This window comes from Bacillus sp. FSL M8-0256 (genome assembly GCF_038005765.1).
GTDB classification, from domain to species: domain Bacteria; phylum Bacillota; class Bacilli; order Bacillales; family Bacillaceae; genus Bacillus; species Bacillus safensis.
Window position 1 is genome coordinate 1,438,032 of sequence record NZ_JBBOTU010000001.1, and the last position, 57,671, is coordinate 1,495,702.

A 57,671-nucleotide genomic window follows, 5' to 3' on the forward strand; every position below is an offset into this window, starting at 1 on the left:
AATGCGAAGTCAACGCTTGTCATTGGTGTGAGGAAGACATTAAAGTTTGACTCGTCTAAACCATCTGCAGAGTATGCGATCCCATTTGCAACAGGGTGTATGGGACATTGTCATTATTGCTATTTGCAAACAACAATGGGAAGTAAGCCGTACATTCGAACGTACGTCAATGTAGAAGAAATATTAGATCAGGCAGAGCAATACATGAACGAGCGGGCGCCGGATATCACGAGATTTGAAGCATCATGTACTTCAGACATCGTAGGAATTGACCATTTGACACATACACTCAAACGAGCGATTGAATACTTTGGGCAGACCGACTTAGGAAAGCTTCGCTTTGTCACGAAGTTCCATCATGTTGATCATCTGTTAGACGCAAAGCATAATGGCCGGACAAGATTCCGTTTTAGTATCAATGCCGATTATGTCATTAAATATTTTGAGCCCGGAACATCACCGCTAGATCAGCGGATTGAAGCGGCTGTTAAGGTCGCAAAGGCAGGCTATCCTCTAGGCTTTATTGTTGCTCCAATCTATATCCATGAAGGCTGGCAGGAAGGATATAAAGTTCTTTTTGAAAAGCTTGATGCAGCTCTTCCTGAAGATGTGAGAGACGATATCACCTTTGAGATGATTCAGCATCGCTTTACAAAACCAGCAAAGCGTGTGATTCAAAAAAACTACCCAAAATCAAAATTAGAGTTGGACGAAGAAAAAAGAAGATACAAGTGGGGAAGATACGGAATAGGAAAATATATCTATCAAAAAGATGAGGAACAAGAACTAAGAAAGACTTTAGAGTCATATATAGATCAGTACTTTCCTTCTGCAAAAATTGAATATTTTACTTAAAACAAGCCTATACGGCTTGTTTTTTCTATTTAAATTTTCTTACAACTATTGAATGCGGTATCATTTTGCCGATATATAAATTAAGGTGTGAAAGTAGATGTAGGGGTGATGAGATGTTTAAGAAACTTCAAGTGAGAATAGCTGTTTTCATCTCAGTTATTTTAATTTTAACCGTCGTGGCCGTTCAAGTGGGTTCTAACATAGTATTAACACCACTTATTGAACGAGATGCAAAAACCACCACAGCAGCAACGGCAGAGAGCATGAGAGACATCATTGCACAAAAGCTTGATAATTACAGTGATACAATTAATAAACTGGCAACTAGTACACTTACTGAAGATTTTGCGCAAAAACAAACAAAACAAACATTAGTCTTCGAAAACGATGAACTAAAAGGCTTGCAGGAGCAGGATGAACTTATTTCACTTGCCTATATTGGAACAAGTGACGGCAAAATGTTCGCCTTCCCAGAGTCCGATTTTGGTGAAGGGTATGACCCATCTAAACGAGATTGGTTTATCCAATCAGCTGAAAAGCCTGACGAAGTCATTTGGACTGATCCATATATCGATAAAGCAACAAATGAAATGGTCGTCTCAGCCACAAAGGCGATTGTCAGAAACGGAAAGGTCGTTGGGGTCGCTGGACTTGATTTGAAATTATCCTCCATTCAATCTTATATAAAGGAACAAAAGATTCCTTATATGGGTACCGCTTTCTTAGTTGACGGCAAAGGAACCATTTTAGCACATCCAACAGAGCAAGGAAAAAACATATCAAAAGTAGCTTCTGTGAAAAAAGCGATCGACAATTCAGGTATTGATGACAGAAAAGAACTGACGGTCATATCTAAAATCAAAGAAGCTGATTGGACGATTGGTGTCAGCTTTGAGAAAAAGAAACTGCTTTGGATCACAGAACAAATGAATCAGACAAGCATCATTATTTCCGTCATTGCCATTATTCTTGCGATGATCCTCAGCTTCTTATTGGCAAGAAGCATTACAACGCCAATCAAGCGTCTAATAGAGCATGTGCGTAAGGTGTCAGAAGGCGATTTAACAAGTACGCTTGCAGTGAAATCCCAAGATGAAATTGGTTCCCTCACGAAAAGCATTAATCAAATGACCGAGGATATCAGGGAGTTAATTGAAAAAGTGAAAGGGGCTTCAGATCAAGTTGTGAAATCAGCGGATGAAGTGACCCACATTTCAAATGAGACTTTGCTGTCTAGCGAACAGATTGCAACGGCCATTCAAGAGGTGGCAACAGGAGCGACTAAGCAGGCATCAGATGCAGAAACGATTAATGAAAAATCAGAGTATTTGTATGAGAAAGTGCGCCATATGGGTGAGCTCGCTTCACAAATGCAAACCAACTCAAAATCATCTGAAGATGCAAGCTATAAAGGGCTTGACGCACTTGGTTTGCTTGTCCAAAAATCAACACAAGCGAGTGAAGAATCGAAAAAGGTTGAGCAAATGCTGCTAGACCTTGAGCATAAAACGAAAAATATTGAAAATGTCGTGACCGCCATCTCTGAAATCTCGGATCAAACGAATTTACTTGCACTGAATGCAAGCATTGAAGCAGCGAGAGCAGGAGAAAGTGGACGAGGATTTGCTGTAGTTGCAGAAGAAGTGAGAAAGCTTGCTGAACAATCTGCGCAGTCAACAAAACACATTAGTGAAACCGTCAAACTCATTCAAGATGAATCGAAGAAGGCGGCTGAAGCGATGACAACAGCAAGTAAAATGAATGAGGAACAAGGTGCCGCCATCAATGCAACCGGTGAGGCACTTAGCAGTATCACAATGGAAATGCAGGCACTTGTCGGTTCAATCGACAGCATTCATACACAGATTAATGAAATGACAGAAGAGCAGCAGAAGATGAGTGACTCCATTCAAAGTATTGCTGCCATTTCAGAAGAATCTGCTGCCTCAGCTGAGGAAGTGCATGCGTCTACAGATGAACAAGTTCAAGTGTTAGAAAGAACGAAAACCTCAACTGAAATGCTGAACGAATCAAGCCAGGCACTGCGTCAGGCGGTTGACCGATTTAAGGTGTAATGAGCGGAAAGGAACCTTGTGATGTGAGCAAGGTTCTTTTTGTATGATAAAATAAACTAGAGGAGGTGTTGACATGGATGTCAATCTAACTGGAAAAAAAGCATTGGTAGCTGCAAGCAGTCAAGGTATCGGAAAATCGATTGCCTTTGCTCTAGCAAAAGAGGGAGCAGATGTGATGCTCTCGGGAAGACATGAACAGAAGCTGAAAGAAACAGTCAAGGAGCTGTCTCCGCTTGTCAAAGGACAGCTGACTTATCAAGTATGTGATGTATCTGACGCCGGGCAAATCAAGGCGCTTGTTCAAGCGGCGGCTGGTGATGAGAAGTGTCTAGACATTCTTGTGAACAATACAGGCGGGCCTAAAACAGGAACGCTCGACACCTTAACAGATGAAGATTGGATCGAATCATTTCAGCTTCATTTACTCAGCTATATTCGATTATTAAAAGAGGCATTGCCTTATTTGAAAAAACGCGGCGCACGTGTGTTAAATATTGCGTCAATGTCAGTGAAAGAACCGATCCCGGGTTTGATGCTGTCGAATACATTTAGACCGGCCATAGCCGGCTGGACAAAAACAGCCGCTTTGGAGTTTGCAAAGGATGGTATTTTGATTAATACGTTAGCACCGGGAAAAATTGAAACAGACCGTGTGAAACAGCTGGAGAAGCACCGCGCACAAAGAGAGAATCGAACGGTTGAAGAAATCAAAGCACAGGCTGAACAAGCGATCCCGCTTGGCCGTTACGGCCAGCCAGAGGAATTTGCAGCATATGCAGTGTTTCTTTTATCAGAAGCCAATACATATATGACAGGTCAAACACTGATCATTGATGGTGGATTGACAAAGTCTCTTTAAGGAGGAACAAGTGATGGCACAAATCAAAACAGTTGGTTTTATAGGAATCGGTGTAATGGGTCGCAGTATGGCAGGACATTTAATGGATGCAGGCTATGAAGTTATCGTTTATACAAGAACGAAAGCAAAAGCAGACGCATTGATTCAAAAAGGCGCATCATGGAAGCCGGCAGTAAAGGAGATTGCAGAAAGTGCAGATGCCGTCATTACAATGGTGGGATATCCATCTGATGTAGAAGAGATCTATTTAGGAGAAGATGGGCTTGTGGCACATGCCGCGCCAGGTACATATCTCATTGATATGACAACATCGAAGCCTCAGCTTGCAAAAGAAATTGAGTTGAAAGCGAAGGAAAGAGGTATATATACATTAGATGCACCTGTATCAGGCGGAGACATAGGAGCCCAAAATGGCACGCTGGCCATTATGATCGGCGGAGAAAGGTCAGCCTATGAAGCCTGTCTGCCGCTATTTGAGCAAATGGGTGAAAACATTCAATATCAAGGACCGGCAGGAAGCGGTCAGCATACAAAAATGTGTAACCAAATTGCCATTGCAGCGGGAATGGTCGGTGTCGCAGAGGCAATGGCTTATGCCGAAAAATCAGGGCTTGATCCAGAGCAGGTGCTCAAAAGCATCACAACAGGTGCAGCCGGCAGCTGGTCTTTGTCAAACCTTGCACCAAGAATGCTGAAAGGCGATTTCGAGCCAGGGTTTTATGTGAAGCATTTTATCAAAGATATGGGCATTGCACTTGAAGAAGCAGAGCTGATGGGGGAAGAAATGCCAGGGCTCTCACTTGCGAAGTCCCTTTATGAAAAGCTGAGCGAACAGGGCGAAGAAAACAGCGGGACCCAGAGCATCTATAAATTATGGGTCAAATAGTTTGCAGCACCTTCAAAACAAACTAAAAACCTGTCCCAAATAGGGACAGGTTTTCTTGATATTATTTTCCGATGAATTGCTGCGTCCAGTAGTTGCCAGATTTCACATAACCAACACCGATATGTGTATAGCTTTTGTTTAAAATGTTCGCTCTGTGGCCTTCACTGTTCATCCATGCTGTCACAACTTCTTGAGGAGATTTTTGACCTTGGGCAATGTTTTCACCTGCTGATTTGTAAGTGATACCGAATTGCTTCATTTGATCAAATGGAGATCCATAAGTTGGGCTTGTATGAGAGAAATAGTTTTTATCTTTCATATCTTGAGATTTTGCGCGAGCAGATTTGCTTAATTTAGAATCAACAGAAAGGGCCTTTAAGCCTTGTTTTGCACGCTCTTTATTTGTAAGCTCAACCACTTCTTTTTCAAATGCATTTAAGCTGCTGTCTGCTTTTGATGCGGTTGTGTCTTTTTGGTCAGCTTTTGTGTTGCTGCTTGTGTTTTCTTTTGCTGGAGTGCTTGGTTTAGAAGCAGTTGGTTTTTTCACTGATTCTTGTTTTTGTTCTTGTTTTGCTTTGTTTACTTCTTTTACTACTTTTGTTCCTGTAACAGGTTGACCGCTTTTGATCAGTTTGTTTAATAGAGCTTCGATCTCTTTTTGATTCGACTTGCTTAGCTTGTTTACATCTGAAGAGATATGTAATTTTGCTGCTAGTGTATGAAGATCAATAGCTTGATGCTGTACATTTATTACTTGTTTCAGGTTAAGCTCCTTCGCATCAGCTGAATGTCCTCCAGTGAATGTGATGAGTGCAGCAGCTGTCAGCGCTGAAAAAAAGAATGATTTCTTCTTCATATTGTAACTCCTCCTAAAATCTTTGTTTTGTTTTCTCACAAAAAATCATACCATGGACTTTTTGTTATAAACGTACCAGCATCCTCCATTGACAATGCCAGTTTGTCATTTTTGTTAAAGTCATCGTAAGAGCCGCTTCATATCAAAGGATAGGGAATTCTTCCATTTAAAGAAAACGACATAAACATACCAATATTTTAAAGTGTTAGTATATTTTTTTGCAGATTAGGGATTGACAGCTTTTTTTCGCTCGTTTCGCTGTAACAACTATTACAAAAGTGTTACAATAATGAGTGGTAATTGTAAAAGATTGAAAAGGATGAGAGGAGCTACATAAGTGGGAGAGAAACAGCATCAAGGTGCTGCCGAGCAAAAAAAAATCAAGCGCCGGAACGCCTGGAGAATTAATCTCTTTTTCTTCGCTGTATTTAGTTTATTTGCTGGACTTGTGATCAAGCTTGGTGTGCTGCAAATCGTCAATGGTGAAGATTATAAAAAGCAAGCCAACCGAACAGAGGTCAAAACAGCATCATACCCGTCTCCAAGAGGAAAAATGTATGACGCGAGAGGAAGAGTCGTCGTTGATAACGAAAGTGTACCTGCCATCGTTTATACATCAGAAAGCGGTGTGAAAGCGAAGGATAAGATTAAGGTAGCAAGAAAACTTGCGACTTATATAAAAATGGATACTGATTTTTTGAGAGAGCGTGACATTCGAGATTTTTGGCTGGCGAGCCATCCGAAAGAAGCGGATAAACTCATTTCAAAAGCGGAGAAAAAAGATATCGATGCAAAGGATGTCTATCCGCTTCAAGTAGAGCGTGTCCCAAAGAAAGAAGTCAAAGCGATCGAAAAGGATGCAGAGGAAAAAGCTGTTGCAGCGATCTACCGTAGATTTACAGGCGGATATGCCTTTGAGCCCCAAATCGTGAAGGCAATGAACCCAAACGAAGAGAAAAAAGGGGACGAAAAAGTGGCTTTACTCGATGAAACGAAAGAATCAAAACAAACTTCATCCGTAAGCCTGACATATGAAGAAATTTCACTTGTCTCAGAGCATCTTGATGAACTGCCTGGTGTGAACGTCATCAACGACTGGACAAGAAAATATCCGTATGAAAAGACCCTTTATAATGTACTTGGCGGTGTGACTACACCAGAGCAAGGAATCATTAAAGAGCGTGAAGATTACTATATGGCAAGAGGCTACTCGCGAAATGACCGGGTAGGGAAGAGCTATTTAGAATATCAATACGAGGATTTTCTAAACCCAGAGAAAGCGACCGTTCAATATACACAGGTTGGCGGGAAGCTGCTCGATGAAATCAAGCGGACAGAAGGACGAAGAGGACTTGATCTTGCGCTGACATTTGATATGGAGCTGCAAAAGGAAGTCGACAAAATCGTTGAATCAGAGCTTAGATCCGCCAGCGCGAGAAACTATATGATGGATCGTGCCTTTGTCGTCATGATGGACCCTCACACAGGGGATGTTCTCGCCATGTCAGGCAAGAAAATGGACGGCAGAGACGTCACAGATTATGCGATCGGAACATTTACGACCCAGTACGAAATGGGCTCTGTTGTCAAAGGAGCCACAGTACTTGGCGGTTATCAGGACGGGATGTCACACAACCAAGCCTATATGGATACACCGCTCTATTTTGCAGGGAGTAATGGAAAGCCGAAACAGTCTTACAAAGTTCTTGGATGGGTTAACGACATTCAAGCACTCCAAAAAAGTTCCAACGTCTACATGTTCCAAGTAGCGATGAGAATGGCGGGCATCACCTATCAAAAGGATGGTCCGTTACCTGCAAGGCCTGAGCACTTACAAAAAATGAGAAACTACTATGCGCAATTCGGTCTTGGCGTGAAAACGGGGATCGATCTGCCGCAGGAATCAAGCGGGATGCAGACGCATCCTAAGACGGTCGGCGGACTCTTGCTTGATGAAGCAATTGGTCAGTATGACACGTATACACCGCTTCAAGTGGCGCAATACATGTCAACGATCGCCAATGGAGGCAGCCGTATTCAGCCAAGAGTGGTGAAAAGTGTTCATCTTCCAACGAAGAAGGATGAAGTAGGCCCAGTCGTAAAAAAATATGAGCCGAAAGTGCTGAATACGATTAACAACTCGAAAGCAGATATTGACCGCGTAAAAACGGGACTGAAAATGGTCACATCAACAGGCGGAACTGCCGCTGGCCGGTTTGGTCAGCATGATGTCGCAGGAAAAACAGGTACAGCGCAAACGTTCTACTATGGTGCCAACCGCAGCTGGTGGGGAAATTCAACGTACAACTTAACCTTTGGAGGATATTATCCTTCTTCTAATCCAAAGGTGGCGTTTAGTGTCGTGACACCTTATGTCTCAGATAAGGATCCTGTTATTAAAAACATCCCGAGTAAAATTGTGGATAAGTACGTTGAATTACAAAAGAAATATGAAAAACAATAAACCGCAGGGAGCACAGCAGCAGAAAGTGCTCCCTTTTTGCTGAAAATATGGACGTTTCCCTCGATGACAGAAGGAAAATACGGGTTTTCTAGCGAATCTTTTTTATACATCAATCTAAGGACAACCCTAAAAAATGAAAAGGAGGGTCGGACGACGATGGAACAACAAATGAAAGATTCGAATCAATTGTATTCGAACATCGATTTACATGCCGTTCTTTCTTCTAATGGCCGCTTTCTCTACATTTCTTCCAACTGTAAGCAGCTTTTGCTCTATGAACAAAAGGATTTACTAGGGTGTTTTTTGAAAGACTTTGTTCATACCGAAGATCAATTTCTCGTCGAAAGTTATTTTTACAATCAGCACATGCTAGAGGTTTGCCACTTTAGACTGCTAAGAAGTGATCTGACAGCTGTATGGATCGAAGCAAGCATTGATTTTGTTGCTTGTGATGGGTTAGACAACGAAGTAAGTAGAGAAATGATCCTGAAAATGAGGGTGCTGGATACTGAGCCCCAAAAAGCAGCATTTCAAACAACATCAAACGTAGCAGAACAGTCGTTAGGCAGTCTGCCGGCTTTCCAAAATGTCGGTGAAGCTGAACAATTGATTGCCATGCTGCCAAATCCGTTATGTATTACGACTTTAGGGAAAATTGTGTATGCGAATGATGCAATGCTGCAATTAATGGGGGTAAGTGCAAGAGATGACATGATCGGCAAGTCCGCGTTTGATTTTATTGCTGAGGAGTACCATGACATTGTCAGAAGCCGAATAACAAGGCTGCAGCAAGGACTTCCAGTCGGAATGATTGAACAGATATGGAAGCGTCAAGATGGAAGTAGTATTCATATTGAGGTAAAGTCATCACCGACGATTTATCAAAATCAGCGGGCAGAGCTTTTACTGCTCGTGGACATCTCATCCCGTAAAAAATTTCAAACCGTTCTTCAAAAAAGCCGGGAGAGGTATCAGCTGCTCATTCAAAATTCCATTGATACGATTGCGGTCATCCATGATCACAAATGGGTGTTTATGAATGAATCTGGCATTAAATTATTTGAAGCCGAGCATTACGATAAATTAATAGGAAAGGATATCTTTCATCAAATTCATTCCTGTGATCAGCAAAAGGTCAAAAAGAGTTTATCACGTATTATTGAAAGAGCATCAGATTCTGAGATTGTCACAATGAGCTGTCATACGTTTAAACATAAGCTGATTTATACAGAAATGGTCTGTATCCCAACTACATTTTTTGGAGAAACAGCGGTTCAAATTATTTTAAGAGATATCTCCGAACGTAAGCAGACAGAAGAGCTCATGCTCCGCTCTGAAAAATTATCGATTGCAGGCCAATTGGCGGCTGGCATTGCACATGAAATCAGAAACCCATTGACCGCCATCAAAGGCTTTTTACAGCTTATTAAACCGAAAACAAAAGATCGCGATCAATACTTCGAGATTGTTTTCTCTGAGCTGAGCCGAATAGAAATTATCTTGAGTGAGCTGCTAATGCTGGCGAAACCGCAGCAAACGTCCTCAATGCAGACGCTGGATTTGAAAAAAATCATCAGCGAAGTCACAGCCTTGTTAGAAACACAAGCGAACTTAAATGGCATTTTAATGAACACAAGTGAGATAGAGGAGGGTCTCCTGATGAACGGAGATCAAAATCAGCTCAAGCAAGTGTTTATCAATTTAATCAAAAATGCCGTAGAATCCATGCCGGACGGAGGAAAGGTAGACATCACAGCCAAAGCAGAAGGTGATGGAATACTTGTCACGATTCGTGATGAAGGGATCGGCATTCCTGAATCGGTGATGAAGCGGATTGGAGAGCCCTTTTTAACCACAAAGGAAAAAGGAACAGGACTTGGCCTCATGGTCACATTTAATATTTTAGAAAATCATAACGGGACGATCCGTGTGGATAGTCAGCCTGAAAAGGGCACTGTATTTCACATCATGTTTCCTGCAAAATAAAAACAACGGCAAGAGAGCCGTTGTTTCAATCTAGCGAATGAATGGAACGTTTTTCGAGTACAAATTGTTCTAGCCGGTCAAGTCCTTCTTTCAGCGTTTCAAGTGAATAAGCGTAAGACAGGCGCACATACCCTTCGCCAAGTGGAGAGAAAGCAGAGCCTGGTACGACCGCAAGTCTTGTACTTTCTAACAGCTCCATGCAAAAATCAAAGGAACTCATCCCAAACGATTCAATGGATGGAAAAATATAAAAAGCGCCAGAAGGTTTAATCACCGGAAGCCCCATAGAAATGAGCCGATCATATACATAATCGAGTCTTTTCTTATATTGCTCTCTCATGATCAGTGCATCATCCACACCATTTGTCACAGCTTCAAGTGCCGCCTTTTGTGAGACAGCCGAGGCACAAGACACGTTATATTGATGTACTTTTAATACATGTTTAGCAATTGGAGCTGAAGCAAATAAAAATCCAATTCTCCATCCAGTCATGCTATGAGATTTAGACAGTCCATTGATGACAATGGTCTGTTCTTTTAAGAAAGAGGCAATTGAATGATGCGGCCGGTCAAATGTCAGCTCGCTGTAGATTTCATCGGATAAAATAAAGATGTCTTTTCCTTCAAGGAGCTGGGCAATTTCTTTCAATTCTTCTTCTGAAAGCGTGACACCAGTCGGGTTTGAAGGGTAAGGAAGAACCACACACTTTGTCTTTTCCGTTAGCGCATCCTCAATCAGCTTGGCATTCAATTTAAAGCCGGCATTCGTTGTGTCAATATGTACGGGCATGGCACCGCATATTCGAATGATCGGTTCATATCCGGGGTATACAGGTCCAGGTAAAATGACCTCATCGCCTTCTGTTAAAATGGTTCGAAACGCAGCATCGATTGCTTGACTTGCACCTGTCGTCACAATGATTTCTGACTCTGCATCATAATCAAGATTCACTTTCTTCTTGATATAATGCTGGATCGCTTGTCTTAGCTCTAGGAAACCAGCATTGTGAGTGTATGAGGTGTAATTCTCGTCAATGGCTGCTTTGGCAGCTGTTTTGACATGATGCGGCGTATAAAAATCGGGCTGGCCTATCGTCAATGAAACGACATCTTCATATGACGATACGAGATTTGAAAATGTTCGAATGCCTGAAATTTCAATATCCTTTACTCTTGGATTCAGCAAATGCTCCATTTCTCATCACCTTAAAAATTTATGTTTTTATCCTATTTTACCATTCACTGCATAAATGTCACCTGCGAAAGGCACTGGATATCGTTATATGTAGTCTATTCTCCTATCCATCACCGCATGAGTGATATATTAAAGAAAGAGCAACATTTATTATAGCGTAACCTCAAGAGAAAATACAGGCTGTGATGAAGATGATTAGAAAACGGCAAAACTGCGTAAACTGAAAGAACGTGAGAATCAGGGTCATGGGAATTGCTTTCATAGACATACGATCTCCTAAAGGAGGACGATAGATGGAACAATCAGCGAAGACATCGAAAATCGCGTTTCTATCCGTGCTGAGCAACACATTTGTTGTCATCTTAAAAATCATTGTGGGTCTATTAACCGGATCTGTCGCGGTTTTATCAGAAGCCATTCATTCGTTTCTCGATTTAATGGCATCGTTTATTGCATTTATTTCTGTTCGTATTTCAAGAAAGCCAGCAGATTCTAAACATCCTTATGGACATGGAAAAGTCGAAAATATTTCTGGAACGATTGAGACACTGCTGATTTTCGTTGCTGGCATTTGGATTATATACGAATGTGTTCACAAATTAATGCATCCAGAGCCAGTCAAGCTGCCTGTGCTTGGCATTGTGGTCATGCTGCTAGGCGCGCTCATCAATTTTGTTGTATCGAGGATTGTGAACAAAGAGGCTGAGCGAGTACATTCAGTTGCCATGAAATCAAATGCACTGCATCTTTTAACGGATGTGTTTACGTCATTAGGGGTGGCATTTAGTTTATTGCTTGTGGCATTAACCGACTGGTATTTCCTAGATCCGATCATTGGAATGGTTCTGGCCCTCTTTATTATGCGTGAAGCGTTTAAACTCATGAAGGAAGCCTTCCCGCCGCTTGTTGATGCTCGGTTAACACCAGAGGAAGAACAATCAATCGAAGCGATCATTCAAGGATTTAGTCAAGAATTTATTGAATATCATGACTTTCGAACAAGGCGGTCTGGTGCCGAGGAATATATTGATTTTCATTTGATTGTAGATGGAAAGACAACGATTGAAGATGTGCACCAATTATGTGATCGAATTGAAGAGAAGATTCAGCTGGAATTTCCGCATGCACAAATCTTTATTCATGTGGAACCTGAAAGTGAAAGAAGCGCACAAACGTAAAAAAGGCGATCAACCTATTCTCAGGTTGTATCGCCTTTTTTTACGCTTCATCTATGAAATGAAATCAATATCCATAAGCAGTATCGTAGTCTTCATACCAAGAGATATAAGCTGTGTCATCATTTGACAAACCATGCTTCATATCTAAAAAATCAGCCTCACAAATATCTTCAATTACAGTCATTTCGTTGTTCTTTAATAATACGACAGTTCCCATCATGAACACCTTTCTTTAAAAAATCCTTGACTATTGTACCATTTGAAGAATCATTGTCAACAGAAGAATGGAAACAAGACGAAAATATCACAAAATGTTAAAAAATCAGGAGGTAAAAGAACTAGAAGTGCCATGTTTTTCACAAATTTTCAGTATTTATTCACATAAATCGCTTAGATCAAACTGATCTAAAATGTATGTAAAAGTGTAAAGCTCCATTGATCTTGCTATATTCATAGGATATAATAACGAATGATTATAAGAAATTTATAGAAAACATACATAATAAAGGAGAAATAGGATGGAAACCAACATAACAGAACCACACATTCAAGAAAAGAAGCATCCTGAGCTAGCAGGTGTAGGCTATCGTTTTCTTGCACACCTTTTGGACGGTATCATTATCGGTGTACCAATTGCATTTATCATGTTTATTTTGGCGTCAGTCTTTTTTATCTCAAGCCCAGAGGCAGCAATGATGATGGATGACGACAGTTATTACTATTCTTCAACCGTCATTACGGATGAGGAGTGGGAAGCTATTATGGGACTGATCTTTTTCTATATAGGGGCAATCTTGATGGGTACCGTGGTGACATGGCTTTATTACGCCATCATGGAATCATCAAAATTGCAAGGAACACTTGGAAAAATGGCTCTCGGCATCAAAGTAACAAAAGTCACAGGCGAAAAGGTCACATTTGGCCGTGCAACTGGCCGCTTCTTTGCAAAAGGCTTTTTGTCTCCGATCTTATATATTGGCTATATCATTGCTTTCTTCACAGAAAAAAAACAAGCACTTCACGATTTGATTGCAAGTACCATTGTTGTGAAGAAATAATGAAAAAGCACCTCTGCTATATGGTAAGAGGTGCTTTTTTTTCATAGATCGCTCGTATGGAAGAGGGAAACAGCACATAAAATAGAATGATAGTGAAAAATGAGGCAGGGAAGGGAGACAATCGATTGAGAACAGGAAAAAAGACCGCACAGAAAAAAGGGGCAGGCTTTGGGCTGTTTTTGACAGCACCTGTGCTGGCCTGGGCGTTGTATGATTTTGCTAATACGATCTTTTCATCAAATATGATCACCATTTTCTTCCCATTTTACTTGCAGGAAACGATCGGGGACAGTGCGAGAATGGACCAGATCGCCAGCACCTTTATTTCTTATGCAAACGCACTAGCCAGCTTTTTTCTCGTCATTTTTACACCTTTATACGGAGTGCTGATTGATCGTACAGGGAAAAAGAAACGCTACATTACGGTGTTTACGTTCATATGTATTGCTTGTACGTTGATGATGGGGATTTTTGCTGGGATTGATTTCTCAAGTGAATGGTTTGGGCTGCCTGTTTCTTTATTAGTCGTGGTCACCTTGTTTGTGATCGCAAAGTTTTTTTATCATTCTAGTCTTGTTTTCTATGACACCATTTTGCCCGATCTTGGGACAAAGGAAGAAATCCCGCTTATTTCAGGATTTGGTATCGCCGTTGGCTATTTAGGAACACTTGTCGGTCTCTCTGTTTATTTACTTGTCGGCAATGACCAGTTTCATGAAGCATTTATTCCGACAGCTCTTTTATTCCTTCTCTTTTTTCTACCCTTTCTCTTTTTTGTAAAAGATCCTCATCCGCTGCCTCAGCGAGAGAAAAAGGCGTCTTTTTTCAGCGGGTATAAAGAGATTATTCACACGTTTAAAGAGATGAAAAAGTACAAGCCAGCTTTTATCTTTATGATTGCTTTCTTTTTTATGAATGATGCTTTACAAACAGCGATTGCGATGATGGCTGTTTATGCCAAAATCATCATTGGCTTTACCGCTGGGCAATTTATTTTGCTCTATCTTGTGTCGACCATTTCAAGTATCATTGGCTCCTTTCTGTTTGGATATATCACAAAAGCTATAGGGGCAAAGCGATCGATTACAGTCGTGTATGTCATTTTAATTGTGGCGCTCATTCTGGCTGTGACAGCGGCAACCGAATGGGTCTTCTGGATAGCGGGCAGTTTATTCGGGATTTCACTTGGCGCAAGCTGGGGGGCATCACGAATCTTGATTATTGAACTGACACCGAAGGAAAAGCGAGGACAGTTTTTTGGCCTCTTTGCATTCTCAGGGAAGGTATCTTCCATTATCGGGCCGATCATTTATGGCTCAGTTACCCTGCTGTTTGCAGAGCACGGAAATCTCGCAAGCCGCCTTGCACTAGGGTCTTTGCTCATCCTTGCAGCGATAGGACTTGTGATTCATCAATTCGTTCGAGAGAAAGCGTAAAGAAACGTCAACTTTTTACCTATGCTGCCGATATAAAAAGTACAATCTTATATTGAAGAATAGAGGGATTTCCGTGGCTTTAAACAAACAAGAAATTTTACTTGACTCTGGTACCAATGAATTGGAAATTGTGAAGTTTGAAATTGGTGCAAATCAATTCGGCATTAACGTCATGAAAGTAAGAGAAATCATTCAGCCGGTTGAGGTGACGGTTGTACCGCACTCTCACCAAGATGTAGAAGGGATGATTAGTTTACGAGGCGAGATTTTACCAGTCATCAATCTATTTTCCTTTTTTAATGTCGAGTCAGATCAGTCAGAACAAGAGAAATATATTGTGACTGAATTCAACCAACGGAAATTTGTGTTCCATACAGGAACGGTATCACAAATTCACCGCGTCAGCTGGGAAGAGATTGAGAAGCCGACTGCACTCAATCAAGGGATGGACCGTCATTTAACGGGCATCATTAAGCTTGATGAAAAAATGATTTTCCTTCCAGATTACGAAAAAATCATTTATGATATTGAATCCGCTTCTGGTGTTGATACGTATCATATGTTTGACGGTGAGAAAGACGAGAGAAGAACAGGGAAGAAACTGTATGTCGTTGAAGATTCTCCGCTTCTCATGCGTTTATTAACAAATGAATTAACCGAAGCAGGCTATAAAAACATTGTGACCTTTGAAGATGGCAAACAAGCATATGATCATGTCATGGACCTTGTCAGCAAAGGAATCAGTGTCACAGAAGAAATTGATATGATTATTACGGATATTGAAATGCCTAAAATGGATGGCCACCGGCTAACAAAACTGCTGAAGGACAATCCTTTAACAAATTCCATTCCGATTCTTATTTTCTCTTCGTTAATCACTGAAGATTTGCGTCATAAAGGGGAAACGATCGGGGCAGATGATCAAATCAGTAAACCAGAAATTCATCAGCTGATTGAAAAAGTCGATCATTTTATTATCTAAACGAAAAAACCACTCGGTATGAGTGGTTTTTTCTGTTTAAAAATAACTTTCCCCGAGACGTTTGAAGACGGGCTTTGTGTAATGTGATTTTTGTTTTGTGGCGGCAGGTTTTTCTTTTAAACCGACATACGTTTGAAGTATTTGCTTTGCTCGGTTTAATGACATATTCGCTTTCGGATTGCGATATGATTGATTTAAATTTCCTAAGTGTGGCAAAAATTCGAAGTCTTCTTTCGTTGGTGGCAGGTGAAAATAATAATCTCCAATTTCAATCAGCACGTCGGACTGTTGTTGACTATACTTGGGATTGTTAGAGAAATGTAGGCCCACTTTTCTTCCTTTACCTTCTTGCAATAGTTTTTGCAGCGCGCGTTTTTTCAAAAGATAAAGAAACTTGGGGTTTGGTGCGGTTTTAGCATGGCGGTTAACAGTATAAATGGCTTTTGCGATGTTTTCTGCTGTAGGTTCTATGTCTTTAGTATGAGCATAATCGTCCATTTTTTCTCTCCTTTGTCTTTCGTCTTCCTGTGCTTAGTATAAATTATACGTTTTTATTAGTAAATTGCAAATAGAGTTATTGTAAAAAGCGATGGGATTCTCATCGCTTGTATTTACAATTGCCATTCATGATAGGTCTAAAACACCTTCTGCTTTTTAGTAAACAAGCTATCTGCCATCAGTTTTCCTCTACCTGTTTTATCTGGAAAAGATCCAGCTGTTTTAATTTTTTATATGCTAAAGGTGTCGTATTTTTTATTCTTTTAAACAAATTGATAAAATAGCTTGTGCTGTTGAAGCCTACTTGGTAAGCGATTTCTGTGATAGTGAGATCCGTTTCTTGAAGCAGGATGAGGCTTTGCTGAATTCTATATTCATTTACATAATGCATAGGTGATTTCTTTAAAATGTCTTTGAAGGATCTGCAGCATTCTGAGCGGCTAAGCTGTCCTGCACGAGCAATATCTTGGAGAAGGATCTTTTCATGATAATGCTGATGAATCCAATTCAGCATGTGTTTCATCCGTTCATTTTTATCGTGTTTACGCGCATCATGTTTCATTTGGAAGCCATTTTGTAATAAGCTTTTCCAAATGGTGATGAGCTGAATATTGAGTTCAAGTTCATAATAGACTGGAGTTTCATCAATTAATTGTTGAATGGTTTGAATACATTGATAAATATGTTTAGGCCAGTGATCTTTTCGGTTGAGTAAAATATAAGGTGTCTGGCTCGCATGCATATAAGGATGGACAAAAGTGGTGAATAATTCATTCGCTGTGATGAAGTAGGGAGAGACATTTAAACAAACATAAGTACATGCCGTCCCATTCGCATCTTTTGCCATGTGCAGGCAGCCACTATTGATGAAAATGCCATCTCCTTGCTTTACATATAATGTCTCTTCATTGATATGAAATTCAGCCTCACCCTCTAAAGTAAAGACAAATTGAAACTCGTCATGCCAGTGAAGAGGAATATAGCCGCTTCTATGATGACGAATTTTCGTATGATAAAGAGCAATAGGCCATGTTGTCGTGGAATGCTCCGTTAATTCTTTCAGGTTGTAGTCAATCAGAAAATGATGGTTGTGCATAATTCTCCTCAATATTCTTTTATTTTTATGTTCAATTAATATATCAATATGTAACAAAGTGAACTACTATCAACTATATTATCATGATTTGTTAAGAATTGAGGAGAATGAAAATGAATAGGAGAAAGGGCATTTTACTTGTACTCATAGGCGCCATCTGCTGGGGTGTAGGAGGAACGATTTCACAAAAATTGTTTCAGCAATATGGGATTGATGTCAATTGGCTTGTGACGGTCCGGCTGCTCATCTCAGGGGGATTGCTTTTATTTGTTCATGTGATGACAAAAGAAAAAACACATCTGATGGGTGTGTGGCAAAAGAAGAGGACAGCGATGCAAATCCTTCTATTTGGACTCATGGGGATGCTGGCTGTTCAATATACTTATATGGCATCCATTCAACATGGAAATGCTGCTGTGGCAACGCTGCTTCAGTATACAGCCCCTGTTATGATTATCGTGTATTTGGTCATTCGCAGGCAATCAACCTTCACTAGAAGAGATCTAGTCACAGTGGTATTGGCTTTAGCAGGCATGTTTTTCTTATTGACGAATGGTTCTATTTCAACATTAACCGTTCCATTTGCGGCAGTGATTTGGGGAATATTATCGGCTGTGGCGCTCTCGTTTTATACGTTATATCCAATCAGCCTGTTAAAACAATTCGATTCTCTAGTGGTTGTCGGCTGGGCGATGCTGATAGGAGGAGGCGTCCTTAGCTTGATCCATCCTCCTTGGAAGGTTAATCTCACTCATTTACCTTTTGAAGCGTATGTCTATTTATTATTTGTGGTCATATTTGGAACGATGATCGCTTTTTGGTTTTACATAGAAAGTTTGCAATACTTATCACCAAAAGAGTCGAGCTTAATTGGAAGTGTTGAGCCCCTTGCAGCAGTCGTTACGACTGTTTTCTGGTTAAAAGAGCCATTCGGACTTTTCCAATGGATAGGGACAGCTTGTATTGTCTATATGATTTTATTCTTGGCATTGTATCAGCCGAAAAAATGAGAGGGATGGGTGTTGAACAATAGAAGGAATGATAAGAAGAATTGACTGAATGAAATATAAATAAAGTGAACTATTAGTTCATGATAACTACCTATTTATTAAAATGGGTAGTTTCTCAAATGATATTTTTTTATATGATGTAAGCAGATGAATTATTTTGTATGAATAGAATAAGCGCAATAAAAACAACCATTAAAGTCCGTTTCATTCGTCATTTGTTTGGCTTCGCCCATGGCGCTTTCCCCATTCATATGCATGCCAATCAATGTACGGCTTGCAGCATCACCTAAAAATGCACAATCTTCTGTATGTACAACAAACTGTCCTTGTTCATTCTTTGTATGAATAAAATAGTAACTTTTTAGCATTTCTTTCACCTCCAACCTGACTATCCTACTATAAAACGTTTAATGATGTAAAGGAATTTTATTGTGAAAAACAAGAAAAAATGGATCAACAAAACAAAACGAGAAGTGCTAATTGGATGGAGGGGGGTAGTAAAGCGAGGTATATGTGATTTATTTATGCATGCTCCAAACAGATTCTATGGGCAGAGGAAATGACATGAAGGATGTTTCAGCCATGCAAAAAGGACTTTCCCGAAAAGAAAGTCCTTTTTACTATTTACTTATTGAACTCCCTGACCCTTTAGTTCACGCTGCACGTCTAAGTCGGCAGCTTCTCTGCTGAACTTTGGCAGTGTAATGAAGTAAAAAAGGAAAACGAGTAAAATAATAAAGCCCATTCCGTAATAAATATAAGAAACATTTGTGATGAGTTTTGGAAATAATACAGCAATCAGACCTAATGTCATCGATTGAGCAAACATAGTAAGCGGATCAACCCATCCTGACACACGGCCCATCAGGCGAGGGTGGACGATTCTAGGCAGCCAGCCGCCAATGACAATGTTGACTGGGCCAATGCATGTACCAATGACAAATGATGTGACATAAAACAACCATAATGTATGGGTAGAACCAAGGACAAAAATCAAAATACCTGCGACCAGAATTGGAATCGACATGAGATATTGCATCTTTACCTTCTTAGCGAGGACAGAGCCCATTAAGCTTCCAACGAGCAATCCTGCACCGATCGCAATTGTAAAGAAGGATGTATGCAGCTCAAAATGGTCTGGTGAAAGTCCATATTTCATTGTAAACATCGGAAGAACGGCAAATGCGCCATTGACTAGACCGAAAACAAAAAAGCCAAAAATTAAAGAAGCCAATAATTTATTTTTTAAAATATACAGTATGCCTTCTTTAAAATCTTTCAGAGACGTTTTAATGGTCATGCCTCTCCAGCCAGCTTGTCCATTTGGCTGACGCGCTTCAATTGGAATGTTACATGAACGAATCAGGATGCCTGAAATAATAAAGCTGACTAAATCAATTGTAATGGCACCGTGAAGACCAATCGTTTTATACATAATGGCACCGAGTCCAACGCCAAATACCATAAATAAACTAAACAGCATTTGATTTAAGCCAGCGGCTTTTGCATATTGATCTTTATTTAAAATGGCCTGAACGAGAGAAGCTTCAGCTGGATAGAAGAATTTCGTAATGGCACTTCGAATAAACAAGATCAAGAAAATAAGTGGCAGTGAATTAAAATAAATAACGATGAATAATACAATCGTCAGCCCAGCTCGTATCCAATCACAATTCTCTGCGACTTTTTTACGATCAAACCGGTCTGCGACCACACCGACCATAAAAAAGACAAAGACAGTAGGAAGAGAATACATAAGCTCAGCCAATGTGGCGTATGCGGGCTGATGACTAAAATGGTCGAGCAAATAAAAGGCAAACGCCATATTGCCTACTGTTGTCCCCATTTGCGAAGCAAGTGCCGCAAAAAAGAGACGAACAAAATTTCTGTTTTTAAAAATATCCATAAATACGCTCCTTAACCTGAAGATCCCACTTTATATCATATAAAATTTTAACCATTCGTACAATTGATTTCATCTACTGGCTAATGGTCACAGGTGTTCCGTTTGGAACGAGTGAAGCAAGCTCGATGACATTCTGATTATACATGCGAATGCATCCTCTAGAAACAGCTTTACCAATTGAAGACGGGTTATTCGTACCGTGAATGCCGTAATGAATTTTTGAGAGGCTCAGCCAATAAGCGCCAAAGGGACCTCCTGGGTTTGGCTGTCTGTTGACAATATAATAAGAACCTGTCGGTGTCATATTTAAAATTTTCCCTGTTGCAATCGGATACGAACGAATAAGCTGTGATCCAGAAAACAAAACAAGACGTTTCGTTGAAATCGAAACAAAGATGCGGTAAGGGATCGTATTAGGATCCGGCAAACCAGGAATAATGATGACCTCATTTTGTTCGGGCTCGCGAGCTTGAAGTGACGGATTTGCAGCCTTTAAGGCATCTGTTGTTGTTCGAAAATCAAGTGCTATAGAAGCAAGGGTTTCCCCGCTTTTCACCGTGTATCGAAGCACCAAAGCACACTCCTTTTACTCAAATAAAAGAAGCCGTGATGCCGTCGCTTGACATACTATATGGACGGAATCAGGCCCCGTAAGGTTTCTCCTAACATTTGTCATGAGAAAGATCTTTGATTATACATATGCAGGAGAGGGCGGTTTGGCTTCTATTTATACGCGAGATGTCAAGGTAAAAAAGGTTAACTCGGGTTTGGCTAAAAACCGAAGCGGCAGCCGCGTTGTTCCAAGTCCACGGTTGACATAGATGCGGTGCTGATCACTGCCGTATAAACCTTCTACATATGTACGGCCGTAAGGTGCTGTGAGAATCGGTCCATAGAAAGGCAGCTGCACTTGACCGCCATGCGTATGCCCGGAAAGCTGCAAGTTAATAGGTGTGGTTTTCAGCTCTAATGCGGCATCAGGCTCATGGACGAGCAGTAATGTAAATAAATCAGTTGATACTTCCCGTTTGATCAAATCGTAATCAGGCACGCTCATCATGAGATCATCCAGTGAAGCAATCTGAATATGCGCATGATCTTTTTCTAATAGAAACACATCATTTTTACATAAAGTAAATCCACAAGCCTCCATTGTTTTCTCATAAAGCTCCACGCCAAATGGTCCGTAGTCATGATTTCCGTAGATGGCAAGCTTACCGAACGGAGCATGAAGCTTATTCAAATAAGCCTTCGCTTTTTCATGCTCTTCAGAGGATGCTTGAAAATCAACGAGATCACCTGTGAACACAATGAGATCTGGAGATGCAGCATTGATTTTCTGGACGATGGCTTTTAGATTCTTCGCAGCGAATGTATCACTCAAATGAACGTCACTAAATTGGGCTATTTTAAACTGGTCAAATGAAGCTGGAAGCTGAGCATCTTGAATGGTCAGTGACACGGTATCGATCATGCGCGGCTCAATGTACCTGGCATATCCATATCCACAACTTGTAGCCAAAAAACCGAGAATACTCGCACCAGCTGCTCCTTTTAAAAATTGTCTGCGGGAAAGCTGCTTCATATAAGACTCCTTTATAAATAAAATTAAGTATAGCATCATATTTGGATAATCTCCCATATGGTGCACCGAGGGTCAATCATGATATGATAGACAATAATGAATGAATAGTCATTCAAATGACACAGAGGGGGAGAACAAATGACGAAACAAACAGTGATTGTCACAGGGGGATCAAGCGGTATGGGGAAGGCGATGGCTGCTCATTTGGCAGCTGAAGGCTGGAATGTCGTGATTACTGGTAGAACGGAAGAGACGCTGGAAAAAACGGCAAAAGAAATGAAGCAGAAGGGCGGATCGGTCGCTTATTTCCAAATGGATGTACGAAACCCAGAGGATGCTGACCAAATGGTCAAGTTTGCAGTGGATACATTTGGTGATGTCGATGCCCTCATTAACAACGCAGCAGGAAACTTTTTAGTGCCAGCAGAAAAACTGTCTCCTAACGGCTGGAAGGCTGTCATTGATATTGTGTTAAATGGTACATTTTTTTGCAGCCATGCAGTGGGGAATTACTGGATTCGTCAAAAGAAAAGAGGAAGTATGATTAACATGGTGGCCACCTATGCATGGGGTGCTGGTGTAGGCGTGGCGCATTCGGCGGCAGCAAAGGCCGGTGTGTTGTCTCTCACTCGAACGCTGGCTGTGGAATGGGGGAAGCAATATCGAATTCGCGTCAATGCGATCGCACCAGGTCCAATTGAGAGAACAGGCGGTGCAGATAAACTATGGGAATCTGAAGAGGCAGCGCAAAGAACATTAGATAGTGTTCCTCTTGGCAGACTGGGCACACCTGAGGAAATTGCAGCGCTTGCGAGCTTTTTATTGTCTGAGCATGCGTCTTATATAAATGGAGATTGTATCACGATGGATGGGGGACAATGGCTCAACCAATCACCATTTTGATTGACGATGTAAGACCTGCTTTTGATGTGGTATAATCACACAAAGAGAGAAGCAGGTGATGAAAATGGTCGATCCATTGGATATTTTAACGAATATTGAAGATGTTTTCCCGCACTATCAAGCAATATTCAGTGCGGAAGAGCAAAAAGTGATAGGCTATGAGATTCTAGGAAGAATGAAGCTTGAGTCAGAAACGGTCAGCCTAGGCTCCTTCTTTACGGATTCATCTATTCCTGACGAATATAAATTGGAAGTAGATCACAAAGTATTGACTCAAGCACTTGATCTCTTCACAACTGCAGATGACGATTTGCTCATTTTTATTAATCATGATGCCAATATCCTCATGCTGGATCATGGAGAAAGCTTTTTAGAACTTTTAAAGGAATATGAAGCACGGGGCATTCAGCTTAACCGGTTTGTTATTGAGTTTGCAGAGCATACGTTTAGCGGCGACATTGAACAGCTATACCATACGTTAACGTATTATCGTACATATGGGATTAAAATCGCCGTCTCAAATATAGAAAAAGAAAGCAGTAATCTGGACCGGATTGCCTTGCTTTCACCCGATTTATTAAAAATAGATTTACAGGCATTAAAGGCATCGGCTCCATCTCCTTCCTATGAATATGTCTTGTACAGCATTTCATTGCTTGCAAGAAAAATAGGAGCAGCCTTAATTTATGAGGATATTGAAGCAAATTTCCAGCTGCAGTATGCTTGGAGAAATGGCGGGAGATATTTTCAAGGGTTCTATCTTCATGAGCCTGCAGGAGAATTAATCGACCGAAGCCACCGAAAAGATCAGCTTAGAGAAGAATTCCAGCAATTTATTGCCCATGAGAAAAAGAAGCTGCAAGCGGTCTACGAACATTCTGAAACATTCTATAAACGAATTCATCAAGCTGTTACGACTTTAAAGAAATCGTGCAGCACAAATGATGAGCTCATTCAAAAGCTGGCACTCGAACTAACAGATTGCAGCTTCCGAATTTATATGTGTAATGAAGAAGGCTTTCAAATCACTGGAAATGTGTTCAAAAAAGAAGAAGAATGGCTGTTTCAGCCGGAGTATATCGAAAAAAACTGGAGCTGGCGTCCTTATTTCCTAGCAAATATTCTTCAAATGAGAATTAGCGGAAAAGGATTTTTCAGCGATATTTACAGTGATTTAGAAACCGGTGAGAGGATACGTACGTTTTCTTATCCTTTAGAGGGAGATATGTATTTGTTTATAGACCTTCCGTATGCTTATTTATATGAGCAAGATGGATTAATTTGAAGACGCGGCGTGAAGACAAACCCTCGTATTCATTGTCAGTCCTATGTGCCAGTGCTCATGAATGTATAATTCGCTCCGCTCCTCCGGTACTCGACCTTCCTAGACTTCAAAAGTTTTCTATCAAAAAAAGGCAGCCTTGAAGGCTGCTTTTTTTGATAGAAAAAAGAAATAAAAAATGGTTGACAATGAAACTGATAATCATTATCATTTAGTTATAGAGAGAAGCTACTCTCTGTTCCCCAACCCCTCTATCAGATCAAGATCCAAAAAACTTGGCGCTACCCCCGCCAAGTTTTTTTTGTGCTTCAATCTTTCCCTTCATGCATAGGACAGCCCAAACCTTCCATACATCTTAAGTGATGATAGTTAGACGGTAGGAGGGAAACATCATGATCAAACGTGACACGCGGCTGCTCATTGATTTGCCAAGGCCAGATCACCCAGATGCAAATGGTGCCGCTGCTGTGCAAGAATTACTCGGCGGAAAATTCGGTGAAATGTCCACATTAAATAATTACATGTTTCAATCCTTTAACTTTAGAGGAAAACGAAAACTTAAACCGTTTTATGACCTCGTATCCAGTATTACGGCTGAAGAATTCGGTCATGTTGAGCTTGTAACCACAGCCATCAATCTCATGATTACAGGAACCACCCATGGCGGGGACCCAGATACGACGCCGATGAAGGCAGCTGTCGATAAACGAAATACACAGCATTTTATTCAAACAGCCCAAACAGGCTATCCGTTTGATTCAATGGCAAAACCTTGGACCGGAGAGAATGTGTTCTCAAGTGGCAACCTCATTCTTGATCTTCTCCATAATTTCTTTCTTGAATGCGGAGCACGTACGCACAAAATGCGCGTATATGAAATGACGGACCATCCTACAGCAAGAGAGATGATCGGTTATTTACTTGTCAGGGGCGGCGTGCATATTGTGGCATATGCAAAGGCACTTGAAGTCGCTACAGGAGTAGATGTGGGGAAGATGTTGCCAATCCCAAACCTCGACAACAAATACTTTGACTCAGCGAGAAAATTTGAAGATCAGAATGTTCATACAAAGCTGTATACATTTAGTGATACGGATTACAAGGATATTAATAAAATTTGGAAAGGGAGCCATCCGATTGATGGAAAGCCGCTGACAGTCATTGAGGGCACCCCGCAAGGTGCACCTGTGCCAGATTATAGAGAATTACCGGAAGAGTTTGCTCCAGGCATTTCAAAAGAGGATTTTGATGAAATTGCGAAACGGCTGATGAGATCTGCTGGGTTATAAAAATCATGGTGCATGAGATGAGAAAAAAGACTCAAACTAAAAAAACAGATTCTTTTTCTTTTTTTGAATTCAAGAGGAAAAATATCATCTGAGAACACTTTATGGTATGATGCTTTGTAGGACTTGTGTATAATCAATACGGGTTCATCTTGAGTTGTTTTTTTGAAAGGAGTCTTTTTTTAGAATGTCACAATTAATGGGTATCATTACAAGGCTGCAAAGTCTTCAAGAGACAGCAGAAGCTGCAAACGAGCCGGCACAGCGTTATTTCGAAGTGAACGGTGAGAAAATCTGTAGTGTTAAGTATTTCGAAAAGAATCAAACGTTTGAATTGACTGTTTTTCAACAAGGGGATAAGCCAAATACTTTCCCATTTGACAACATTGATATGATTTCGATTGAGATTTTTGAGCTTCTACAATCCTAAGCTGAATCGTATGAAATGTTTTTTCTGAGGATTCCTTCGTTTATTGCGGCAGCATACATGGATCATCATAGATGATATGTACAAATGGAAGATGATCAATCAGCGCATTTTTCGGATAAGAGACCATTAAAAAGGAGTTCCTTTCTGTGAGTGATTCTTTTTTCTACAATCTTTCTGAAGATCATTTAGCGTTTTCTGATGTCGTCATGAGAATGAAAGACTTTATTCGAAAAGACCCTAGATCCGCCTATGTGTTATCAATTGGTACGGACTCTCAGGTCAATCAAAATGTCACAACATTTATGACTGCAATTCATCTCCACCGGATTGGCAAAGGAGCATGGGGCTGTCTCACACAACAAGTGATCGAGAGGCCTGTGCAAAGTCTTAGAGAAAAAATTTCATTAGAGACAGCGTTTAGCCAAAAGGTATGTGCAGACATCCTTGAGGGGCCTTTAACAGAACTGATGGATTTGCTTCTTCCGTTTGCTGAGGAAGGGGCAGACCTTCGTTTTGAAGCCCATCTGGATATTGGCAAAAAAGGAAGTACGAAAGAGCTGATTCAGGAAATGACCGGAATGATCACAGCTATGGGAATTGAAGCAAAAATAAAACCCGACTCATATGCAGCATTTTGCTATGCCAATCGATACACAAAATAAATTCCGTCATTTTTCTCCAAACCTTGTCGAAACGTGCGGTTGACGATTCGATTCTAGTTCCTTATTCTAGCTGTATAGAGAGGAAGCAGACATTCAAAAGCCTGCTAATCAATATAAAAGCATATATGAAACAGGGGGCCTGATGTTGAATGAGCGTCATCGAAAATCGTTTTAATGAAGAAGAGAAAAAGCTATTATTAAACGTATTGCTGAATCAGGAATATGCTGTCGAATTACTAAGCAGTGAGATCAATGATATAGAATGTGGAACAAAAAATGTCGACGACAATACGTATAAGCAATTGATCACATTGTATGACAGAGTAAGGTTTGAGAATTAATATTGGTTTAACATTCTATTAGATACTCGGGGGCTGAGTATCTTTTTTATGCAGAAAAAAATCTTTCGACAAAATTCGTTTTAGTTTATGCTTAATCGTAATGGGGAATGTATGATTGATGATTGAGAGAAAAGGGGTCGAAGAAACATGATAGAGATAGAACCGACTCAATTGCTTGAGTCCACAGTAGCCGAGCATATGATTGATGCAGATAAAGTCGCACATGTTCAAATTGGAAATAACCTTGAGCATGCCCTATTGGTTCTAACAAAAACAGGATATACAGCTATACCGGTATTAGACGCTTCTTATCATTTACACGGGTTAATTGGAACGAATATGATTATGGATAAAATCTTCGGTTTAGAACGAATCGAATTCGAGAAGCTCGATCAGTTGAAGGTTGAAGAAGTCATGCTGAAGGATATTCCGAGACTTAAAACAACAGATCCTGTACTAAAAGGCGTTCACGCAGTGACGAATAATGGATTTGTTTGTGTAGAAAATGAGGAGCAGGTCTTTGAAGGCATTTTTACTCGACGAGTTGTATTAAAGCGCTTAAATGAGGTCATTCATTCCGCAAAAAAATGAGCTGCAGCCCAGCTTATTTTTTTTGCCTTCATAAGTTAAAATTTATATAATGAGCATATAAAATAAGAAAAACTTATAGAGAGAAAGGGGACGCCCATGCAGCTTCAGGAATTACATATGCTTGTTGTGCTAAGTGAAGAATTGAATATGAGAAAGGCTTCAGAGCGGCTCTTTGTCTCTCAGCCTGCATTATCTCAAAGATTGCAGACGATCGAAAAGGAATGGGGAACCAAAATCTTTTTTCGTTCACAAAAGGGGCTGACTGTGACCTCGGCAGGTGAACAGATTATTCAATTTGCAAAAGAGGTGACGGTTGAACAGGATCGAGTGAGAGAGCGAATTGATGAACTTGAGGGTGATATTCACGGTACACTCAAACTTGCGGTGGCGTCGATTATTGGACAGCACTGGCTGCCAAAGGTGTTAAAACGGTATGTTGAAAAATATCCAAATGCCAAAGTATCACTCGTTACTGGCTGGAGCAGTGAAATGCTCAAAAGCTTGTATGAAGATCACGTGCACATAGGAATCATTCGCGGTAACCCTGATTGGAAGGGGACAAAGGAATACTTGATGACAGATCATTTATATTTAGTCGATTCCGTGATCAAGGACGTAGATGAATTAATCAAGACAGAGCGGCCATTTATCCAATTTAAAAGCGACAGCACGTATTATCAGGAAATCCAGCACTGGTGGCACCAAAAGTTTAAAGTGTCTCCAAAGCAGACGATTTTAGTAGACCAAATTGAAACATGTAAACAAATGGCCTACCACGGCATCGGCTACGCCATTTTGCCTTCTGTTACCTTATATGACCACGAAAAAAGTGTTTATAAAACACCGCTTGTTGATGTGAACGGAGAGCAAATTGGCCGTGACACATGGCTGCTAGGCTATGAAGCGTCTTTTCAGTTAAAACAGGTGCAAGCATTTGTCGGTGTGGTTAAAGAAATGCTTGAGAATGATGCCGTGTAAGTACCTTCTTGGAATTAGGAGGTACTTTTTTTTATGAAATCATTTGACAATGAAAATCATTATCATTTAAAGTGTACATATAATAATTGAAAATGATTATCATTTAGATGAGGTGACCGATAGATGAAAGCACTAATTGCATTTGCGAGTATGTCTGGAAATACGGAAGATATGGCAGCGATCTTAAAGCAAACACTTGAAGGAAAAGGGATCGATACAGAAATGATGGAATTTGATGATACGAATGCAGAAGACCTTTCCTCATACGATTACGTATTCATTGGTTCTTATACATGGGGTGATGGAGATTTGCCTTATGAAGCAGAGGATTTTTATGAAGAGGTCTCTACTCTTGAACTTAGCCACATCAAAGCAGCTGTCTTTGGATCGGGTGATTACAGCTATCCGAAGTTTTGCGAGGCTGTCCATACATTCCATGACATGCTGAAATCAACGGGTGCATCTGTTTTTCCTGAAACATTAAAAATGGAGCTTGCACCGGATACAGATGAAGATGTGGCGTGCTGTCAGGAATTTGCTGCGAGCTTTTTAACGTGGGCTGCTTTATCTGAGAAACGAGTTGAAAATCATGTTTCATAAAGGAGCAACAGCCGTTGCAGCATCTAAAAGCGGTGGATACTTTGTTGCTGTAAAACGTGAAGGTATTTTTCACTATAGTGTGGAGAGCGGATGGCAGCAGCTGTTTAAGCTCAAGCATAAAATCCATGCGATCAGCTATATTGGCCCTTATTTATTCGGTGTTGGTGAAAATGGCACAGTAATTAGATCAGGAGATGAAGGCAACACATGGGCGTTATCTTCATTTCCAACAAATGCAGTCGTTTGGTCTATTACAGGACGCAAAGATGGATTTGTATGTGCGCATGGAAAACATAGTATCTATGTGTCAAATGATTTCGGAATTTCCTGGGAAATTATGAAGCCATTTGCTCATGTGAATCATCCGCCGGTCATTCGTTCTTTATGTGCTGCAGGTGACCATCTTTATATTGGAACACAGATTCATGAGGTTCACGGAGGAATATGGGTGTATGACTTGCAAAGAGAACAGATTTTTCTTCTAAACAGAGAGGAGCACCGCATGACAGCTTCTATGTTGCTCTGTCATGAACATCTTCTTGTTTGTGCGTTAGGTTCAAAAAAAGGCAAAAAAGGATCTGTTCAAATTTTAGATTTACATACAAATATTCTGCATGATATTCAATCACAGGCCTTTGCTAGAGAAGAATCATTTTTGGATGTGTCAGAGGATAATGGCATTGTGTATGTGACCACCTCACAAGACGAACACGGATTTTCTAAAGTGTATCAGCTTGATATTGAGCAAAAAGAGCTCAAATGGTTTGATACGATCAAAGGACATGGTTTTCGTGTAGCCAATCAAAACGAAAACTTTTTCTGTGCGGGTTTATATGAAAGTAAGTTTGTCAGGCCATATGAGGAGCCTGCATTGATTCATTGATAAGGAGGAAGAAAAAGTGACAGAAAAGGTTTTATTGGTATATGCCACGATGTCTGGAAATACAGAAGCGATGGCAGATTTAATTGAAAAAGGTATAACGGAAGCAGGAGCCAGCGTAGACCGGCATGAAGCGATGGATATTGATGCCGAGCTGCTCAATGATTACTCGCACATTATGTTAGGTGCGTATACATGGGGAGATGGCGATCTTCCGGATGATTTTATTGATTTATATGAAGAAATGGAAGAGCTTGATTTAACGGGAAAAGCATTTGCAGTTTTTGGTTCTGGCGATACATCTTACGAACATTTTTGCGGAGCTGTTGACCTAATTGAAGAAAAAGTGAAGGAGCTTGGCGGTGACATTGTCCTGCCCTCAGTTAAGATTGAGCTGAATCCAGAAGGGGAGGAAGAAGACGAATTAATATCTTTTGGCAGACAATTTGTTCAGCTTCACCAGCAAGAAGCGGGATAATCGGTCCCGCTTGTTTTATTTTCCATTGCGGAGATGACTCTTTCACTTGTCATTAAAACACTCCTTTGGTACAGTAATGAAGTATAAATTAAGAGGAGGACATACATACATGAAACAAATGGACGCTAATGAAATTATTTCATTTATTCAAAATAGTACAAAATCAACACCTGTCAAAGTCTATATCAAAGGTGACTTAGAAGGTATTGAGTTTGGTGAACATGCAAAAACATTCATCACAGGAAACACTGGAGTTGTTTTCGGTGAGTGGAGCGAAATTCAAGAAGCGCTAGCATCTAACAAAGATAAAATTGAAGATGTTGTCGTGGAAAATGACCGCCGCAACTCTGCAATTCCGATGTTAGATTTGAAAAACATTAAAGCCCGTATTGAGCCAGGGGCAATCATTCGTGACCAAGTTGAAATCGGTGATAATGCAGTCATTATGATGGGTGCTTCTATTAATATCGGTTCTGTGATCGGCGAAGGTACGATGATTGACATGAACGTGGTGCTTGGCGGCCGTGCGACAGTAGGTAAGAACTGTCATATCGGTGCTGGATCTGTTCTTGCAGGTGTCATTGAGCCGCCGTCTGCTAAACCAGTTGTTGTAGAAGATGACGTTGTCATCGGTGCGAACGCTGTTGTTCTAGAAGGCGTGACAATTGGTAAAGGTGCAGTAGTAGCTGCTGGTGCAATCGTTGTAAACGATGTAGAGCCTTACACAGTTGTAGCAGGTACACCTGCTAAGAAAATCAAAGACATTGATGAGAAAACAAAAGGTAAGACTGAAATCAAACAAGAACTGCGTCAGCTTTAATTCATATAATTCGCAGCTGAAGACAAAGACGTGGATGAGATATCCACGTCTTATTCGTATAGAAGAAAGGAAGTGAGTTCACTTGTTAAATCGTGAGCAATTAATATCCATTCGAAGAGATTTACACCAAATCCCTGAGCTTGGTTTCCAAGAATTTAAAACACAAGCGTATCTCATTCAGCACCTTAATACCTATTCAAAAGATCGAGTTGAGATTGAAACGTGGCGAACTGGGCTTTTTGTGAAAGTGAAGGGAACAAATCCAACGCGCGTATTTGCTTATCGTGCAGATATGGACGGGCTGTCTATTCCTGAGGAAACGGGGTATCCATTTGAATCTGTGCATGAAGGAAAGATGCATGCATGTGGACATGACCTTCATATGACCATTGCACTTGGTATCATTGATCATTTCGTCCATGAACCGATTAAAGAAGACGTATTATTTATCTTCCAGCCGGCAGAAGAAGGTCCAGGCGGAGCTGAACCGATGCTTGCAAGTGATGTATTGAAAAAATGGACGCCAGACTTTATTACAGCGCTGCATATCGCACCTGAATATCCTGTTGGAACAATTGCTACGAAGCCTGGTTTGTTATTTGCCAATACGAGTGAGCTTGTGATTGAGCTTGAAGGAAAAGGCGGACATGCTGCATATCCTCATTTAGCCAATGATATGGTTGTTGCTGCAAGTGCACTTGTAGGTCAGCTGCAATCGGTTATTTCGCGTAATGTCGACCCCCTTGATAGTGCGGTCATTACAGTCGGTACAATTACCGGTGGAACGGCTCAAAATATTATTGCGCAGCATGCAAAGCTTGACGGTACCATTCGCACATTATCCCCAGAGTCTATGGACAAGGTGAGAAAGAGAATTGAAGCATTGGCAAAAGGCATTGAAATTGGCTACGAATGCAAGGCAACCGTTCGATATCCTTCATCTTATTACGAAGTGGACAATTCAAAGGATTTGACTGAGGAATTTATGTCATATGTAGCCGAAGAAGGGCTAGCAAATGTGATTGAATGCAGAGAAGCCATGACAGGAGAAGATTTTGGGTACATGCTGAAAAAGTATCCCGGCTTCATGTTTTGGTTAGGGGTCGATTCAGAATACGGCCTGCACCATGCAAAGCTCCAGCCTGATGAAAACGCGATTGAAACAGCTGTGAATGTCATGACGGCTTATTTTAAAAAGCAAGCTGGCGAATGAATAATCGAGCTGCCTCCTGTACACCTTATGAACAGGAGGTGTTCTTGATTATGACAAGAATTGGTGTAGAACAATCTTTATCCGATGTAGAAGAACTATTGAAGCAAAAAGGGTATGATGTCGTACGTATTCAAAATGAACAGCAAATGGATCAGTGTGACTGTTATGTCGTCACAGGACTAGATTCAAATGTTCTTGGCATTTCAGACACAACAACAAAGGCATCTGTTATTACAGCATCAGGTATGACGGCTGATGAAATTTGTCAAGAAGTAGAACAGCGTGTTCAATAAAACAAGAAAAAGAACCGGTAGATTATGATCCCGGTTCTTTTTGCTCTTTTTCTATATCGAGTACTTCTTTCATTTTTTTGCGCAAGATTCGTTCCACTCGCCATTGCTCCATTGTTTCAGTTTTCGCTATGATGCGCAGCACAAGGGAAGAGGAACCGAACGCCTCTACGCCGACAACTTGAGGACCTTCGATAATTTGCGGAGTTTCCTCCCGCACCTCATCACAGGCAGCTTGGAGGGCTGTGATCATCTGATCCACATTTTCATCCGGTGACAGCTCAATATCAACGAGTGCCTGCATCGTCCCTCTTGAATGATTGCTCACATTCAGTATGCTGCGATTTGGAATGAAATGAAGGGTGCCGTCAAAGCTTCGAAGCTGCGTGGTTCTTAGGCCAATTTGTTCGACAATCCCATCAAAGCCCGCGACCGTTATATATTCTCCTACATCAAATTGTTTTTCCAATAATATAAAGAATCCGGTCACAATATCACTCACTAACCCTTGAGCGCCAAAACCGATCGCAAGTCCCACAACGCCCGCACCTGCCAGCAAAGCGGTCGGGTTATAATGAAATAAGTCGAGGATCATCACAACTAGAATAAAAATCAATAAGTAGGCGAAAATATTTAACGTCAAACTTTGCAGTGTCTGAGCTCTTGATAAAGAGACTTCATGCTTTTCAGCGAATGTTGAATAGGCGCGCTTAATCATCTTGTTTCCTATGGCTCTGATGATAAAGTAAATGGCAAAAATGGCGACTAGTTTTAGCAAAATCATACTGCTATTGAGGATAATGGAAACCCAATCTACTTGTTGAAATGCTCTCATAATCTTCAAAACCTTTCTATGTATGCTCTAAAAGAGAAGCTAATCATTTGTTCCCTTATGCAAGTCATGTTAAACTTTTGATAAGTAGAGCAGGAATTGTGACAAATCGTTAATTAAATTTATTATTAATTAATATTGACTAAAAATCGCATAAGTATTATAATTGTAATTGTGAAGTTATTAACTAAATGAGAATTTTAAGTTTTGATTCTCATTTTATATACAGCTAAGAAGACTGTATAAAGATATTATTTTTTGGAGGGATTTACATATGGCAGAGCGTTTTGTAGGAAAACAAGCTCCACGTTTTGAAATGGAAGCAGTACTTGCTAACAAGGAATTTGGTAAAGTAAGTTTAGAGGAAAACATGAAGAATGACAAATGGACAGTTCTTTTCTTCTATCCAATGGATTTCACATTTGTTTGCCCAACTGAAATTACAGCAATGAGCGATCGTTATGACGAGTTCGAAGATTTAGATGCAGAAATCATTGGTGTATCTACTGATACAATCCACACGCATCTTGCTTGGATTAATACAGACCGTAAAGATAATGGTCTAGGTGAATTAAAATACCCGTTAGCTGCTGATACTAACCACACAGTATCTAGAGAATACGGCGTTTTAATCGAAGAAGAAGGAATTGCTCTTCGCGGTTTATTCATCATTAACCCAGAAGGCGAACTGCAATACCAAACAGTATTCCACAACAATATCGGTCGTGATGTAGATGAGACATTACGTGTTCTTCAAGCATTACAAACTGGTGGACTTTGCCCAGCGAACTGGAAACCTGGTCAAAAAACACTTTAATTGATAACTGAAGAAACAGGAGGGTCTAACTGATGTTAGACCTTTTTGTTTCGACACATACAATGGATGGAGGCGCTTCATAATGAAATTACGTCAACCAATGCCAGAACTAACTGGTGCAAAAGAATGGTTAAATGGAGAAGTAACAAAAGAAGATTTGATTGGTGTCAAACCAACATTGATTCATTTCTGGTCAGTCAGCTGTCATCTTTGTAAAGAGGCAATGCCTCAAGTCAATCAATTCCGTGATGAATACAAGGATCAACTAAACGTTGTGGCAGTTCATATGCCTCGTTCAGAGGATGACCTAGATCTAGAAAAAATCAAAGAAGTTGCGAAAGAGCATGAAATCACGCAGCCAATCTTTGTGGACAGTGATCATCACTTAACAGAAGCCTTTGAAAACGAATATGTACCGGCATATTATGTATTTGATAAAACAGGTGCTTTACGCCATTTCCAAGCCGGCGGAAGCGGAATGAAAATGCTTGAAAAACGTGTCAATCGAGTGCTTTCTGAGTCTGAAAAGGCTGCAGAATAAGCTTTTCCCCCATAAATGGGGGTTTTTTCATGGACAAAAATAAGAAGCATATGGCTTCGGATGAGCTTTTATGTAGGTGTTATTCCTAAGAAAAGAGAAAATGAGGGAGTTTATTAAAAAATATCCCTGAAACAAAAAGGTATAACGACCTATTTACATTTTTGTTTTGAAATGAAAATGTAAAGATTTTAACTTTTTACTATTCAGAACGTTTTTGCACAAAAGAAATTTCAGTTAGGTAAATAACTATATAAATCAAGTAGTATAAGCGTTTATTCAATTTTTTTACAATATTTTAAGGTTTGTCAAAAGCCTATAGTGGCAATGAAATGGGTGCCGATTTTTCCTCTTTGGCAAAATTTTAGTTGAAAATACCTATCTGTTAGCAAACTGTAAAATGATAAAAAAATAGTTGATAAAATTAGTTTTCTAATCTAATATTTACTATAGAATATTTTTTATATGATGAGGGGGAAATCCATTGTTTAATGAGAGGGAAGCGTTACGTTTACGATTGGAACAATTAAACGAGGCAGAAGTAAAGGTCATCCGTGAATATCAAATTGAGCGAGATGCGATTTATGCAAAATTAAGAGAATTAGACCGTCAAGGAACAGGTCTAGTGTCAGATACAAAAAAAGAAGTACGTACAGAGAGAAAGACGGATTCACTGCCTGTATTAGCTGAGCTTGCTGCGCAAGAAATGAGAAGCTACCAGCAGCCGGCACAAACACAATCATCATCTTTAGGAACAGGACAGCTAAACGGTGCACCTGTAGGTATTCCTGAAGGATCGACAAGACGCAGAAGAGGCACAGCTCGTCCTGGCTCTAAGGCAGCGAAGCTTCGTGAAGCTGCGATTAAAACGTTAAAACGTCATAATGCAGCGATTAAAAGCTCAGAGCTTCAAAAAGAGATCGAAAAAGAGAGCGGTCTTGAAATCCCAAATATGACAACGTTTATGCAAAGCTTAATTAAAATGTACCCTGAAGTGAAGAAGCCTTATCGCGGACAGTATATTTTAGAAGGCGACATTCAAACAGAAGACGAATAAATAAAAAACTGCTGAGCGTAAAAGCCAGCAGTTTTTTATTTCGAGAATTACTTCTTTTGATCAACTGTATAGACAATTTTGCGTTCCTTGGGCAGGTGATCACGCTGTTTTTTGAAGCTGTCGATTTTGACTGTCATGACCTCTCCATTACGCTGCACTGCATCAACGTGTTCCTGAAGTGTTTGAACTTGTTCGTTGAGTTTCTTCAAGATCGGTTCGATTTCTTCTGTCGTTTGCAGGATCCGGTCTCGTGAGAATGGCTGTGCATTTGTTTTTTCTGACTGGTCAATATCAGCAAAATGAGAGGCGATCCATTCTTCGCTTTCTGCTAACTGTTTTTGATAGTTTGTGAGCGTTTCGTAAAAAATCGCTTCTTTTGCTTTTTCTATTTGCAGCAATTTCTCTTGTGTTTCATAAAAACGCTCTTGAAGGTGTCTGACGCCTTCCTGTAATACATGAAACTCTGCATTTTTATCGCTCAATGTTTGCTGCAGCTTCTCAATCACTGCGGATAAAGTATTTCCTTTTTTCTCCTCTTTTGCAAGCTGTTTATCTTGATCCTCTATCCGCTCATTTAATTGTTGAGAGATTTCCTTATATTTGACAACTTTCAAATGCAGCCTGTGTTTTTCTTCGGTTTCTTTTCTTCTATGATAGGTTTCCTTTTGCAGCATCTCATGGAGAAGGACAATTTTATGTAATAATTCTGATTTGCTGTAGGAGAGTTCCTGTATTTTTGAGGCAGCATCGTGTTGATCATTGGTCATTTCATCCAATTGTTGTTTTAATTGCGTGAAATCCTTTTTCATCTCATGATATTCTTGAGTTAACTTCTTATTTTTAGAATACGTATATGAGGACTGTAAATCAGAGATCATTTGTTGATATTTGGCAGTTTCAGCTTTTAAGTATAAATTCTCTTGAGATAAATCATGGAATAGGGGAGAAGCATGGCGCCTGTTCATCGATAGACCCTCCTTATTCATGTTACCAATAAAGTATGCGAAAGGAGTGCGATTAGAACAACCATATCAAAGGAGGACTTAGAGGATGCACGTAGTGAATGTCATTTTAGCTGGAGGCGCTTCCAGACGCTTTGGAGAGCCAAAGGCAAGTCATATGTATCAAGGGAAACCATTATATGAGCATGTGAAAGAGCAGCTTTTAGAAGGGCAGACAGTTATCATCAGCCATCCGTCGCTTCTTCCTTTTTTCAAAGCAAGAGGTGAACAAAGTGTGTGGTTAGATGATGAAGAGGTGCGCGGATGCGGACCGCTTGCCGGCATATATACGGCGATGCAAAAGCAAGAGGCAGTATGGTATTTAGTTACGGCATGTGACATGCCTTTCATACGGAAGGAAACGGCGGAAGTATTATCGTCCTATTGCAGCGAGCACGCAGATGCCATTATCCCGCTTGTTCAGGGCAGATTACAGCCTTTATTTGCGCTTTATCACCGCCGCTCTCTGCCGTTTATTCGCGCGTGTTTAAAAGAGAATCAATTTGCCGTCAAGGACTTGCTTCAAAAGCTTCAAGTGCGTATCGTTTCAGAGGAAGAACTGAACGTGACATCAAATGAATTTCGTAATATCAATAAAAGAAGCGATTTACCTGAAAACGGTATGATATGATACATAAAAAACGGTGAGGAGAGAACAGCATTGAATGACCGATATTCAAGACAAATCTTGTTCCCTCCGGTTGGGGAAAAAGGACAGCATGCGCTGGTTGAAAGTCATGTTCTGATCGTTGGAGCCGGTGCTCTTGGTACCGCCTCTGCGGAAGGGCTTGTTCGGTCTGGCATCGGTACGCTGACGATTGTCGATCGTGATTATGTGGAATTTTCAAATTTACAGCGGCAGCAGCTGTATACGGAACATGATGCATACGCACATGTGCCAAAAGCAGCAGCGGCAAAAAAACGTCTCGAGCAGATCAATCATGAAGTGACGATACACGCCCTGATTGAAGATGCAGGGGCGGAGCTGTTAAGGCCGTTATTTCAGAGAGCAGATATCGTCATTGATGCAACAGATAATTTTGAGACAAGAATGGTGATGAATGATTTATCACTAGAAACGAAGACGCCTTGGATATATGGCGCTTGTGTGAGCAGTCAGGGGATGTATATGACCATATTGCCGGATAAAACGCCATGTTTATCATGTGTGTTCACGGCAATGCCTGTTGGCGGCTTGACGTGCGATACAGCGGGGATTATTTCACCTGCCGTTCAAATGGTTTCTGCTTATCAGCAAACAGAGGCACTCAAATATTTAACTGGTCATGAAGAGCAAATCGAGCGGAAATTTGTCACGTTTGATCTTTGGCAGTCTACATCATTTAAAATGGATTTATCTCGCACTAAAGAGAAGACCTGTCCAACTTGCGGCACGGCAAGAACCTATCCTTATTTACATGATCAGCGTAAAAAATCGACGGTCCTTTGCGGACGTGACACCGTTCAAATTGTATCGAAGGATTTAGCAAAACTATCATTTCAGCATATAAAAGAGCGGCTCTCATCTTTATGTGAGGTGGAAGTAAACGACTTCTTAATCCATGTACGCTACGAAAACTACCGAATGGTCTGTTTCAAAGGGGGACGTGCATTAATCCATGGAACAAATGATGAAAAAGAAGCCAATTCATTACTAGCAAGACTGCTAGGGATATAGGAGTGATGTGTGATGGAAAGACGGCAGCCAATACCAGTAGAAGAGGCCATAAAGAAAGTCCACCAATACGAAAAACATGGAGAAATAGAATGGGTCCCTTTAAAAGACAGCCTTGGACGGTTTATTGCAGAAGATATTTTGGCAGACCATGATGTTCCGGCATTTGATCGTTCTCCGTATGATGGCTTTGCACTTCGGGCAGAAGATACAAAAGAAGCGTCAAGTGCGCATCCAGTTGAATTCGAGGTCATTGATCATATTGGTGCAGGAATGGTCTCAGCAAAAACCATCGGTCCCTTTCAGGCCATTCGTATTATGACAGGAGCAAAAATTCCAAATGGCGCAAATGTCGTCATCATGATTGAATTGTCGAAGACTTTTGAAAAAGGCGGCAAATCATTCATGTCACTGAAAAGACCGCTGAAAAAGGGAGACAATATTTCTCGTCAAGGAGAAGAAGTACTTAAAGGAAACGTGATGGTCAAAAAAGGAACAGATGTCACTCCTGGCGTCACGGCTCTATTGGCGACATTCGGATATGCGGTAGTGCCAGTTGTCAAAAAACCGGTGATTGGCATTATCTCAACAGGCACAGAGCTTCTTCAAGTAAGTGATGCCATGGTGGACGGCAAGATTAGAAATAGTAATCTTAGTATGGTCTATGCGCAAGTACTTGAGGCCGGAGCTGAGCCGCTTGATTTAGGCGGAGTCACCGATGATTTTGACAAAAGTTATCATGCAGTAAAAGCAGCCATGAGCAAGGTAGACATTCTGATCACAACAGGTGGTGTGTCAGTGGGCGATTTTGACTTTCTGCCTGCCATTTATGAAAAGTTGGGAGCCAAGGTCCTGTTTAATAAAGTAGCCATGAGACCTGGAAGTGTGACGACTGTGGCTGCAATGCCGAATGGTCAATTGCTGTTTGGGCTGTCCGGAAACCCTGCTGCCTGTTTTGTGGGCTTTGAATTATTTGTGAAACCGATCATTTATAAATGGTATAGGAAAGAAAATCCGTTTTCCACTTTTGCTGAGGCGAAACTCACACATGATTTTCCAAAAGCCAATCCGTTCACTCGTTTTGTCAGGGCGGCCCTTCAATTCACTGGCAGTCAGATCAGTGTGACTCCAACAGGTCTTGATAAATCAAGTGCAGTGACCTCTATTGCAGAGGCTGACTGTTTCATCGTGCTGCCTGGGGGAACAAGAGGTTTTCAAGCAGGTGATCAAGTTGATGTTCTGCTGTTTCAGCACAAAGGCGGTGGGTCTCCATGCTTGATGACAGATTAAGCATATTACAGGTGGTCGGTTATCAAAATAGCGGCAAGACCACGTTGATCGAAAAGCTCTGTCAGCTGGCTGAATGTGAAGGGCTGAAGCTAGGCTGCTTTAAACACCATGGACATGGCGGTACACCAGATCGTCTTTTCAAAGAAAAAGATACCGAGCGATATGTACAAGCAGGAGCATATGCCGCAGGTGTTGAAGGGGAGGGCGAATTTCACTTTTCGATGCAGCACATCACGTTAGAGCAGCTGCTCAACATGTGTCAGCATCTTCCGTTAGACGCTGTTCTCATAGAGGGGTACAAACAGGCGCCTTATCGCAAAATCGTTTGTGTCAAGAATGAAGAGGAGCTTATTGACCTTTCAACTCTTTCTAATATACAAACAGCTATTTATTTTTCTCAAGAGGATCCATTAACCGAAAATTACCCGTTTCCTGTGTTTTCAGCTTTTGATAAGCGCGGGATGACATTTGCTTTTCACTTATTGAAGGGAGGCGGCACGTTTTGAGCGAACTTTTTAAAATAACAAAAACGCCGATTGAGGTAAACGAATTGATTCAGCATGTGACAAGACGAAAGGCAGGAGCTATTACAACGTTTATCGGGACGGTCAGAGAATGGACAAACGGCAAGAAAACATTGCGTTTAACCTACGAAGCATACATACCAATGGCGGAAAACATGCTAAGGCAGATTGGACAAGAAATGAAGAATCGGTGGCCTGACACTGAAGCTGCGATTGTGCACCGGATTGGAACACTTGAGATAACCGATATTGCTGTTGTGATCGCCGTTTCGTCTCCTCATAGGAAGGCTGCCTACGAAGCCAATGAATATGCTATTGAACGAATCAAGGAAATCGTTCCTATTTGGAAAAAAGAATATTGGGAAGATGGAGAGGCCTGGATAGGTGATCAGCTCGAAACGGTTTCATATCCAGAAGGTAAACCTAGCCATCTTCAACTTGCAGAAAAAGAAGGTGATCAGCATGATTAATGTGTTATTGTTCGCCGGCCTTGCTGAGAAGGCCGGTAAACAACAAATCATCATTCAAAAAGATCAAACAACGGTTGATGAGATTAAAATAGAATTACAGGAGGTATATGGTGTTGATGCTGCACAAAATGTAATGGTTGCAGTCAACGAAATATATACGAGGGGAAATGCTGAAGTGCGTAGCGGGGACACTGTTGCACTCATTCCTCCTGTAAGTGGTGGATAATAGATATTAGAGGATTTGGTTATGGCCACCCGGCTGTAACCAATTTTTTATGTGTGAAAAGTTTGTAGAGGTGCTTGGGTGTGATCTTCGTAAATAAAACATCCCCTTCTTGCTTTAGAAATGTGAGGATCGAGCTGCTGAATGAGATCATACAATTCGCTGATTCGTCTCACATTGAAATCTGTTTGAGCTTGAAGCTGTTCCTTTAATTCTTTTGTGCTCACAATGCTTCCCTTTTTCTCTTTAATAATATCTACACATCTTGCAGCGTAGTATATTTTGTCGTTAGAAGGTCTGCTTTCTTTCATATCAAGTAATTTGAGCTCATGATAAATCGATTCTCTTTCCTTTCGAAAGTATTGCCATGCTTCTTGTTCCTTTTCATACAGTAAAATCAATTGCATTTTCAATTTTTCTCTTAACATTCACTTGACTCCATTTCCACTATCATTTAACCTACCTCTATTTTACATTATATGAAAAAATAACTTTTGATCAAGTAAAATCCCTTTATTTTTAATTTTTTAATATGAAAGTATTGATACTAAAGACTTATTTGTTCTGTAAAAGAAACCATTCATAGTCCTATAAAGCCGGGATTTGCCGAAATTACTAGGATTATTTTAACAAAAAATTGTTGTGTCTATGTAAGACCATGCGAATCCAAAAGAAAAGGATATTTATTCCGAAAGACATATTGTTTACTTAATAAAATGTTTTTAAGTCAGTAAAAGCACGATTCTGGATATGAATATGGTCGGATCATGAGGTCATTTGAAGGATTTCATTCGTGAAAATAGAATAATAGATAAAATTTTTTCTCAACGAAAATAAGAAAATTAAATGATCGATCACTTATTGGCAATCTTTTGATAAAATAGAAAGAAAAAGAGCGTCATTGTGCGTTTGCATACTTGCTTGACATAGAGAGGATGACATTTGATGAAAGAAAACATGCAAAAACCTACGATCATTGGAGTGAGCACAAGACCATCAGAGCACCTGAATAGAGTATGGGAACATCCAGTTGTTTGGTGGCCTTTATCTTGTGTGCTTATTTTAACAGTCGTTGTGACTTATTTGTCTGAGCACGTAAATAAGGGAATGTGGGCAGATTTAAGTTTGCCGGTACCTGTTGATTATGTGGTGACGCTCATTGGCCTGGTATTTGGCATTGTCATCAATGCAGCTATATATAAGTTCATCGTATTTTTAGCGAAAGGTGATGCATCATTTCGGCAGCTGTTTTCAGCGGTCCTGTTCATTACGCCCGTGACGATCATTGGAACGATTATTTCTCATTTGGCAGTCATCCTTTTTCATGTTCCAAAAGACATCACGGTTACCTCGTTAAACGCGCTCATTCGAATTTCTGGTCCATGGCAGGCGGTGTTAGCCAATATCGATCTTTTTGTAATCTGGAATCTTGTTTTAACAGGCTTTTTATTCATCCAAGTTGGGCGTATATCACCGAGAATTTCTTGGGTGATTATAGGCGTTTTTTATATCTTATCGTTAATTTTTCAATATATAGGAACAGCAATTAACATATCAGTAAGCTGGGGGTAGAAGGTTTTTATGAGAAAGAAAATCATCATCGGATCTATTTTCATTATTGTGATTGGACTATTTATTGGATTTAATATTGCGAAAAACCAAGCAAAGCCTGCTTCTACAGCAGCGATTAAAACAGTCAAACTCACGCCGAAAGAAATCACATCTACGGTGATGACACCCGGGACACTTTCGTTCTCTGAAGAGCAGTTCATCTATGAAGAAGAGGAAAAGGGGAAATTGAAGGGAATTGCTGTGAAAGAAGGGGAAAAGGTAAAGGCTGGTACGCCGCTTCTTACATATGAAAACAAGGAACTGGAGCTTGAGGAGCAGCAGCAAGCACTAGCAGCTGAGTCAAGTACATTAAAACTGGAACAATTGCAAAAAAGGCTGAGTGAATTAGATGAGAAAAAAGCAGGCGGATCTGACGCTAATGCTAAAAGCGAGCGAGATCAGCTTCAATTAGAACTGAAAGCGGCTGAATTAGAACAAAAGCAAGCAGAGATCAGCCAAGAAAAAGTAAAGGCGCAAATAGAAGATTTAACCGTACATAGTAAAATTGATGGAACAGTCATTTCCATTGAGCAAGAGGCCGGGGCAGGGGGGCCGGAAGAAAGACAGCCGATCATCCATATTGGTCATGAGAAAAAAATGATTGTGCGGGGTTTGATCTCAGAGTATGATGCCATCAAAATCAAAAAGAAACAAAAAGTGAAGGTAACGTCTGATGTCATTCGCGGGAAGAGCTGGCAAGGAGTCGTGAAAAAAGTGGGCGCTGTTCCTGTCCAGAATGCAGCCGAAACAACTTCGAGCGATCAAACGGTTCAATATCCTGTTGAAGTTGAAATAAAGGGAAAGAAACCTGAGGCGAAGCCTGGTTTTAAAATGATCATGGAAATTGAAACAGATAAGCGCCAAGCGCAAACGATTCCTGAAACAGCGGTAAAAAAAGAGACTGATGGACAATACGTTTATGTTGTTCGAAAAAATGTACTGAAAAAAGTAAAAGTGGTCATAGGGGAAACGTCAGGTCATGATCTTGAAGTGACAAAAGGTGTCAAGGCAGAGGATCAAATCATTGCTCATATAGCAGATGATATGTATGACGGAATGGAAGTGGATGCTGAATGATTCAGCTTTCCAACGTAACAAAAAGCTATGAGGTCGCACACGAAACATTTGATGTATTAAGTGACATGAATCTTGTCATTGAGAAAGGCGAGTATATGTCCATTATGGGCCCGTCCGGCTCTGGAAAGTCAACATTAATGAATATTATTGGCTGTTTAGACCGCCCGACGACAGGACAATATCATTTTCAAGGTACAGAGCTGTCAGCAGCAAAGGATCAAGAGCTTGCGGTCATTCGAAATCAATCCATTGGATTTGTTTTTCAGCAATTTCACCTCCTACCAAGGTTAAATGCGAGGCGCAATGTTGAACTGCCAATGATTTATGCTGGGATCAGTCAAAAGGAAAGAAAAGAACGTGCGGAATTGGCGCTTGAAAAGGTTGGTTTGGCAGATCGAATGAAACATATGCCAAGTGAGTTGTCAGGAGGACAAAAGCAAAGGGTGGCAATTGCACGAGCGATTGTCAATAAGCCTCAGCTTATTTTAGCAGATGAACCGACTGGTGCGCTCGACTCAAAAACAAGCATGTCAATTATGGAACAGTTTACACAGCTGAATGAGGAAGGGACAACGATTGTGCTTGTCACCCATGAAGAAGAAATAGCTGCGTATACAAACCGTACGGTCGTTCTGAGAGATGGACGGCTTGTTGAAGATAGATGGATACAAGGGGACGCTATGAATGAAACTCTTTGAAAATATCAAAATAGCGCTGAATTCGGTTTTAGCTCATAAATTACGTTCTATTTTAACGATGCTTGGGATTATTATTGGTGTTGGATCAGTCATTGCAGTCGTGGCGATCGGTCAAGGCGGTGAGCAAATGTTAAAAGGATCGATTTCAGGTCCAAACAATACCATTGATATGACATATACGCCTTCTGACGAAGAGTTAAATGCAAATCCAAATGCTTTATTCGAAGCCTCATTTACTGAGGAAGACATAAAAAGCATTAGGACAATCAATGGGGTGAAGCAGGTCGCTTCCTCGACTGCACAAGGAATGCAGCTGAGATTTCAAGATACAACAGTTGATGCGACCGTTAACGGCATAAATGAGGGGTATACGGATGTACATTCATTACAAATCGCAGAAGGACAGAATTTAAGAGATATTGACTTTAGAAGCGGCAGAAGAGCTGCCCTCATCTCGGATGGCTTACAAAAAGAATTATTCAATGGACAAAAGGCATTAGGTGAACTGATTTGGATGAACGGACAGCCAGTTGAAGTCATCGGTGTGTTAGCAAAACAGAAAGGGATGTTTTCATTTGATATGAATGAAATATATGTCCCATTTGCGATGCTCACCTCCACATTTGGTATGAATGAATATGATAAGTTGTCTATTCAAGTCGCACATGCGGATCAAATGAAGGAAGTAGGAAAGAGCGCGGCTGTCATACTAAATGAAAATCATCATACAGAAGATGCTTACGAAATGATCAATATGGAAGAAATCGCAGAGGGGATCGGTCAAATAACGTCCGTTATGACAACGATCATTGGCTCAATCGCCGGAATCTCTTTACTTGTCGGCGGCATCGGTGTAATGAATATTATGCTCGTTTCTGTGACAGAGAGGACAAGAGAAATCGGTATTCGAAAGGCGATGGGCGCAACAAGGGCACAAATTCTCGTTCAGTTTTTAATTGAGTCTGTCGTTTTAACACTCATCGGCGGGCTGATGGGAATTGCACTTGGATTAGGCGGTGCTTCGCTAGTATCACTATTTGCCGGCTGGCCGTCTCTCGTATCTTGGCAAGTGGTTTGTGGAGGCATACTGTTTAGTATGCTCATTGGTATTGTTTTTGGGTTAATTCCTGCGAATAAAGCAGCGAGACTAGACCCTATTGAATCGCTCAGGTATGAATGATTCGGAGGAGAAAAAAGCATACAAATGGTTTACATTTGCCTTCATTACACATCAAAAGCTTTTATGCAAATCGCATAGAAGCTTTTTTTAGTTCCATTGAATGAAATAAAAAATGATAGAAATGCTAATATCATGACTTTCATCTTAATGTCACATATTTTTCAGTTTACAAATGGTACATATAAAGGTAAGATGACCATGGTGAAAGATTTTGATAGTTATTGAATGTATTTGATTGTTTTGTATTGATAATGTTGAAAAAAGCGATTACAATAAAGGTGCGCGCAAAATGAATACGTTTTCAAAAGGGGTGTTCTCATGTTAACACCGGAAAGACATCAACTCATTATTGACAGCTTAGAAGAAAATGATGTCATTAAAATACAGGACTTAACGATGATGACGGATGCGTCTGAATCTACAATTAGAAGAGATTTATCAGCCCTTGAAGAAAAAGGATTTCTTAAAAGGGTTCATGGGGGAGCAGCCAAGATTTCGAGTATTCGCCTTGAACCAGATGTATTTGAGAAATCTGCCAAAAACCTTCAAGAAAAGTCATTGGTTGCAGAGGCAGCGGCATCTCTTTTAAAACAAGGTGACTGTATTTATTTAGATGCTGGTACAACCACACAGCAAATGATTGAATATATCGATCCAGATCAAGATATTGTCGTGGTGACAAACGGTGTGATGCACATTGAAGCACTCATGAGAAAAGGCATTACCTTTTACTTGATAGGCGGATCAGTGAAACATCGAACAGGAGCCATGGTGGGAGCCGCAGCTTTGACAGCGATGGAAAATTATCGTTTTGACAAAAGCTTTGTTGGGACAAACGGCATTCATCCCGAGGCGGGTTTTACAACACCTGATCCAGAGGAAGCGCTCATGAAAAAAAGAGCCATGAAACAGGCGAAAAAAACCTATATCTTATCAGATGCCTCGAAGTTTGGCGAAATATCGTTTTCAACCTTTGCTAGTTTACAGGAAGCCACCATTATCACAAACGACGCAAAAGAGGATTCATTCGATAATTACCATGAAAAAACGGTTATAAAGGTAGTGAAAACATGATTTATACAGTTACTTTAAACCCATCAGTTGATTACATCGTACACGTGGAGGATTTTGCAGTCGGCGGTTTAAATCGTTCAACCTATGATCAAAAATATCCAGGTGGTAAAGGAATCAATGTCTCAAGGCTATTAAAACGTCACGGTGTTGAATCAAAAGCACTTGGATTCATTGGTGGATTTACAGGCAAATATATTCAAGATTTTTTACAGAACGAACAATTACAAACAGCCTTTCACGAGGTGTCAGAAGATACAAGAATCAATGTGAAACTAAAAACAGGTGAAGAGACAGAAATCAACGGACTCGGCCCATCAATTACTGAAACGCAATTTGAGTCGTTTCTATCTCAATTTTCTTCATTGACTGAAGGAGATGTCGTGGTTTTAGCTGGTAGCATTCCTTCTTCATTACCTCATAACACATATGAGCGTATTGCTGAAGTTTGCAGAGAGCAAGGTGTAAGAGTTGTTCTTGATATTTCTGGCGAAGCGTTAAAAAAAGCAGCAGACATGAAACCGTTCTTAATGAAGCCAAATCATCATGAACTGGGTGAAATGTTTGAGACGAGTATTTCATCAGCAGAAGAAGCAATTCCTTATGGGAAAAAGCTGTTAGAACAAGGTGCTGAACATGTCATCGTCTCCATGGCTGGAGATGGTGCCCTTTTATTCAGTAAAGAAGGAATCTATCAATCCAATGTTCCAAAGGGAACGCTCGTTAATTCAGTTGGAGCAGGAGATTCAGTCGTTGCAGGGTTTTTAGCCGGCGTTTCAAAAGGCCTTTCAATTGAAGATTCATTTAAGCTTGGTGTTACTTCAGGAAGCGCTACAGCCTTTTCTGAGGAGCTTGGCACAAAAGAGCTTGTTGACACACTATTACCACAAGTAAAAGTCACACGCATTTAAAGGAGGAGTCATCATGAAAATTACAGAACTACTCACGAAGCATACCATTAAGCTTCAATTAGACAGCCAGCAGAAAGAAGCAGTCATTGAAGAGCTGGTCACTGTTTTAGATACAGCAGGCAAGTTAAATGATAAAGAGGGCTACAAAGAAGCTGTGATCAATCGTGAAAAACAGAGCTCTACTGGTATTGGCGAAGGAATTGCCATCCCGCACGCTAAAACAGCGAGTGTAAAAGAGCCTGCCATTGCATTTGGCCGCTCAACTGCTGGTGTAGATTATGAATCACTAGACGCGCAGCCGAGTCATCTTGTCTTTATGATTGCCGCAACTGAAGGCGCAAACAACACGCACTTAGAGGCACTTTCTCGTTTATCCACACTTCTTATGCGTGAAGAAATTCGAAAGCAGCTAAGCGGCGACTGAAGATGAAATCATTGAGATCATCAATACACATGATCAAGATGATGAAGAAGAAGAGGAAGTTCAAGAGGAGCCGGCTGCAGAAGGAAAACCTGCTAAAATTTTAGCGGTAACCGCTTGCCCGACAGGTATTGCCCATACATTTATGGCAGCAGATGCTTTGAAAGAAAAAGCAAAAGAAATGGGCGTTGACATTAAAGTTGAAACAAACGGCTCTGGCGGTATTAAACATGCCCTTACAGCAAAAGAAATTGAAGAAGCACCAGCCATCATTGTGGCAGCGGACAAGCAAGTAGAAATGGAACGCTTTAAAGGCAAGCATGTCATTGAAGTCCCTGTAACAGCTGGTATTCGCCGTCCACAGGAATTAATTGAAAAAGCAATCAATCAAGATGCGCCGATTTATAAAGGTTCAGGCGGCAGTTCTTCTAAAGAGGAAAATGAATCATCTGGCAAAGGAAGAAGCGGATTTTACAAGCACTTAATGAGTGGTGTAAGTAACATGCTTCCATTTGTTGTCGGAGGCGGTATTCTTGTTGCGATTTCATTCTTCTGGGGCATTAACTCAGCAGATCCTAAGGACCCTTCATTTAATTCATTTGCAGCTGTCTTAAAAGGAATTGGCGGCGATAATGCGCTTGCCTTAATCGTTGCGGTATTGGCTGGATTTATTGCCATGAGTATTGCAGATCGTCCAGGTTTTGCGCCAGGTATGGTCGGTGGTTTTATGGCGTCAGCAGCAGGTGCAGGGTTCTTAGGCGGATTGATTGCTGGTTTCCTAGCAGGTTACATTGTTGTGCTGCTCAAAAAAGTATTCACATTCGTACCGCAGACACTCGACGGGATTAAACCGGTTCTGCTGTATCCATTGTTCGGTATTTTCTTCACAGGCATTATCATGCATTATATTGTCAACACACCAGTGAAAATGGTGATGGACGGATTAACACATTGGCTTGAATCATTAGGTACGGGAAACCTTGTCTTAATGGGTATTATTTTAGCTGGTATGATGGCAATTGATATGGGAGGCCCAATTAACAAAGCGGCTTACACATTTGGTCTTGCGATGATTGCTGCTGGCAACTATGCACCGCATGCTGCGATTATGGCAGGCGGAATGGTTCCACCACTAGGTATTGCACTTGCAACAACGATCTTTAGAAATAAGTTCTCAAAACGTGACCGTGAAGCAGGGATTACATGTTACTTCATGGGAGCTGCCTTCATCACGGAAGGAGCGATCCCATTTGCGGCGGCAGATCCTCTTCGTGTGATTCCTTCAGCTGTTATTGGTGCAGCAGTTGCTGGCGGATTAACGGAATTCTTCAGAGTGACGCTTCCTGCACCGCATGGCGGACTATTTGTTTTCTGGGTAACAAATCATCCAGTTCTTTATATCATCAGCATCTTAATCGGTGCCGTTGTGACAGCGATTTTACTGGGTATTTTGAAAAAACCAGTCAGACAAGAAGCGTAATGCAGAAGAGAAGCATCGTGTAAAACGGTGCTTCTTTTTGTTTAATTATCAGTGAATTAGGAAAAAATATCTAATTAGATGGTTGTCTTGTGAATTTTTAAATGACATATGATAAAGTAAAGTTATTCAATTCACGTTTCAAGTCTTTTAGCAGAAAGTCTTAGGAGGAAGCAGTATTTTGAACGAAGAAAACAAACAAAACGAAAATGAAATTCAATCTGATGCGAAGCAAGCCAAAACAGAGAAGAAAAGTTCACTATTTGAATGGATCAAAGCCATTTTAATCGCACTTGCGCTCGTCTTGCTCATCCGTACGTTTATATTTGAACCGTATGTGGTGGAAGGAGAGTCAATGGAACCGACACTTCATGACGGGGAAAAGCTGTTTGTCAACAAAACCATTAACTATCTCGGTGGTGTGAAACGCGGTGACATCGTGATTATTAATGGAAAAGATGGTCAGAAGATTCATTATGTCAAACGGTTAATCGGCCTTCCAGGTGATACGATTGAAATGAAGGATGATACGCTTTACATTAATGGAAAAAAAGTAGATGAGCCTTATTTAAAAGAGAACAAGGCGCATGCGAAAGAGTATGAAGTGCATTTAACTGGAGATTTTGGTCCAGTAAAAGTACCGAAAAACGATTACTTTGTGATGGGGGACAACAGACTCAATTCCATGGACAGCCGAAATGGACTTGGCCTCATTGAAAAGGATCGGGTTGTCGGGACATCAGAATTTGTTTTCTTCCCATTTGGCGATATTCGACAGACAAAATAAAAGCACCTTCTCATGGGCAAGAGAAAGGTACTTGAACGAGCGACCCTTACAGAAGGGTCGTTTTTAATTTGGTGTGAGCACCGTCACAATGATCACAATCGCAAGAACAGAAGCGAACACAGATCCGGTAATGGCTAAAACGGATCGAAACAATCCGATCTTTTGGTTTTCTTTTCCCCGCTTTTGTAAAAAGCGTTTGGAAAAGATGTGAACCAGTGTGTAAATCAGGACAAGCCCAATATAAAGGCCAAAGTCCCTCGCATTAAAGCCTGTTGCAGATAAATAAATGCCCATAAAGAAAATCAATAAACAGTATTCCATCAGTGTGAGTAATCTCAAATCGCCCGAACTCCTTCAATCAATCATTCCCGTTTATTATATCATAATAGACAAAAAGCCTTCGTTCTTAGCGAGAGACGTTTCTATCAAACGTTATTCATGTTATACTTCATAATGATGAATGAGTGATGGAGGATTAATAAATGATTGCAGTAAATAATGTTAGTTTGCGCTTTGCTGATCGTAAACTATTTGAAGAAGTAAATATTAAATTCACTCCTGGCAACTGTTACGGATTAATTGGTGCCAATGGAGCTGGTAAATCAACGTTCCTAAAAATTCTTTCTGGCGAAATTGAGCCTCAAACGGGCGATGTTCATATGAGTCCTGGCGAGCGTTTAGCGATTTTAAAACAGAACCACTTTGAATACGAAGAGTTTGAAGTGCTGAAAGTCGTCATCATGGGTCACAAACGTCTATATGATGTGATGCAGGAGAAAGATGCGATCTATATGAAACCTGATTTCTCAGATGAAGACGGGATTCGTGCAGCAGAACTTGAAGGTGAATTTGCCGAATTAAACGGCTGGGAAGCTGAAAGTGAAGCAGCGATCCTATTAAAGGGTCTTGGCATTCCAGAAAGCCTTCAATCGAAGAAAATGTCTGAGCTTGGCGGTTCTGAAAAGGTAAAAGTACTTTTAGCTCAAGCTTTATTTGGCAAGCCTGACGTTCTTCTTCTCGATGAGCCGACGAACCACTTGGACTTACAAGCAATCCAGTGGCTCGAAGAGTTCCTCATTAACTTTGAAAATACCGTCATCGTCGTTTCGCATGATCGTCATTTCTTAAATAAAGTATGTACACATATTGCGGATCTTGATTTCGGAAAAATCCAAGTATACGTCGGTAACTATGATTTTTGGTATGAGTCCAGCCAGTTAGCGCTTAAACTAAGCCAAGAAGCAAATAAGAAAAAAGAAGAACAAATTAAGCAGCTTCAAGAATTCGTTGCCAGGTTTAGTGCGAACGCTTCTAAATCGAAGCAAGCGACATCAAGAAAGAAATTGCTTGATAAAATCTCTTTAGATGACATTAAGCCGTCTTCACGTAAATATCCGTATGTTCATTTTGCACCAGAACGCGAAATCGGAAATGATGTCCTTCAAGTAGAAGGTCTATCAAAAACAATTGACGGTGTAAAAGTACTGGATAATGTCAGCTTTATTATGAACCGCGAAGATAAAATTGCGTTCTTAAGCCGTAATGAGCTTGCTGTGTCCACTTTATTTAAAATCCTTGCTGGTGAAATGGAGCCAGACAGCGGATCATTTAAATGGGGCGTCACAACGTCACAAGCCTTTTTCCCGAAAGATAATAGTGAATACTTTGAAGGAAACGATGTTGATCTCGTGGATTGGCTCCGTCAATATTCTCCGAATGATCAAAGCGAAAGCTTCCTGCGTGGTTTCTTGGGACGTATGCTTTTCTCTGGGGAAGAAGTGAAGAAAAAAGCAAGTGTCTTATCAGGAGGAGAAAAGGTTCGTTGTATGTTATCAAAAATGATGCTGTCTGGAGCGAATATATTGCTGCTGGATGAGCCAACGAACCACTTAGACCTAGAATCCATTACAGCGCTGAATAACGGTCTCATGAGCTTTAAAGGAGCTATGCTCTTCTCATCTCATGACCATCAGTTTGTTGAAACAGTCGCAAACCGGATTATCGAAGTGACGCCAAATGGCATCGTCGATAAACAAACAACATATGATGAGTTTTTATCAGATCAAGACATCCAAAAAAGACTTGAAGAGCTTTACGCATAACACAAAAAAAGACATCCAAATGTGGATGTCTTTTTTTGATTAAATCGCCCAGTTTCCATTTCGGAAGATCGGTTCACGTTTCCCGTCTTTTGTGATTCCGTCAATATTCATTTCCTTTGAACCAATCATAAAATCAACGTGTGTAATACTGCTGTTCACACCCGCAGCATCCAATTCCTCTCGTTTCATTTCTTTTCCGCCTTCGATATTAAACGCATATCCGCTGCCGATGGCAAGGTGATTTGATGCATTTTCATCGTAAAGTGTATTGTAATAAAGAATATTTGAGTTAGAAATTGGTGAATCATCTGGTACGAGGGCAACCTCACCTAGATAATGAGAGCCTTCATCTGTTTCAACGAGAGATTTTAAAATATCTTCGCCTTCTTTTGCTTTCACATCCACAATCCGGCCATTTTCAAAGGTTAATGAAAACTCATCAATGATGTTTCCAGCATAGCTGAGCGGCTTTGTGCTTGAGACTGTCCCGTTTACACCGTCTTTTTTCGGTACGGTAAAGACTTCTTCTGTCGGCATGTTGGCCATGAACGAAACGCCGCGTTCACTTACGCTGCCAGCACCCACCCAAATATGCTGCTCTGGAAGCTCGATCGTTAAGTCTGTGCCAGGTGCTTCATAATGAAGCTTGTGGTAGTGGCGTTCATTGAGTATTTTGACCTTTTCGTTTAATGACGCATCGTGCTTTTTCCAAGCCTCAACTGGATCTGCTTGATCAGCGCGTGCGACTTTAAAGATTTGATCCCACAATAACGTGACAGCTTCTTCATCTGTATGGTCAGGGAAAATCTTTTTCGCCCATTCTTTTGATGCAGCACCTACGACTGTCCAAGCGACTTTGTCAGATTGAACGTATTGACGATATGTATGTAGTGCTGAACCAGCAGCTTTTTGCTGTGCAGCGATTTTTTTCGAATCAATGCCTCGCAAAAGGTCAGGGCTTTCTGACAGGATGGTAATAAAAGCGCCTCCGCGTTTTGCGATGGTTTCCATCATCTGTGCTTCCCATTCAGGGAATTGCTCAAATACATCTTGCGGTGCATGTTCATACTTTAAACGGGTGAGAACACCATCACTCCAGCGGATATGTACGTTTTTCGCCCCGCGCTCATACGCGTGTTTCGCTACAAGACGAACAAGATGTGCAGATTCAGTAAATGCGGATACAACGACTTCCTGTCCCTTTTGTACATTCACACCGACTTCAACGATGGTCTTCGCATATTGATCTAGTTGTTTTTCAAATGAACTCATAAAAACCCCTCCTTTAGTCATGTTCATCATATCAGATTTATGACCGAAAAGGAAAATGGGGAGCCCGTTTAAAGCCAAAATAAAAAAGCCGCTTTCGTGCGGCTTTTTTAGCGGTTCAGTTGTTTCACAGGCTGTGCATTAGAAGGCGGCATATGTGAAAACGACAGGCTCATTCCTCCTAAAATAATACCCGTTAAAATGACTGTGACAACGACCCGTTTACCTAAATCAAGCAACATGTTCTTCCTCCTTCACGTTTATCCATTTCTCACGATATGATCGAAATGACAAAAAAAGAAGTAGAACAAGAAGATTATTTTAAAGTTTTTTGCAATTTGTCGATCACTTCTAATGAACGACCTGTTCCAATTGCAACAGATTCAAGGGGATTGGCTGCAATATGGACTGGAACAACAATCTCTTGAGAAAGCCATTCTTGAATTCCATTTAAAAGAGCGCCTCCGCCAGTTAAAATGACGCCGCGGTCTACAATATCTCCGCTTAGCTCTGGAGGACTGTCCTCTAATGTGGCACGGATCGCTTCTAAAATATGAAGAAGTGATTCTCGCATGGCGCCTTGAATTTCATGAGAGACAAGTGTGATCGTTTTTGGCAGACCTGTCACAAGATCGCGCCCGCGCACTTCTAATGATTCAGGCTCATGCTCAATGAGACCATACCCAATTTCCATTTTCACCTGCTCGGCAGTCCGTTCACCGATCAATAGGTTATATTTCTTTCTGACAAACGTAATGATATCTTCATCCAGCTGATCGCCGCCAATTCGGATCGAATGACAAGAGACAACGCCGCCAAATGAAATGATTGCAACTTCTGTTGTTCCGCCGCCAATATCGACTACGACGTTCGCAACAGGCTCGTCTACCGGAAGATCAGCACCGATGGCAGCTGCAACAGGTTCTTCAATTAAATGCACATGTTTTGCTCCGCAGTTTTTCACAGCATCGCTGATGGCGCGGCGCTCAACAGCCGTTGAACCAGAAGGTGTACATACAACGACAGTTGGCTTTCTGAAGGTAAACCCGATATTTTTTCCTGCTTTTTTCATGATTTGTTTAAGTAAATCTGTTGTCATATCATAATCAGCGATGACACCGTCTTTCATCGGACGGATCGCAACAATTTTCCCAGGTGTTTTCCCGATCATTTCTTTTGCTTCTGATCCGACGGCAAGTACAGTCTTTGTTTCTGTATCAACTGCTACGACGGACGGTTCATTTAAAATAATTCCCTTATTTTTACTATAAACCAATATGTTAGCTGTTCCTAAATCAATTCCAATTTCGGCATTTTGAAACATGTTTTCACCCAATCTCTATTTTTGCTGTTTTAAACAATTTTACATTTAAAAGTTCAGAGGGTTGATGTCATTTGTGGGGGTTTGTGATCACCTTGAAATGAATCTGTAAAATTCAAGTATCATTTTGACAATCACAATAAATTTTCCCTTTGTTTTTTCTTTTATGAAAAAAATTTTTATAGAGGAGAAACCTTTTAAGAATCTCTTACGTCTACGATATATCAATTGGTGAAAAACAGATTGATCTTGAGCTAATGAAAGAAAGAGGGAACGAAATTGAAATCTATCGGAGTCGTAAGAAAAGTAGACGAACTAGGGCGTATTGTGATGCCAATCGAATTGAGAAGAGCACTTGATATCGCTATTAAAGACAGTATGGAATTTTTTATAGATGGAGATAAAATCGTCTTGAAAAAATATCAGCCAGAGGGCGTTTGTCTCATGACTGGTGAGATTACATCAGAGAACCATGAATATGGAAATGGTCAAATTACATTAAGCGCTGAAGGCGCAGAACTGCTGTTAAAAGAGCTGCAAGAAGCTCTTCAGAAGTAATCAAAATAGCCTGCTCTCTTCCTTTGTGCTGAGAACAGGCTATTTTTCTTTAAAAAAGTTCCTTAAAAATGCCCCATCTCCCTCAAAAAATAAGTGGAAAATGGTACAATTGACAAAGAATCTCAGGGCGGCAGGTGGAATCATTTGAACAAAACATATCAAGTGCGGATCGTGTTATCTGTTCTTGCATTTATCTTAATCATAAGCTGGGATTTCTTTTATTATCTAGGCGGCTATCAAATTAATTGGCCGCTCGATCTAGCCTTTACAGTCGTTGTGTTAGCAGGGATCTGGATTGTCTCAGGATATGTAGACCGCTTGAATTTACTTGTGTCAGATCTAAATAAGAGAGAAAAAGAAGCACACGAACTGACAGAGCGGCTGAATCGAATTACAGATAACTTGCAAGAAATTGTCTTTGAAACAGATGAAAAAGGGCACATCATCTTCTTAAATCAAGCATGGAAACAAATGACCGGCTATGACATAGATGAATGTCTAGGTACGATGTACAATCAGTACTTTGATCAAGAAGAAAGAGTTATTCAGCATTTGTCATCTGTCATCAAAGAGCATAAAGATTCAGGGCGGATCGAGCTGCAGCTTCTTCATAAAGAGGGAAAGAAAGTATGGGGAGACGTTCATTATAAGCTCTACTTTGATGAGCAGCACCAGTTTACTGGAGGTATTGGAACAGTTGCAGATATTACAAAACAAAAGCTGGCAAAGCTTGAACTTGAAAGATCAAATCAACAAGTGCAAATGCAGGCGCAAAAGTTAGCCGTTGCAGGACAAATAGCCGCTGGAATCGCCCATGAAGTCAGAAATCCGCTGACCTCAGTAAACGGCTTTTTGCAGCTGATGAAAACACAATATCCTGAAAGAACCGATTATTTTGACATTATCTTTTCCGAAATTAAACGGATTGATTTTGTTTTAAGTGAGCTGCTTGTGCTGGCAAAGCCGCAGTCGGTCCATTTTCAAGAAGTTCAGCTTCATGGACTGTTAGAGCAGGTCATTACATTGCTGAAAACCAATGCAGTCCTTTCGAATATTGATCTCAAACAGCCATTTAAAAAGCAGGATGCCGGCGCTATATTAGCAGACGCTAATCAAATGAAGCAGCTGTTCATTAATTTAATCAAAAATGCCATTGAGGCAATGCCCGAAGGCGGCAGCATATACATATCAACAGAAAAAGTGATGAACGAATGGAAAATTACCATTCAAGATGAAGGAAAAGGGATGTCTGAAGAGGATATTCAGAAAATATATGATCCTTTCTTCTCCACGAAAACAGAAGGGACGGGACTTGGCCTCACCATCTGTGCAGCGATTTTAAAAGATCATCACGGTAGGATGGATGTGGTCAGTGAGCTGGGAAAAGGTACAGCTTTTCATATCTATTTACCTGTGTGGCAAAAATGCAGACAGCAGCAAGGCGAGAGGACGTGATTTCATGAAGGTGAAAGCTTTATTTGTATATGGGACGCTTTTGCAGCATGAAGAGCACCACGAGGCGTATATGAAAGATAGCAGGCCATTAGCTAAATCAGCTTGGATCAGCGGCAGAATCTATGATACAGGTCAAGGATACCCTGCGTGCGTTCTAGAAGAGAAAAGCACAGTATATGGAGAATTGTACGAGGTAACCGCAAGCACGCTGAATAAGATAGATTTTCTTGAGGAAGGGTATGACAAGCAGGTGGTCGATGTCATGACAGACCAAGGGCTGGTGGCGGCTGTTACATACACTTTACCAAAGCAGAAGGCATCATCTCTGAAGGAGATCGAGAGCGGCTGCTGGAAGGAATATAGACTGTGGCAGCAGAAGCCGGCATCCTTCTATTATTTTGCCTATGGCTCCTGTATGGATGATGCAAGATTTAAACTGGCAGAAGTTGATCATTATTTTAAACAAATCATCGGCGGCGGTGCTCTGAACGGCTTTACAACTAGATTTACGTTGGTGAGGCCTGATGGATCAAGAGCAGATATGGTAGAAGACGGCGGAGAAACAGAGGGCGTTTTATATGAGGTTCCTTTTGATGCCATTCGATATTTGTACAAACGAGAAGGCGT

Annotated in this window: 61 protein-coding genes and 2 pseudogenes (2 of these 63 cut by a window edge); 47 read left to right on the forward strand and 16 right to left on the reverse strand. The window is 40.7% G+C overall.

What is annotated here, in order from left to right:
• From splB to NSQ76_RS07255, 5 genes and pseudogenes are all read left to right on the forward strand, one after another.
• Positions 1 to 855, forward strand: partial view of a spore photoproduct lyase gene (splB, locus tag NSQ76_RS07240; protein ID WP_024424698.1) — the 3' portion only. It extends 174 nt beyond the left edge of the window; the window shows 855 of its 1,029 coding nt (coding positions 175-1,029); its start codon lies off the left edge, out of view; its stop codon occupies positions 853 to 855.
• A gap of 113 nt (positions 856 to 968) precedes the next feature.
• Positions 969 to 1,991, forward strand: a pseudogene (locus NSQ76_RS20950) (HAMP domain-containing protein); the annotation flags it as partial.
• The gene (locus tag NSQ76_RS20955) at positions 1,983 to 2,930 is read left to right on the forward strand and encodes a methyl-accepting chemotaxis protein (RefSeq protein ID WP_376706571.1); all 948 of its coding nucleotides are present in this window, start codon (positions 1,983 to 1,985) and stop codon (positions 2,928 to 2,930) included. The pseudogene NSQ76_RS20950 and the gene NSQ76_RS20955, both read left to right, overlap by 9 nt.
• 73 nt (positions 2,931 to 3,003) lie before the next feature.
• Positions 3,004 to 3,789 carry an SDR family oxidoreductase gene (locus NSQ76_RS07250; protein WP_224426309.1) on the forward strand — a complete coding sequence of 262 codons (786 nt, stop codon included), beginning with the start codon at positions 3,004 to 3,006 and terminating at the stop codon, positions 3,787 to 3,789.
• A gap of 13 nt (positions 3,790 to 3,802) precedes the next feature.
• Complete coding sequence (locus NSQ76_RS07255; RefSeq protein ID WP_341053205.1) at positions 3,803 to 4,675, forward strand: NAD(P)-dependent oxidoreductase; 873 nt, start codon at positions 3,803 to 3,805, stop codon at positions 4,673 to 4,675.
• Positions 4,676 to 4,736: 61 nt separating this feature from the next.
• On the opposite strand, the gene NSQ76_RS07260 is transcribed toward NSQ76_RS07255, so the two are convergent.
• Complete coding sequence (locus NSQ76_RS07260) at positions 4,737 to 5,531, reverse strand: CAP domain-containing protein (protein ID WP_041116470.1); 795 nt, start codon at positions 5,529 to 5,531, stop codon at positions 4,737 to 4,739.
• A 337-nt stretch (positions 5,532 to 5,868) separates the two neighbouring features.
• Here NSQ76_RS07260 and NSQ76_RS07265 point away from each other — a divergent pair, with 337 nt between their 5' ends.
• Both NSQ76_RS07265 and NSQ76_RS07270 read left to right on the forward strand, forming a co-directional pair.
• Entirely contained in the window at positions 5,869 to 7,995 is a 2,127-nt protein-coding gene (locus tag NSQ76_RS07265; RefSeq protein ID WP_034623338.1) for a peptidoglycan D,D-transpeptidase FtsI family protein, read from the forward strand.
• Positions 7,996 to 8,151: 156 nt separating this feature from the next.
• Positions 8,152 to 9,981: a PAS domain-containing sensor histidine kinase gene (locus NSQ76_RS07270; RefSeq protein ID WP_034623336.1), complete on the forward strand. Its 1,830-nt coding sequence runs from the start codon at positions 8,152 to 8,154 to the stop codon at positions 9,979 to 9,981.
• Between the two features lie 25 nt (positions 9,982 to 10,006).
• On the opposite strand, the gene NSQ76_RS07275 is transcribed toward NSQ76_RS07270, so the two are convergent.
• Positions 10,007 to 11,176, reverse strand: a complete 1,170-nt coding sequence (locus NSQ76_RS07275) for an aminotransferase A (RefSeq protein WP_341053208.1) — start codon at positions 11,174 to 11,176, stop codon at positions 10,007 to 10,009.
• 293 nt (positions 11,177 to 11,469) lie between these two features.
• Here NSQ76_RS07275 and NSQ76_RS07280 point away from each other — a divergent pair, with 293 nt between their 5' ends.
• A complete protein-coding gene (locus NSQ76_RS07280; protein ID WP_025092345.1) occupies positions 11,470 to 12,354 on the forward strand; it encodes a cation diffusion facilitator family transporter in 885 nt (294 codons plus the stop codon).
• Between the two features lie 64 nt (positions 12,355 to 12,418).
• Here the strand turns inward: NSQ76_RS07280 and NSQ76_RS07285 are convergent, their stop codons facing one another.
• Positions 12,419 to 12,571, reverse strand: coding sequence for a hypothetical protein (locus tag NSQ76_RS07285; RefSeq protein ID WP_162842519.1), 153 nt, complete (start codon positions 12,569 to 12,571; stop codon positions 12,419 to 12,421).
• Positions 12,572 to 12,872: 301 nt separating this feature from the next.
• Here NSQ76_RS07285 and NSQ76_RS07290 point away from each other — a divergent pair, with 301 nt between their 5' ends.
• The 3 genes from NSQ76_RS07290 to NSQ76_RS07300 all read left to right on the forward strand — a co-directional run bounded on the left by NSQ76_RS07290 (position 12,873) and on the right by NSQ76_RS07300 (position 15,830).
• Positions 12,873 to 13,412 (forward strand): RDD family protein, encoded by a 540-nt coding sequence (locus NSQ76_RS07290; RefSeq protein WP_024424707.1) that lies wholly within the window; start codon positions 12,873 to 12,875, stop codon positions 13,410 to 13,412.
• A 125-nt stretch (positions 13,413 to 13,537) separates the two neighbouring features.
• On the forward strand, positions 13,538 to 14,848 hold the full coding sequence (locus NSQ76_RS07295) for an MFS transporter (RefSeq protein WP_024424708.1): 1,311 nt from the start codon (positions 13,538 to 13,540) through the stop codon (positions 14,846 to 14,848).
• A gap of 73 nt (positions 14,849 to 14,921) precedes the next feature.
• Positions 14,922 to 15,830 (forward strand): chemotaxis protein, encoded by a 909-nt coding sequence (locus tag NSQ76_RS07300; protein WP_024424709.1) that lies wholly within the window; start codon positions 14,922 to 14,924, stop codon positions 15,828 to 15,830.
• A gap of 36 nt (positions 15,831 to 15,866) precedes the next feature.
• Here the strand turns inward: NSQ76_RS07300 and NSQ76_RS07305 are convergent, their stop codons facing one another.
• Positions 15,867 to 16,328: a YkyB family protein gene (locus tag NSQ76_RS07305; RefSeq protein ID WP_008356877.1), complete on the reverse strand. Its 462-nt coding sequence runs from the start codon at positions 16,326 to 16,328 to the stop codon at positions 15,867 to 15,869.
• Between the two features lie 178 nt (positions 16,329 to 16,506).
• The gene (locus NSQ76_RS07310) at positions 16,507 to 17,424 is read right to left on the reverse strand and encodes an AraC family transcriptional regulator (RefSeq protein WP_151863009.1); all 918 of its coding nucleotides are present in this window, start codon (positions 17,422 to 17,424) and stop codon (positions 16,507 to 16,509) included.
• Positions 17,425 to 17,537: 113 nt separating this feature from the next.
• Between NSQ76_RS07310 and NSQ76_RS07315 the strand changes: the two genes are divergently transcribed.
• Positions 17,538 to 18,434 carry a DMT family transporter gene (locus NSQ76_RS07315; RefSeq protein ID WP_024426858.1) on the forward strand — a complete coding sequence of 299 codons (897 nt, stop codon included), beginning with the start codon at positions 17,538 to 17,540 and terminating at the stop codon, positions 18,432 to 18,434.
• Positions 18,435 to 18,586: 152 nt separating this feature from the next.
• Here the strand turns inward: NSQ76_RS07315 and NSQ76_RS07320 are convergent, their stop codons facing one another.
• The 4 genes from NSQ76_RS07320 to NSQ76_RS07335 all read right to left on the reverse strand — a co-directional run bounded on the left by NSQ76_RS07320 (position 18,587) and on the right by NSQ76_RS07335 (position 21,925).
• Entirely contained in the window at positions 18,587 to 18,802 is a 216-nt protein-coding gene (locus NSQ76_RS07320) for a hypothetical protein (protein ID WP_024424712.1), read from the reverse strand.
• 260 nt (positions 18,803 to 19,062) lie between these two features.
• On the reverse strand, positions 19,063 to 20,340 hold the full coding sequence (locus NSQ76_RS07325; RefSeq protein WP_024426859.1) for an MFS transporter: 1,278 nt from the start codon (positions 20,338 to 20,340) through the stop codon (positions 19,063 to 19,065).
• Positions 20,341 to 20,413: 73 nt separating this feature from the next.
• Positions 20,414 to 20,911: a L,D-transpeptidase family protein gene (locus NSQ76_RS07330; RefSeq protein ID WP_034623332.1), complete on the reverse strand. Its 498-nt coding sequence runs from the start codon at positions 20,909 to 20,911 to the stop codon at positions 20,414 to 20,416.
• Between the two features lie 156 nt (positions 20,912 to 21,067).
• On the reverse strand, positions 21,068 to 21,925 hold the full coding sequence (locus NSQ76_RS07335) for a metallophosphoesterase (RefSeq protein WP_257802702.1): 858 nt from the start codon (positions 21,923 to 21,925) through the stop codon (positions 21,068 to 21,070).
• 138 nt (positions 21,926 to 22,063) lie between these two features.
• Between NSQ76_RS07335 and fadH the strand changes: the two genes are divergently transcribed.
• The 14 genes from fadH to NSQ76_RS07405 all read left to right on the forward strand — a co-directional run bounded on the left by fadH (position 22,064) and on the right by NSQ76_RS07405 (position 32,682).
• A complete protein-coding gene (gene fadH / locus NSQ76_RS07340) occupies positions 22,064 to 22,828 on the forward strand; it encodes a 2,4-dienoyl-CoA reductase (RefSeq protein WP_024426862.1) in 765 nt (254 codons plus the stop codon).
• Between the two features lie 64 nt (positions 22,829 to 22,892).
• Entirely contained in the window at positions 22,893 to 24,113 is a 1,221-nt protein-coding gene (locus NSQ76_RS07345) for an EAL domain-containing protein (protein ID WP_341053219.1), read from the forward strand.
• Positions 24,114 to 24,502: 389 nt separating this feature from the next.
• Positions 24,503 to 25,399: a manganese catalase family protein gene (locus NSQ76_RS07350; RefSeq protein ID WP_024424718.1), complete on the forward strand. Its 897-nt coding sequence runs from the start codon at positions 24,503 to 24,505 to the stop codon at positions 25,397 to 25,399.
• Between the two features lie 184 nt (positions 25,400 to 25,583).
• Positions 25,584 to 25,826: a YkuJ family protein gene (locus tag NSQ76_RS07355; RefSeq protein WP_003212254.1), complete on the forward strand. Its 243-nt coding sequence runs from the start codon at positions 25,584 to 25,586 to the stop codon at positions 25,824 to 25,826.
• 146 nt (positions 25,827 to 25,972) lie between these two features.
• Positions 25,973 to 26,488, forward strand: a complete 516-nt coding sequence (locus NSQ76_RS07360) for a ribonuclease H-like YkuK family protein (RefSeq protein ID WP_024426864.1) — start codon at positions 25,973 to 25,975, stop codon at positions 26,486 to 26,488.
• Positions 26,489 to 26,637: 149 nt separating this feature from the next.
• Positions 26,638 to 26,829 (forward strand): antirepressor AbbA, encoded by a 192-nt coding sequence (gene abbA, locus NSQ76_RS07365; protein WP_003210802.1) that lies wholly within the window; start codon positions 26,638 to 26,640, stop codon positions 26,827 to 26,829.
• 147 nt (positions 26,830 to 26,976) lie between these two features.
• Positions 26,977 to 27,420 (forward strand): cyclic-di-AMP-binding protein CbpB, encoded by a 444-nt coding sequence (gene cbpB / locus NSQ76_RS07370; protein ID WP_024424720.1) that lies wholly within the window; start codon positions 26,977 to 26,979, stop codon positions 27,418 to 27,420.
• A 96-nt stretch (positions 27,421 to 27,516) separates the two neighbouring features.
• Positions 27,517 to 28,398: a LysR family transcriptional regulator gene (locus NSQ76_RS07375; protein WP_024424721.1), complete on the forward strand. Its 882-nt coding sequence runs from the start codon at positions 27,517 to 27,519 to the stop codon at positions 28,396 to 28,398.
• Positions 28,399 to 28,521: 123 nt separating this feature from the next.
• Positions 28,522 to 28,998: a flavodoxin gene (locus tag NSQ76_RS07380; RefSeq protein WP_024426866.1), complete on the forward strand. Its 477-nt coding sequence runs from the start codon at positions 28,522 to 28,524 to the stop codon at positions 28,996 to 28,998.
• The gene (locus NSQ76_RS07385) at positions 28,988 to 29,881 is read left to right on the forward strand and encodes a hypothetical protein (protein WP_025092350.1); all 894 of its coding nucleotides are present in this window, start codon (positions 28,988 to 28,990) and stop codon (positions 29,879 to 29,881) included. The genes NSQ76_RS07380 and NSQ76_RS07385 overlap by 11 nt, the downstream gene beginning before the upstream one ends.
• A 16-nt stretch (positions 29,882 to 29,897) precedes the next feature.
• Complete coding sequence (locus tag NSQ76_RS07390; protein WP_024424724.1) at positions 29,898 to 30,356, forward strand: flavodoxin; 459 nt, start codon at positions 29,898 to 29,900, stop codon at positions 30,354 to 30,356.
• A 109-nt stretch (positions 30,357 to 30,465) separates the two neighbouring features.
• The gene (gene dapD / locus NSQ76_RS07395; RefSeq protein WP_008347987.1) at positions 30,466 to 31,176 is read left to right on the forward strand and encodes a 2,3,4,5-tetrahydropyridine-2,6-dicarboxylate N-acetyltransferase; all 711 of its coding nucleotides are present in this window, start codon (positions 30,466 to 30,468) and stop codon (positions 31,174 to 31,176) included.
• 82 nt (positions 31,177 to 31,258) lie between these two features.
• Positions 31,259 to 32,389, forward strand: a complete 1,131-nt coding sequence (locus tag NSQ76_RS07400; RefSeq protein ID WP_120207133.1) for an N-acetyldiaminopimelate deacetylase — start codon at positions 31,259 to 31,261, stop codon at positions 32,387 to 32,389.
• A gap of 50 nt (positions 32,390 to 32,439) precedes the next feature.
• On the forward strand, positions 32,440 to 32,682 hold the full coding sequence (locus tag NSQ76_RS07405) for a YkuS family protein (protein WP_024424725.1): 243 nt from the start codon (positions 32,440 to 32,442) through the stop codon (positions 32,680 to 32,682).
• Between the two features lie 22 nt (positions 32,683 to 32,704).
• On the opposite strand, the gene NSQ76_RS07410 is transcribed toward NSQ76_RS07405, so the two are convergent.
• Positions 32,705 to 33,514, reverse strand: coding sequence for a mechanosensitive ion channel family protein (locus NSQ76_RS07410; RefSeq protein WP_024424726.1), 810 nt, complete (start codon positions 33,512 to 33,514; stop codon positions 32,705 to 32,707).
• A 271-nt stretch (positions 33,515 to 33,785) separates the two neighbouring features.
• Here NSQ76_RS07410 and ahpA point away from each other — a divergent pair, with 271 nt between their 5' ends.
• From ahpA to rok, 3 genes are all read left to right on the forward strand, one after another.
• Complete coding sequence (ahpA, locus tag NSQ76_RS07415) at positions 33,786 to 34,328, forward strand: biofilm-specific peroxidase AhpA (RefSeq protein ID WP_003211758.1); 543 nt, start codon at positions 33,786 to 33,788, stop codon at positions 34,326 to 34,328.
• 82 nt (positions 34,329 to 34,410) lie between these two features.
• A complete protein-coding gene (locus NSQ76_RS07420) occupies positions 34,411 to 34,869 on the forward strand; it encodes a TlpA family protein disulfide reductase (protein ID WP_341053223.1) in 459 nt (152 codons plus the stop codon).
• 481 nt (positions 34,870 to 35,350) lie between these two features.
• Positions 35,351 to 35,923, forward strand: a complete 573-nt coding sequence (rok, locus tag NSQ76_RS07425; RefSeq protein WP_025092353.1) for a transcriptional regulator Rok — start codon at positions 35,351 to 35,353, stop codon at positions 35,921 to 35,923.
• A gap of 47 nt (positions 35,924 to 35,970) precedes the next feature.
• On the opposite strand, the gene NSQ76_RS07430 is transcribed toward rok, so the two are convergent.
• On the reverse strand, positions 35,971 to 36,888 hold the full coding sequence (locus tag NSQ76_RS07430) for a sigmaE regulated sporulation protein (protein WP_341053226.1): 918 nt from the start codon (positions 36,886 to 36,888) through the stop codon (positions 35,971 to 35,973).
• An 85-nt stretch (positions 36,889 to 36,973) separates the two neighbouring features.
• Here NSQ76_RS07430 and NSQ76_RS07435 point away from each other — a divergent pair, with 85 nt between their 5' ends.
• Genes NSQ76_RS07435 through moaD form a run of 6 tightly spaced genes read left to right on the forward strand, consistent with a single transcriptional unit; the run spans position 36,974 to position 41,109 of the window.
• Positions 36,974 to 37,555: a molybdenum cofactor guanylyltransferase gene (locus tag NSQ76_RS07435; protein WP_257802697.1), complete on the forward strand. Its 582-nt coding sequence runs from the start codon at positions 36,974 to 36,976 to the stop codon at positions 37,553 to 37,555.
• Between the two features lie 30 nt (positions 37,556 to 37,585).
• The gene (locus NSQ76_RS07440; protein WP_034623325.1) at positions 37,586 to 38,602 is read left to right on the forward strand and encodes a ThiF family adenylyltransferase; all 1,017 of its coding nucleotides are present in this window, start codon (positions 37,586 to 37,588) and stop codon (positions 38,600 to 38,602) included.
• A gap of 9 nt (positions 38,603 to 38,611) precedes the next feature.
• A complete protein-coding gene (locus tag NSQ76_RS07445) occupies positions 38,612 to 39,889 on the forward strand; it encodes a molybdopterin molybdotransferase MoeA (RefSeq protein WP_341053229.1) in 1,278 nt (425 codons plus the stop codon).
• On the forward strand, positions 39,871 to 40,395 hold the full coding sequence (gene mobB / locus NSQ76_RS07450; protein WP_208946632.1) for a molybdopterin-guanine dinucleotide biosynthesis protein B: 525 nt from the start codon (positions 39,871 to 39,873) through the stop codon (positions 40,393 to 40,395). The genes NSQ76_RS07445 and mobB overlap by 19 nt, the downstream gene beginning before the upstream one ends.
• Complete coding sequence (locus NSQ76_RS07455; protein ID WP_268423222.1) at positions 40,392 to 40,883, forward strand: molybdenum cofactor biosynthesis protein MoaE; 492 nt, start codon at positions 40,392 to 40,394, stop codon at positions 40,881 to 40,883. Before mobB ends, NSQ76_RS07455 begins: the two co-directional genes overlap by 4 nt.
• Entirely contained in the window at positions 40,876 to 41,109 is a 234-nt protein-coding gene (moaD, locus tag NSQ76_RS07460; protein ID WP_024424733.1) for a molybdopterin converting factor subunit 1, read from the forward strand. Before NSQ76_RS07455 ends, moaD begins: the two co-directional genes overlap by 8 nt.
• 47 nt (positions 41,110 to 41,156) lie before the next feature.
• On the opposite strand, the gene NSQ76_RS07465 is transcribed toward moaD, so the two are convergent.
• Complete coding sequence (locus tag NSQ76_RS07465) at positions 41,157 to 41,534, reverse strand: Rok-like winged helix domain-containing protein (RefSeq protein WP_024424734.1); 378 nt, start codon at positions 41,532 to 41,534, stop codon at positions 41,157 to 41,159.
• A 517-nt stretch (positions 41,535 to 42,051) separates the two neighbouring features.
• Here NSQ76_RS07465 and NSQ76_RS07470 point away from each other — a divergent pair.
• From NSQ76_RS07470 to lepB, 8 genes and pseudogenes are all read left to right on the forward strand, one after another.
• The gene (locus NSQ76_RS07470; RefSeq protein WP_341053236.1) at positions 42,052 to 42,678 is read left to right on the forward strand and encodes a YIP1 family protein; all 627 of its coding nucleotides are present in this window, start codon (positions 42,052 to 42,054) and stop codon (positions 42,676 to 42,678) included.
• Positions 42,679 to 42,687: 9 nt separating this feature from the next.
• Entirely contained in the window at positions 42,688 to 43,794 is a 1,107-nt protein-coding gene (locus NSQ76_RS07475; RefSeq protein WP_268501274.1) for an efflux RND transporter periplasmic adaptor subunit, read from the forward strand.
• Entirely contained in the window at positions 43,791 to 44,492 is a 702-nt protein-coding gene (locus tag NSQ76_RS07480; protein ID WP_341053243.1) for an ABC transporter ATP-binding protein, read from the forward strand. The genes NSQ76_RS07475 and NSQ76_RS07480 overlap by 4 nt, the downstream gene beginning before the upstream one ends.
• Positions 44,479 to 45,672, forward strand: a complete 1,194-nt coding sequence (locus NSQ76_RS07485) for an ABC transporter permease (protein ID WP_341053244.1) — start codon at positions 44,479 to 44,481, stop codon at positions 45,670 to 45,672. Before NSQ76_RS07480 ends, NSQ76_RS07485 begins: the two co-directional genes overlap by 14 nt.
• Before the next feature lie 318 nt (positions 45,673 to 45,990).
• Positions 45,991 to 46,746: a DeoR/GlpR family DNA-binding transcription regulator gene (locus NSQ76_RS07490; protein WP_039178192.1), complete on the forward strand. Its 756-nt coding sequence runs from the start codon at positions 45,991 to 45,993 to the stop codon at positions 46,744 to 46,746.
• Entirely contained in the window at positions 46,743 to 47,654 is a 912-nt protein-coding gene (pfkB, locus tag NSQ76_RS07495; protein ID WP_024426881.1) for a 1-phosphofructokinase, read from the forward strand. The genes NSQ76_RS07490 and pfkB overlap by 4 nt, the downstream gene beginning before the upstream one ends.
• A gap of 13 nt (positions 47,655 to 47,667) precedes the next feature.
• A pseudogene (locus tag NSQ76_RS07500) lies at positions 47,668 to 49,555 on the forward strand (PTS fructose transporter subunit IIABC).
• Between the two features lie 211 nt (positions 49,556 to 49,766).
• Positions 49,767 to 50,339: a signal peptidase I gene (gene lepB / locus NSQ76_RS07505; protein ID WP_029706712.1), complete on the forward strand. Its 573-nt coding sequence runs from the start codon at positions 49,767 to 49,769 to the stop codon at positions 50,337 to 50,339.
• 63 nt (positions 50,340 to 50,402) lie between these two features.
• Here lepB and NSQ76_RS07510 read toward each other — a convergent pair whose 3' ends face one another.
• Positions 50,403 to 50,678: a hypothetical protein gene (locus NSQ76_RS07510; RefSeq protein ID WP_024424743.1), complete on the reverse strand. Its 276-nt coding sequence runs from the start codon at positions 50,676 to 50,678 to the stop codon at positions 50,403 to 50,405.
• Positions 50,679 to 50,821: 143 nt separating this feature from the next.
• Between NSQ76_RS07510 and NSQ76_RS07515 the strand changes: the two genes are divergently transcribed.
• Complete coding sequence (locus NSQ76_RS07515; RefSeq protein ID WP_024426884.1) at positions 50,822 to 52,441, forward strand: ABC-F family ATP-binding cassette domain-containing protein; 1,620 nt, start codon at positions 50,822 to 50,824, stop codon at positions 52,439 to 52,441.
• 39 nt (positions 52,442 to 52,480) lie between these two features.
• Here the strand turns inward: NSQ76_RS07515 and NSQ76_RS07520 are convergent, their stop codons facing one another.
• From NSQ76_RS07520 to mreBH, 3 genes are all read right to left on the reverse strand, one after another.
• Positions 52,481 to 53,713, reverse strand: a complete 1,233-nt coding sequence (locus NSQ76_RS07520; protein ID WP_024424744.1) for an aminopeptidase — start codon at positions 53,711 to 53,713, stop codon at positions 52,481 to 52,483.
• A gap of 107 nt (positions 53,714 to 53,820) precedes the next feature.
• A complete protein-coding gene (locus NSQ76_RS07525; protein WP_003210922.1) occupies positions 53,821 to 53,952 on the reverse strand; it encodes a protein YkpC in 132 nt (43 codons plus the stop codon).
• Positions 53,953 to 54,026: 74 nt separating this feature from the next.
• Positions 54,027 to 55,034, reverse strand: coding sequence for a rod-share determining protein MreBH (mreBH, locus tag NSQ76_RS07530; RefSeq protein ID WP_024424745.1), 1,008 nt, complete (start codon positions 55,032 to 55,034; stop codon positions 54,027 to 54,029).
• A 276-nt stretch (positions 55,035 to 55,310) separates the two neighbouring features.
• Here mreBH and NSQ76_RS07535 point away from each other — a divergent pair, with 276 nt between their 5' ends.
• From NSQ76_RS07535 to NSQ76_RS07545, 3 genes are all read left to right on the forward strand, one after another.
• The gene (locus NSQ76_RS07535) at positions 55,311 to 55,589 is read left to right on the forward strand and encodes an AbrB/MazE/SpoVT family DNA-binding domain-containing protein (protein ID WP_024424746.1); all 279 of its coding nucleotides are present in this window, start codon (positions 55,311 to 55,313) and stop codon (positions 55,587 to 55,589) included.
• A 144-nt stretch (positions 55,590 to 55,733) separates the two neighbouring features.
• A complete protein-coding gene (locus tag NSQ76_RS07540) occupies positions 55,734 to 57,044 on the forward strand; it encodes an ATP-binding protein (RefSeq protein ID WP_024426886.1) in 1,311 nt (436 codons plus the stop codon).
• 4 nt (positions 57,045 to 57,048) lie between these two features.
• Positions 57,049 to 57,671, forward strand: partial view of a gamma-glutamylcyclotransferase gene (locus NSQ76_RS07545; protein ID WP_034623312.1) — the 5' portion only. The gene runs 214 nt beyond the window's last position; 623 of the gene's 837 nt are visible here — the first part of the coding sequence; it begins with the start codon at positions 57,049 to 57,051; the stop codon falls past the right edge of the window.

Coding starts and splice junctions, on each gene's coding strand:
- cbpB (WP_024424720.1), top strand. CDS start 26,977: ATGATAGAGATAGAACCGACTCAATTGCTTGAGTCCACAGTAGCCGAG.
- moaD (WP_024424733.1), top strand. CDS start 40,876: ATGATTAATGTGTTATTGTTCGCCGGCCTTGCTGAGAAGGCCGGTAAA.
- NSQ76_RS07525 (WP_003210922.1), bottom strand. CDS start 53,952: ATGTTGCTTGATTTAGGTAAACGGGTCGTTGTCACAGTCATTTTAACG.
- NSQ76_RS07320 (WP_024424712.1), bottom strand. CDS start 18,802: ATGCTAAAAAGTTACTATTTTATTCATACAAAGAATGAACAAGGACAG.
- abbA (WP_003210802.1), top strand. CDS start 26,638: ATGAGCGTCATCGAAAATCGTTTTAATGAAGAAGAGAAAAAGCTATTA.
- NSQ76_RS07315 (WP_024426858.1), top strand. CDS start 17,538: ATGAATAGGAGAAAGGGCATTTTACTTGTACTCATAGGCGCCATCTGC.
- NSQ76_RS07385 (WP_025092350.1), top strand. CDS start 28,988: ATGTTTCATAAAGGAGCAACAGCCGTTGCAGCATCTAAAAGCGGTGGA.
- NSQ76_RS07430 (WP_341053226.1), bottom strand. CDS start 36,888: ATGAACAGGCGCCATGCTTCTCCCCTATTCCATGATTTATCTCAAGAG.
- NSQ76_RS07480 (WP_341053243.1), top strand. CDS start 43,791: ATGATTCAGCTTTCCAACGTAACAAAAAGCTATGAGGTCGCACACGAA.
- NSQ76_RS07310 (WP_151863009.1), bottom strand. CDS start 17,424: ATGCACAACCATCATTTTCTGATTGACTACAACCTGAAAGAATTAACG.
- NSQ76_RS07465 (WP_024424734.1), bottom strand. CDS start 41,534: ATGTTAAGAGAAAAATTGAAAATGCAATTGATTTTACTGTATGAAAAG.
- NSQ76_RS07435 (WP_257802697.1), top strand. CDS start 36,974: ATGCACGTAGTGAATGTCATTTTAGCTGGAGGCGCTTCCAGACGCTTT.
- NSQ76_RS07335 (WP_257802702.1), bottom strand. CDS start 21,925: ATGAAGCAGCTTTCCCGCAGACAATTTTTAAAAGGAGCAGCTGGTGCG.
- NSQ76_RS07285 (WP_162842519.1), bottom strand. CDS start 12,571: ATGGGAACTGTCGTATTATTAAAGAACAACGAAATGACTGTAATTGAA.
- dapD (WP_008347987.1), top strand. CDS start 30,466: ATGAAACAAATGGACGCTAATGAAATTATTTCATTTATTCAAAATAGT.
- mreBH (WP_024424745.1), bottom strand. CDS start 55,034: ATGTTTCAAAATGCCGAAATTGGAATTGATTTAGGAACAGCTAACATA.
- NSQ76_RS07305 (WP_008356877.1), bottom strand. CDS start 16,328: ATGGACGATTATGCTCATACTAAAGACATAGAACCTACAGCAGAAAAC.
- mobB (WP_208946632.1), top strand. CDS start 39,871: ATGCTTGATGACAGATTAAGCATATTACAGGTGGTCGGTTATCAAAAT.
- NSQ76_RS07255 (WP_341053205.1), top strand. CDS start 3,803: ATGGCACAAATCAAAACAGTTGGTTTTATAGGAATCGGTGTAATGGGT.
- NSQ76_RS07270 (WP_034623336.1), top strand. CDS start 8,152: ATGGAACAACAAATGAAAGATTCGAATCAATTGTATTCGAACATCGAT.
- pfkB (WP_024426881.1), top strand. CDS start 46,743: ATGATTTATACAGTTACTTTAAACCCATCAGTTGATTACATCGTACAC.
- NSQ76_RS07355 (WP_003212254.1), top strand. CDS start 25,584: ATGTCACAATTAATGGGTATCATTACAAGGCTGCAAAGTCTTCAAGAG.
- NSQ76_RS07405 (WP_024424725.1), top strand. CDS start 32,440: ATGACAAGAATTGGTGTAGAACAATCTTTATCCGATGTAGAAGAACTA.
- NSQ76_RS07325 (WP_024426859.1), bottom strand. CDS start 20,340: ATGGATATTTTTAAAAACAGAAATTTTGTTCGTCTCTTTTTTGCGGCA.
- NSQ76_RS07485 (WP_341053244.1), top strand. CDS start 44,479: ATGAAACTCTTTGAAAATATCAAAATAGCGCTGAATTCGGTTTTAGCT.
- ahpA (WP_003211758.1), top strand. CDS start 33,786: ATGGCAGAGCGTTTTGTAGGAAAACAAGCTCCACGTTTTGAAATGGAA.
- NSQ76_RS07475 (WP_268501274.1), top strand. CDS start 42,688: ATGAGAAAGAAAATCATCATCGGATCTATTTTCATTATTGTGATTGGA.
- NSQ76_RS07275 (WP_341053208.1), bottom strand. CDS start 11,176: ATGGAGCATTTGCTGAATCCAAGAGTAAAGGATATTGAAATTTCAGGC.
- NSQ76_RS07375 (WP_024424721.1), top strand. CDS start 27,517: ATGCAGCTTCAGGAATTACATATGCTTGTTGTGCTAAGTGAAGAATTG.
- NSQ76_RS07420 (WP_341053223.1), top strand. CDS start 34,411: ATGAAATTACGTCAACCAATGCCAGAACTAACTGGTGCAAAAGAATGG.
- NSQ76_RS07290 (WP_024424707.1), top strand. CDS start 12,873: ATGGAAACCAACATAACAGAACCACACATTCAAGAAAAGAAGCATCCT.
- NSQ76_RS20955 (WP_376706571.1), top strand. CDS start 1,983: ATGACCGAGGATATCAGGGAGTTAATTGAAAAAGTGAAAGGGGCTTCA.
- NSQ76_RS07380 (WP_024426866.1), top strand. CDS start 28,522: ATGAAAGCACTAATTGCATTTGCGAGTATGTCTGGAAATACGGAAGAT.
- NSQ76_RS07520 (WP_024424744.1), bottom strand. CDS start 53,713: ATGAGTTCATTTGAAAAACAACTAGATCAATATGCGAAGACCATCGTT.
- NSQ76_RS07470 (WP_341053236.1), top strand. CDS start 42,052: ATGAAAGAAAACATGCAAAAACCTACGATCATTGGAGTGAGCACAAGA.
- NSQ76_RS07410 (WP_024424726.1), bottom strand. CDS start 33,514: ATGAGAGCATTTCAACAAGTAGATTGGGTTTCCATTATCCTCAATAGC.
- NSQ76_RS07250 (WP_224426309.1), top strand. CDS start 3,004: ATGGATGTCAATCTAACTGGAAAAAAAGCATTGGTAGCTGCAAGCAGT.
- fadH (WP_024426862.1), top strand. CDS start 22,064: ATGACGAAACAAACAGTGATTGTCACAGGGGGATCAAGCGGTATGGGG.
- NSQ76_RS07260 (WP_041116470.1), bottom strand. CDS start 5,531: ATGAAGAAGAAATCATTCTTTTTTTCAGCGCTGACAGCTGCTGCACTC.
- NSQ76_RS07490 (WP_039178192.1), top strand. CDS start 45,991: ATGTTAACACCGGAAAGACATCAACTCATTATTGACAGCTTAGAAGAA.
- NSQ76_RS07350 (WP_024424718.1), top strand. CDS start 24,503: ATGATCAAACGTGACACGCGGCTGCTCATTGATTTGCCAAGGCCAGAT.
- NSQ76_RS07345 (WP_341053219.1), top strand. CDS start 22,893: ATGGTCGATCCATTGGATATTTTAACGAATATTGAAGATGTTTTCCCG.
- NSQ76_RS07515 (WP_024426884.1), top strand. CDS start 50,822: ATGATTGCAGTAAATAATGTTAGTTTGCGCTTTGCTGATCGTAAACTA.
- NSQ76_RS07280 (WP_025092345.1), top strand. CDS start 11,470: ATGGAACAATCAGCGAAGACATCGAAAATCGCGTTTCTATCCGTGCTG.